Origin of the sequence: Psychrobium sp. 1_MG-2023 (assembly GCF_030689115.1) — a bacterium.
Taxonomy (GTDB): Bacteria; Pseudomonadota; Gammaproteobacteria; order Enterobacterales; family Psychrobiaceae; genus Psychrobium.
Map to the genome: position 1 here is coordinate 57,672 of NZ_JAUYVJ010000009.1, position 57,671 is coordinate 115,342.

Below are 57,671 nucleotides of genomic sequence, written 5' to 3' on the forward strand. Positions count from 1 at the left end.
ATCAAACGCTATCGTTTATGCACGTGACGGTATGACTGTGGGTGTTGGTGCAGGCCAAATGAGCCGTGTTTACTCGGCTAAAATTGCAGGTATCAAAGCAGCAGATGAAGGGTTAGTGGTTCCAGGTAGCGTTATGGCTTCTGATGCGTTCTTCCCATTCCGTGACGGTATCGACGCAGCCGCGGCCGCTGGCATTAGCTGTGTCATTCAACCAGGTGGTTCGATTCGTGATGAAGAAATCATCGCGGCAGCGGATGAGCACAACATGACAATGATCTTCACTGGCATGCGTCACTTCAAACACTAATTTAACGTTATCGATTAGTTAAAGCTGGTGCTTAGTTAACTCACTGTTGAGTAACTAAGCATCAGTTTTTTGCCAATTGATGCCACTTAATTTTATTAAGGATTTCCCATGAATGTATTAATTATTGGTAGCGGCGGTCGTGAGCATGCATTGGCATGGAAAGTAGCCCAAGCTGAAAAAGTAGCTAAAGTATTTGTAGCTCCTGGCAATGCAGGCACGACTTTAGAAGACAAGCTAGAAAATGTTGCTATTGATGTTAACGACATCGAAGGCTTAATCGCTTTTGCTAAAGCTAATGACGTTAGCATGACGATTGTTGGCCCAGAAGCACCATTAGTGATCGGTGTGGTTGACGCTTTTGAAGCCGCTGGCCTTAACTGTTTTGGCCCTCGCCAAGCAGCAGCGCAATTAGAAGGCTCAAAAGCCTTCACTAAAGATTTCTTAGATCGTCAAAACATTCCAACAGCTTGGTACCAAAACTTCACTGAAATTGAGCCAGCATTAGCTTACGTTCGTGAAAAAGGTGCACCAATCGTGGTTAAAGCTGACGGCTTAGCGGCTGGTAAAGGCGTTATCGTTGCGATGACCCTTGAAGAGGCGGAAGATGCGATTAAGGACATGCTAGCTGGCAACGCATTTGGCGAAGCGGGCAGCCGTGTCGTTATCGAAGAGTTCTTAGACGGTGAAGAAGCTTCATTTATCGTGATGGTTGATGGCGACAACGTCTTACCAATGGCAACGAGCCAAGATCATAAACGTGTAGGTAACGGCGATACAGGCCCTAATACAGGTGGTATGGGTGCATATTCACCAGCGCCAGTAGTGACTCAAGAAATTCATGATCGCATCATGAACGAAGTCATTTACCCAACGGTAAACGGCATGAAAGCAGAAGGTAACACCTACACTGGTTTCCTATACGCTGGTCTTATGATCATGAGCGATGGCACACCGAAGGTTATCGAATTCAACTGTCGTTTCGGTGATCCTGAAACACAACCTATCATGATGCGTTTACAATCTGATTTAGTTGAATTAGTTGAAGCCTCTTTTGCTAAGAAACTAGACACGGTTGAAGCGAAGTTTGACTCTCGTGCCGCTGTAGGGGTAGTACTTGCGGCTGGCGGTTACCCAGCAAGTTACCCGAAAGGTGATGTGATCACAGGAATTGCACCAGCCACGAGCGACGCTAAAGTATTCCACGCCGGCACTAAGATGCAAGGTGATGATATCGTGACTGCTGGTGGTCGTGTGCTATGTGCTACAGCTTTAGGCGAAACAGTGACAGCGGCTCAAGAGCGCGCTTATGAACTAACTAAACAAATTAGCTGGGATAAAGCGTTCTACCGTACAGATATCGCTTACCGTGCGATTGAGCGCGAACAAAGCTAACTTAAACTCTTTACATAGCTCTGCGATGCAGAGTGCAGTATCTGGTTATGCAAAAGCCACTAAACTTAAGCAACGTAAAGTACTTGGTTTAGTGGCTTTTTTGTTTTAACCCCTATTAGATTACTCAAGATACGTATACATAATAACGCCCTCTAGACCGTCATACCGGCATGCCTTTAGTCGGTATATTTATTTCGCACTCAATCTAATGATCTCACCATCATCAGTCGCAATAATTAATCGCCCTCGAGGATCACTAATCACATTGCGAATACGCTGCTCTTGTGCAAGTAAGTAACGGCGCTCTTTAGATATTCGGCCATTTTTAATTTTAATATGGTTTAGGTGCGTTAGCTTAAGTGCCCCAGCAAATAAATCCCCTTGCCATTGCTTGAACTCTTCACCTTGATAAAGTAGTAAGCTCGAAGGGGCAATGGATGGGGAATACACTTTAAGCGGAGTTTCAATACCCGTTCTGACCTTGCTTTCTCCAACGCGTAATGGCCCCCAATATTCTTTACCGTGAGACGTCACTGGCCAGCCGTAGTTTTTCCCAGGGTTAATCAAATTAATTTCATCCCCCCCTCGCGGACCATGCTCAATAGCCCATAGCCGATTCGTGTTAACATCAAAGGCAAGCCCCTGAGGGTTACGGTGTCCATAACTATAAATCTCTGGCAGTACATCCTCACGCCCGATAAAAGGATTATCTTGCGGCACGCTACCGTCGAGGGTTAATCGTAATATACTGCCAGCATGAGTCATTAAGTCCTGCCCATTAGGACGAACACCTCGGTCACCAACAGAGAAAAAAACATGCCCTTTATTATCAAAAGTAATCCGCGAGCCATAATGTCTGGATGTGTCACTGCGCGATTGAGTAACTAATATATCTTGCCACTGTGACAAAGCCGAACCTGTAAGCTTCGCTCTTGCCAACGTTGTTGCACCTTGGTTATTCACTGGCTTTGAATAAGTAAAGTAAAGCCAGCCACTCTGCTGATAATCAGGTGAAAGCTTCACATCAAGCAAACCGCCCTGCCCCCTTGCCATCACTTCTGGCAATCCAGTTACAGGTTGTTGCACACCGGTATTTACATTAACGATGACTGCGTTTCCTTGACGCAACGTTACTAAGAGCTGTCTTTCATTAAGCAGCACCATCCCCCAGGGAATAGCATTAACATCAGTTATCACGTCAGTTTTGATCTGATCTTTTGGCTCTGCAGAGAGCGATAAACTCGTTAGTACCTGACTAGCTATTAACCACAAGATTATATGACTCAACTTCATTGTTTATCCTTAAAATAGTTGCGAATAAGTAGGCCTAAGTATGAATTGATTGCTTCTTTAGTTGGCCTCTCTCTCTACTTTACTCTTAATCTGTTTAAGATCAAAAAATCAGCAGCAAGATATTGCTAGTGTTGTTTAATTAAGCATGTCAATTAATCACTTTTTTGCAAGTAAAAGGACGACTCATTGGGCGATACATTAAAAAAATTACTCACCTTTTTAATTGGTAGCATTCGAGATTTAGCCCCGATTATAGCGGTGGTATTGTTTTTCCAATTAGTGGTGTTGCAACAGCCGTTACCCAATGTGGGTCAGCTATTGTTAGGCGTAGTTTTCGTGCTACTTGGCTTAACTTTTTTTATTCATGGACTTGAGCAAGGTCTCTTCCCCATTGGCGAGTCGATGGCTCATGCCTTTGCCAAAAAAGGCAGCGTACCTTGGTTGTTGACCTTTGCATTTGCTTTAGGTTTTGGCACAACTGTCGCTGAACCTGCATTAATAGCAGTTGCAGCGGAGGCCGCTAAGGTCGCTGCCGATGGTCAACTCATTGGCTCAAGTGAAGAGGCGATGGCAAGTTATGCCAATGGTTTACGTATGAGTGTTGCGCTTAGTGTTGGTATTGCGATCTTGCTAGGCGTATTAAGGATCCTCAAAGGTTGGCCATTACAGTGGTTTATCATTGGGGGCTATATCTTAGTAGTTATTATGACGGGCTTTGCACCTGAAGCGATCATTGGCATTGCCTATGACTCTGGCGGTGTCACCACATCAACTATCACGGTCCCTTTAGTGACAGCTCTAGGCGTTGGCTTAGCATCATCGATTAAAGGACGCAATCCAATGATTGATGGCTTTGGTTTAATCGCATTTGCATCACTCACACCAATGATTTTTGTAATGGCGTACGGGATGATCACTTTATGAGTTTAGTAGAAATATTTAGCCAAATTGGCAACACTGTACTAGCTACATTACGTGATGTGTTACCAATTGCAGCAATCCTATTTGGTTTTCAATTTGCTGTTATTCGTAAACCTTTGCCAAACTTCACTAAAGTGATTGTCGGTTTTATCTGGGTACTTATTGGTTTGTCATTATTTTTAATCGGACTTGAATGGGCATTATTTCCATTAGGTCGCTTGATGGCACAACAGTTAACCGACCCGAGCTTTTTAACCGGAGTGACTGACGCCGCTGCGGCCGCTGCCGTTGCTTTAGATTGGCATGACTATTACTGGGTTTACTTATTCGCTTTTTTAATTGGTTTTGCCACGACAATCGCTGAGCCGTCTTTAATTGCCGTGGCAATAAAAGCCAATGAAGTTTCTGGTGGTGCTATTGGTATCTGGGGGTTACGACTATCAGTTGCGCTAGGTGTTGCTATCGGTATTTCTCTAGGCTGTTACCGGATTGTGGTCGGCGACCCAATTCATTGGTACATCATGGCAGGCTATGTTGTTGTCGTGTTGCAAACCTTAGTCGCCCCAAAACTCATTATTCCACTGGCGTATGACTCCGGTGGTGTTACAACCTCAACAGTCACTGTACCACTAGTTGCGGCGCTCGGCCTTGGTCTAGCAGAAACAGTGCCCGGGCGTAATCCATTAATTGATGGGTTTGGATTAATCGCATTTGCCAGCTTATTTCCAATTATGTCTGTAATGGCTTATGCACAATTAACACAGTGGCGCAGCCGTAAAGCTGCACCAGATGCTGAATTAAATGAAGAATAGGACAGATTATGCACTTTAAGTTAATCATCGCATTTAGCGAAGACAGCCGCACCGATAAGATCATGGATGCCGCACGAAAGGCTGGCGCCACCGGTGCAACAATCATCAATAATGCTCGAGGGGAAGGCCTCAACCAATCAAAGACATTCTTTGGTTTAACTTTAGATACGCAACGTGATGTGTTGCTATTCATTGTTGAGGAGCACTTAAGTCGGCATATTCTTGAACATATCAACGAGGTGGGAAAGTTCGACAAAAAGCCAGGCTCGGGCATGGCATTTCAAATCGATGTCGAAGACGCTGTTGGCGTTAGCCATCAAATAAATCAATTAAAATCTGCGGTGGAGGATGAATTGTGAACAAGACAACTCACATAAAAGCTCAAGATGTAATGTCTGATCAGTATATCTCTCTCGATGGTATGAAAACCGTCAGGGATGCGATCGAAGCGATGAAAAAGCATAATACTGACATTATTATCGTTAATAAGCGCAATGAACACGATGCTCATGGCATTCTTTTGCTCTCCGATATTGCAAAGAAGGTTTTAGCCAAAGATCGCTCACCGGACCGAGTCAATATTTATGAAATCATGACCAAGCCTGTAGTATCAGTGCCGCCATTAATGGATGTACGCTACTGTGCACGTTTATTTGAACGCTTTGGACTAGCTTACGCGCCTGTTATTGGCAATGAAGAGGTACTTGGTATCGTCGGTTATCGAGAGCTGGTTCTGCATGAATTAGAAACACTCTAAGTCAAAATAAGGTGACGATGGTCAATTTATTGTCACCTTTTTTTGCTTATATTATCCACACCGTAAGCAATACACCTTCATAAACTACCACCACAACTCCACTTCAAAAATAACAGTAACAAGCTGATTTTAAATTATTTAAACCATTCCTCCGCTCTCAAGCACGATACTTTAGAATGAGTCACCTACACCTTTAGTATAACATTTGATTTATTCATATAACTAAAAAGTAACAGCCATAGTGTAACAAAAACGTTAGAGTACCCATCGTTTTTGTATATAAAATGTTACAAAAAACCATCTAATAATAATATTAAGTATTAATAGTCGAGACAATCATATGTTGAAAAAAATTGTAACAGGAGTTTCTTTAGCTCTTGCAACAGGAAGCGTCGCTGCTCAGGCCGAGCTTAATGTCGTCAATAATGACAGCGCTATTCAGAACCTAAAACCTGAAATTAAAACAGGTCACACGGGTCACATTCAAGCAAATGGCGAATATAAAGGCGGTAGCGAAGAAGTTGCTCGTAAGCTTCACGTAGGTAACTTATTAAATGTTGCACGTGGCGCAGAAAGTGGTTCAGGCGAAGACTCTTCAGCGCCTGGCGTTGCTACAGGTCGTGAATGGACAGGCCCTGTAACAACCGATCGCATCTTAGCAATCCTCATTGATTTCCCAGACTACCCTGTTAATGCTGTTACGCCTAACCTTACGCGTAACTACTACCCTGACTATTCTGTTGAACATTATGAAAACATGCTGTTCTCTGAACATGGCTACACGGGTCCTAACGGTCAAAACCTTATTAGTATGCAGCAATACTTTGCTGACCAATCAGGCGGTTCATATAACGTTGTAGGTCAAGTTGCTGGCTGGTACCGTGCACAATTTAATGCAGCACATTACGGTGCACCAACAGCGAATGGCCGTAAAGATAGCCGTGTTGGTGACTTAGTGTTAGAAGCGATTACTCAAGCAGCCCAAGATCCAAATATCGACCTTAGCTACTTCGACCAAGAAGATCGTTATGACTACGATAACGATGGTGACTTCCGTGAACCAGATGGCATTATCGATCACATCATGGTTTACCACTCATCAATTGACCAAGCTGCTGGTGGTGGTGCGTTAGGTGCAGATGCAATCTGGTCTCACCGCTCTTCTGTTGGCTTTAAAGAGATTGGCGACACAGGCTACCGTATTCACGATTACACCGTTCAACCTGTCGATGGCGCAGCGGGTGTTTCAGCTCACGAATACGGCCATGACTTAGGCTTACCTGATGAGTACGATACAAAATATTCAGTGGATGGTTTAAGCACATTACAGCCAGCACCGGGTTCTCTAGTGGGTCATTGGTCAGCAATGTCTAGTGGTTCATACGCGGGTGAGATCTCAGGCACAGCACCAACAGGTTTAAGCCCTTTTGCTAAGCAGTACTTACAAGCTTCATTAGGTGGTAACTGGTTCGTTGGTACTAACCTACACGCTGATGATTTATCTCCAGCTGGCGCAGTATACAAATTAGATGCTGCATCAGTACGTGGTAATAACAATGACTTCATTCGTATTGATTTAGATGATAAGCCTGTTCAACGCCTAGCGCCAAATGATGGCCAAGGCTTCATTAGCTCAGCAATTCCAGATTCAAACCTATCGATTCAGACCATCGACTTTGCACTGGATTTAACAACTGAAACAGCTGCTAATCTAACATTTACCGCTGACTACGACACTGATAGCAACAACTCTCTAGCTCAAGTACGTGTTATCCATTCGTCTGGTGCTTACGTAATGAGAGGCAACATCACTGATACTAACGCTCGTTTCTCACAATTTATTGGTCATGGTTTCCATGGTAAATCTGACGGCCGTGTTAATGCAGAGTTTGATTTAAGTGCTTTTGCTGGTGAGCAAATAACTGTTTCTCTTCAATATTGGGCATTTGAAAGTGGTTACATCGGTACAATGTTTGATGACATCGAAGTAACTTCAAACAATGGCACATTAGCAAGCTTTGATGCAGATAATGCTAATAACGATGGCTTAGTAATTAACGGCTTCGAACCTTCTAACGGCGTATTTGATTACCCACATTACTACCTAGTAGAGTGGCGTCAGCATAAAGGTGTTGATGCAGGTCTAGCACGTGGTGACTTTGGCGCAAGCTACACACCTGGTATGTTAGTATGGTATGTAGATACTTCTTACCGTCCAGAAAATGGTGGCAACAAAAACACTGTAACTCAAGGTGATAACTCTGTTGCAAACCACCCTGGTGAAGGTTGGTTAGGTTTAGTTGATGCTGACCGTAACCCTATCTTATTTAGCAATGGCGAAATGGCTAACTCTAACTTACAAATTAGTGATGCAGCATTTAGCTTAGACTTACAAAAGCCATTTAGCTGGGTAAGCCGCTTAGGTACACTATCTGTAAATGATTGGTTCATTAACAACAACCCACGCTTTATCGATTGGGACGACTACTCAAACTACCTACGCCCAGCAACAGGCCGTAAGTTGCCTTCGCAAGGTATTATCATTGAAGTACTAGAGCAAGGCGCAGATAAAACTGTTGGTTCTATTCGAATTTCTAAGCACTGGTAATCATTCGCCTTTAGCTTACATAATCATCTCTAGCCATGAATAATGGCGTTCAAAAAACCTAATGTAATGTTAGGTTTTTTTTCGTCTTGAGTTTACTCACTTCAGTCGTTGGGGGGTCTTTTTCTACAAGAATTCTCATTAGACAAAAAACGATGTTTTGGTTAAAACACGGCGGAACAACGGATATTTCTCAAGCATAAAAAAAGCAGTAACCTCAGTTACTGCTTTCTTATTCTAAAGCGTTTGGTTATCACTTATGGAACGGGCGAGATAGCTCATTCACCGCTTTAATAAACGCACCAGCATTTTCAGGATCAACATCCAAATGGATACCATGACCTAAGTTAAATACGTGGCCGGTATTGTCTTGGCCGTATCCTTCAAGAATGGTTTGCACTTCTTGGCGGATACGCTCTGGTGAAGCGTAAAGCATTGAAGGGTCCATGTTACCTTGCAATGCCACTTTATCCCCAACACGCGCTTTAGCTTCTTTAATGTCAATGGTCCAATCTAGACCGATACCATCACAACCCGTTGCAGCAATCTCTTCAATCCACTGGCCACCATTTTTGGTGAATAATGTCACAGGAACGCGGCGACCATCGTTTTCACGCACTAAACCGTCAACGATTTTAGCCATGTAACGCAGTGAGAACTCACGGTAATCACGTGGTGATAAGATGCCACCCCACGTATCAAATATCATCACAGATTGTGCACCTGCAGCGATTTGAGCGTTTAAGTATAAGATAACTGAATCAGCTAGCTTATCTAGTAATAAGTGCATTGTTTGTGGTTCAGCAAACATCATACGCTTAATCTTAGTGAAGGCTTTAGAAGTGCCGCCTTCAACCATGTAAGTCGCTAATGTCCACGGGCTACCAGAGAAGCCAATTAATGGTACATCGCCATTTAAGCCTTTACGAATAGTACGAACCGCATTCATTACGTAACCTAGTTCGTCTTCAGGATCTGGAATACCAATCTTTTCAACATCACGAGCACAGGTAATTGGACGGTCAAATACCGGACCTTCACCTGTTTCAAAACGTAAGCCTAAACCCATTGCATCTGGTACAGTTAAGATATCAGAGAATAAAATAGCTGCGTCTAAGTCATAACGACGTAAGGGCTGTAATGTCACTTCACAAGCAAAGTCAGCATCACGACAAAGCGACATAAAGTCACCTGCATGTGCACGAAGTTCGCGATATTCTGGTAAATAACGACCGGCTTGACGCATCATCCATACGGGTGTTTGGTCAACGGGTTGCTTTAAAAGCGCACGAAGATAGCGGTCATTCTTTAACTCTGCCATGAAATTGTCCTAGATATGTAAGATAAAATTGGCGACATTGTACCATTGACCTAAGCCAAAAAACTATCTTAGATCAAATAGCAGCCTAAAGTATCAGATCATACGCTGAAAAAACTTGCTATCTCGACTATTCTAGCGCTTGATGTCTGGTTCTAATGATAAAACATGATCAATCATTTCTCTGGCGATCGTGTGACTGCCAGGGATATCTGGAAGGTTACTGGCATCAAACCAATCACCTGCAATTAACTCATGTGGGTCAAGCTTTATCTCCCCTCCCGCATAATCAGCTAGATAAGCAATCATCATATTATGTGGAAACGGCCATGGTTGAGAGCCAAAATAACGAATGTTTGTGACCTCTAAACCAACCTCCTCTTTCACCTCACGCGCGACTGTTTGCTCTAACGACTCCCCTACTTCAACAAATCCCGCTAAGACTGAATAGATATCGCCTCGATGACGCTTATTTTGCGCTAACAATACTTTTCCATCTTTGATTACAGCCATAATAACCGCAGGAGATATGCGAGGATAAGCTCGGTGGCCACAGCTACGACACTGCTGTGCGACCTCCCATGTAATAGCAGTCATCCGTTGGCCACATTGCCCACAAAATTGATGAGTACGAAGAAAGTGTGCAACTTGAACGGCTCGCCCCGCCAATAACGAGAGTTCGTGTGGCTGGTTAAGTAACACTGAACGTAAATCAACCCACAGCACTTGTTCATCAGCAATATGCTGATGTTGCAGATCAACCAAAATACACGGTGTATGCTGGTAATAACCTAGCAAATAACTCGGTGATTGTTGGTCAAACTGAATAGATAACTGTGCCAGTGTGCATTTCGGTAATTTAGTCTCATCAATGAGCATTAATTTATCATCACGACAAATAAACCAATATGCGAGGCGTTGTAGCTGAAGCTTTTTTATTTTTTTCATTGAGCAGCCTTTATTCCAACACTAACAAAAAACAAACAATATCAATTAATTAAGGAGCATCAAACCCATTATCAGCACTCCTTTAATACACTCAATCTAGATCTGAATCAATGTCACTGCGAATAATGATTGATTTAACGTGCTGCATATCTTAACTTAAGACTAAGCAAACATATAAGGAGATTCTTCTCATGCTAAAAAAAATAGAACAAGCACAGCAGCAATGGGGAGGTTCGAACCAGCTAATTGATACCTGGTTGAATAAACGTCAGGAGCTTATCGTCAATTATTGTCAAATTGCTGGTATCCCACCTTTTGAAGAAAATGCTCAGCAGTTACCTCAAGTCCAAGATATTACAGAGTTTTGTAATCGCTTAGTTGACTATGTCTCAACGGGACACTTTGAGGTTTATCGTGAAGTGGTTTCACAATGTGAAGTTCATGGTAAACAAAGTTTACATCATGCTGAACAGTTACTCCCTCAAATTACTGATTCTACTCAACTAACACTAGAGTTCACTGATAAATACGCAGAATCAAACCAAGAGGGTTGGGCGCATTTAGATGATCATTTATCTAAACTGATCCAAAGTCTTGAACAGCGTTTTGAGTTAGAAGATCAATTATTGTCTAACTTACATGAGAAACATAGCCAACCTGTGGAATAAATAGGCGCTAAAACCATGCAATTAAATGCCTTACAAAATCAGCAAGGCATTTAATGAGCGCTTAAAAGCTATAACCTAAGTTAAAGCTAATACCGACGCCCGTTTCTTCTTCGTCGACAATGTGACTAAATAAACGCTTATGTTCTTTTTCTCGGTAATAAAAAGCAACAAGCCCAAGCTCCCAGCCATCATTTTCAAACCCATCAAAATGATAGTTATACGTTACCCCAGCAAATTGAGTATCACTACTAAAAATACCATCTATCACACCAGCATTTAGCCCCCATGAGTGATGCTGATGGTCTGATATCACTGATTTCATACCTATCGAATATCCAGGAATGCCTAACGCGATAAAATACTTAGTCTGTTGCTGATCAATAATAAGCTGCCCACCGACGCCACCATATTGAGTGCCTAAGCCAAGGCCGAAATCAACTTCAGTACTCCAGCAAGACAATGACGTAAAACCACATAAACAAAACATTAAATTCTTAAACACTAATTCATCCTGATACATTTAATAACGCATCCAATGTAATAGTAATAACAATCATTTACAACAGCGACTCATCTTAAAATATAGTGTTTAAATAAACTCACAAGCTTTGCTCTGCCACACGTATACAATTGCGACCGTCCCGTTTCGCTTGGTATAGAGCGTTGTCGGCCTGATCCATCCAATGCTCTGGACCTTTTAATTCGTCAGAAAATGCAGCAATCCCCATACTAACGGTGAAATTGATTGCTTGCCCTAGCTCAACCACACAGGTTGCTTCTACATCACTTTTTATGCGCTGGGCAATACTTATCGCTTGCTGCAAATCAGTATCAGGTAATAAAATCGCAAACTCTTCACCACCATATCGACCGACTACATCAACCTGACGCATGCTTTTAGATAACAGCTGTGCTAAATGCTGAATGACCTTATCTCCAGCAATGTGGCCATAAGTGTCATTCACTTTTTTGAAGTGATCGATGTCAAGCATGATATGACATGCGCGGTTCGTTGAGCTGCGTGAGAGTCTAATAAACTCACGCTCAAATAATTCTTGCCAATATCGGCGGTTATTAAGTTGGGTTAACCCATCTTTTCGAGCCAAATGCTTTAACGCATCCCCTTTGACCTTTAACTGTAAAGACTTCTTACGGTGCGTATAAGCTAGTCGCATCGCAAGTAGTGTCATTATCGCCAAACCAATAGCGGCACCTTTAAAGTACAACAACCGAGTTTCAGCAAGTAACACCGCCTCTTTCTCTCGTTCTGCTATTTTAGCCAGCTCAGTTAAGTAGTTATAATTGTTATGAACTCTCGAATTACGCATTAAAGCAGATGCTTGCTCTAACTTCGCAATTCCTTGACTAATACGCCCTTGTTGAATATCAAAATAAGCTTCTATTCTCATTGAGTAGTGATTATTTTCAATCCTATTCGCTTGCTCATAACTAAGGTACTTTTCAAACGACGCTCGCGCTTTCTTAAAGTCACCTAACACAATATAAGTCATCGCTTTTTGCCGACCCATTTGTGCCAGCCATTCAGAAGAACCGCTCTTGGCATAATTTGTCGCTGCCAGATATGCTTCTCTAGCCTTTTCATAACTAGCAAACGACAAATTAAGCTCTGCCATCGATTTATAAATATCACCCAATTTATTGTAAGCAAAAAACAGTTCTGTTTTATCTTGCAACTTTTCCGCTTGCTCAAGGTATTCTAGCGCCAGCTCTAAGGCGAGTTCATTTTCTTGCATAAAGTCACTGAGGTAGCGAATAATATTGAACATTTCAGCATACTTTAAATAGGGGAATTTATGCGCTAAGACTAACTCAAGCTCTTGTTCAAAGTACGAAATTAATACCGTATTATTTTTTTCTGATTCACGAACGTTATGCAATACATAATATTTTTCAATCACCAACTCAGGACGCTTTTCTAATGCTAATAAATACTTAAATATTTGTGCCTGCTCTCCTTTAATTAAATCGAAATGTAATTGCACTAAAAAATCATCACCTAGATTACGGCGAGTTAAATACGCCTCAAGAGATTGCACCCGTGCTTCACGGTCACGCTGATGCATAGCCACAATAAGATACAAATCAGCGATCGTGCCTAAGGTTTTATCTTGATTAATAGCGCTAAGCTCTTTTAATGACAGTGCGTATTTTTTAAGGTTAGCAAAGTCAAAATAAGCCCTAGAGAATAAGATGAGCTGATAAGTTAGCTGTTGCTTTTTTTCAAGCGAGCGAGTGTTGGTAAGTTTTTTTTCAATGGCCAAAAAGCGTTGATTATAATCTGGAATATCGGTGCTACTAATTTTTTTAAATAACGCTTTAAACGCAATTCGCTCATCAGCAGTTAAAACGCCGTATTTCGAATCTAGAGCCCCCGATGAAAAGCACCATAACGTCAATAGCACCAAAACAGCTAATTTCTTCATAACCCTCGCCATATCACCGCCTCAACCGAGAACAGCTCTTTGCCTTTATACGTATTCGTACTCCTTCATTCTAGTATAGTCATTGTTACTAGCGAGACAGAATCAGACTCACTTTATACCAACTCTTTGTAGTTAAATGGCTCACTTAGTTATAAAGAAAACGCCGCCATCATTCGTATGAGACCGTAAAAGTAATCAGTTGTTAATGACAATTGGGATAACGACAATAAACACAAAAAAGCCTCGAATAGAGACTATTCAAGGCTTTTTTCATCACATTTTTAGGCTCGATAAACTTAAAATTTACAGCCTTAATGAATATTAGTGCGCGTGTCCGGCATGAGCGTCTGCTTTAGCTTCTACTGCATCGGCTGCTGCAACTTCGATTAATTCCACTTCAAACACAAGCGTTGAGTGAGCAGGAATACCGTTTGTGCCACGCTCACCGTACGCTAACTCTGAAGGAATTGTAAACTCAAATTTAGCACCAGGACTCATTAGTTGCACACCTTCAGTCCAGCCTGCGATGACGCCGCCTAATGGGAAGGTTGCAGGTTGGCCACGGTCATATGAGCTATCAAATTTTGTACCGTCAGTTAATGTACCTTTATAGTGAACTGTTACGCTATCAGCAGCGGTAGGTTTAGCACCCTCACCTGCTTGAATTACTTTATATTGTAATCCTGACTCAGTCACTGTGACGCCTTCTTTTTTAGCGTTTTCAGCTAAGTAAGCAATGCCAGCATCTTTCGCTTTAGCCGCATCTTCTTCTGCTTTAGCCGCACGAACTTCATTAATTTTCTTATCAAAAGCCATTAACGCTTCACGCGTCTGCTCTTCTGTCAATTGAGCGTTATTTGCAATTGCATCGGTGAAACCTTTAACGATTAGTTCTTTATCAGTTTCAACGCCAATTTCTTTTTGCTGCTCAATACTTTTATTAATGTAAGTTGCAACAGAAACACCAATCGCGTAAGCCGCTTTTTGATCTTCATTTTTAAACTCAACAACTTTAGGTTCAGCTGGCTTTTCAACTTTCTCAGCGTTACACGCTGTCACTGCAAAAAGGGCTGCTGCGACTGTAGAAATCTTTAACATTTTATTCATGAAACTACCTTTATAATTTTATCCATGCGCTGAATTAAACAGCTGCTATCGTGGTCAATATGTTTTATCGATGCTGTTTATGCCATACTCACCCTATTGGGTTCAAGCTTTTTACAAAGATAAATGTTGATTGCACTGCTTTTGCGCCATATTATCAATGATATCGACAACTCATCCCCCTATTGATTACAAAGACTGGCAAAAGTTCATGCGTAAACAAATATTATTGGCACTCTCAGCGATCTTAATGATTGCCTGCACTCAGCAAGATACTCCAACAAAAATGTGGGAGCATGCGACTGATGGTGCATTAGCTGCTGATATTGCACAAGACGGCTCTTTAGCATTAGTCTCATCGAGCTTTCACGATATCATCTTGTGGGACTTAGACGATAACAGTCAAAAACATCGTTGGGCACAGGGAGATGAGAACCTCGTTCTTTTTACCTCACTTTCGCCAAACAACAAATATGCCGTCACCGCGGAAAAAGACTCCTTTGCAGTCTGGGATGTCGAGTCAGGCAAGTCATTAACCTATACAAAACTACGTGAATCTAATATCCGTGATATCGTTATTTCAAATGATGGCGATGTACTTTACGGTAAAGTCAATGGTGTCGTCGTACACGTTAACATCTTTAGCGGACGACGTATTGAGTTCTTAGGTCATAGCGAAAAAATCAATTCTGTTGCCCTATCGCCAAATGGTCGCTACGCGTTAACTGGCGGCAGTGATTATGTTGCACTCTTCTGGGATACAAAAACTGCACAAGTCATTCATCGCTTTATTCATCCGTCACGCATCACTAAAGTAGCTTTAGATCCACAAGGACGCTTTGCATTTAGTGCCGGAAGTCAGCGTCAATCAAGTATTTGGGATTTAAAATCAGGTAAAGAGATTAGCCGTCTGCAGTACCAATCACGCTCGCGAGTATTCAGTGCCGTGCGTTTTTCAAATGACGGTAGTGAATTATTTACCGGCAGCCCAGGGCGGTTATTAAATCGCTGGGATGTCAGCACTGGCCAGCAGCTCGAACAATGGACAATTACCCCGCGTAAAGACTCTCGCCCAGTTAGCTCGGTAATTTTTGCCATTAGTGAATCAAAATCAGGTACAATCATCACCGAAAGTAGCTCAGGCTATGCAGAGTTTTGGACCCCTACGCCAAGCCAACCCCAGTAAGAGAAGACCATGAACGAAACAACACAAAGGCTTGACGATTTAGAAATGAAAGTCGCCTTTCAAGAAGATACTATCAATACACTCAGTGATGAGATTGCACTATTAAATGAGTTAATCGACCGCCAGCGCACTCAACTTGAATATCTGGCGACCCGTTTAGGGGAAATGTCACAGCCACCACTTGGCGCGCAAACACCAGAGCCACCACCGCCACACTATTAAGCCCAACCCGTTTAAGGTTTAAATACCCCAATCACTTGTTGTGGTTGGGTTGTTGCTTGAGCCACTGACTCTTCCACTTGCGATTGCTTATGGCCACACTCAACACATTCAATCTTTTCTACGTCATTCTCTTTATATAACATTAAGCTATCTAACTCATGACACTTTGGGCACTTGGCTCCAGCAATAAAGCGTTTTTTGCGTTGCAGCGACATTATCTTTCTCCGACTAAATTTATAGCCCCATGGTAACATAAGTGCTTAGTGATGCGAGGGCGTGATGGCCTGACGAGGTTGAGTTTTGTCCAATTGACAAGTTTAAAAGGGCAACACACTCTAGGTTAACAGCCCCATTTGCGGTATCATCTTCGCTAATTTCCCCTATAGATTTTTCGTGATGATAGTTTTAAAAGATTTACAATTACTGCGCGGCGGCAAAGAGTTACTAAAAGAAGCCAATGCCACCATTTATCCGGGTAGCAAAGCTGGTTTAGTGGGTGCTAATGGCTGTGGTAAATCGAGCTTATTTGCGTTAATTCGTGGTGAACTTCATCAAGATTTGGGCGACTTTACCATGCCATCTCAATGGCAAATTGCCTGGGTGAAACAAGAAACCCCATCCATGGAAACCAGCGCCCTTGATTATTGTATCGATGGCGATAGCCAGTATCGCGAATTTGAGCGCCGTTTAAAAATCGCAGAGCAGCAGGATGATGGTCACGAGATTGCAGAAATGCATGCCGCCATTGATAACATCAACGGCTATAGCATTGCTGCGCGTGCAGGCGAGTTACTTCACGGCTTAGGTTTTAGTGACGCCCAACTATCTTTACCCGTCTCTAGTTTTTCCGGTGGATGGCGCATGCGTTTAAATTTAGCGCAAGCATTACTTTGTCGCTCAGACTTACTATTACTCGATGAACCAACCAACCACCTTGATTTAGATACAGTGCTATGGCTTGAGAAATGGCTGCAAAGTTATCCGGGCACCTTAATTTTGATATCTCATGACCGCGACTTTCTTGATAACGTGGTTGATCAGATTATTCATGTCGAACAACAAACAACCTTTAGTTACAGCGGTAACTACAGTGCGTTCGAAAAACTGCGTAGTGAAAAGCTCGCTCTGCAACAAAGTATGTTTGAGAAACAGCAAAAAGAACGTGCGCACATGCAAAGCTTTGTGGACCGCTTCCGCTATAAAGCCAGTAAAGCCAAGCAAGCACAAAGTCGCTTAAAAGCTTTGGAAAAGTTAGAACAAATTGGTCCAGCCCACGTTGATAGCCAATTTAGCTTTAAGTTTTTTCAACCAGACCAGTTACCAACCCCATTAATCCAAATGGAAAAGTTATCTGCTGGCTATGGCGACATAGAAATCCTTAAATCTATTAAGCTTAATTTAGTACCCGGTTCGCGGATCGGTTTACTTGGACGTAATGGCGCTGGTAAATCAACGCTCATAAAACTGCTAGCCGGAGAATTAGAGCAACAATCAGGGAAACTCGTGCGTGCAGGCGACTTGACCATTGGTTATTTTGCTCAGCACCAGTTAGACTCCTTACGCAAACAAGATACAGCCCTAGAGCATATGGTGCGATTAGCGCCTGACAAAACCGAACAGGAATTACGAAACTACCTTGGTAGCTTTGGTTTTACTGGTGACATGGCCACTGCGGTTATCGCGCCATTTTCTGGTGGCGAAAAGGCTCGCCTAGCTTTAGCCATCCTAACTTGGCAGCGCCCTAACCTATTGTTACTCGATGAGCCAACCAATCATCTTGATTTAGAAATGCGCTTGGCCTTAACCATGTCTTTACAAAACTTCACCGGGGCGATGGTAATTGTATCGCATGACCGTCACTTATTGCGGGCAACGACAGATGATTTCTACCTTGTCGATAACAAACAGGTAGAGCCTTTCAATGGGGATCTGGATGACTATCATCAATGGCTAAGTGAACAGCAAAAAGAACAACGCAATGCCGATAAACTTGCTATTGCCAGTGAAAAACCAACTCAACCCACGACCAATAAGAAGATAAACCGCCAAGATCAAAAGCGTAAGCAGGCTGAGTTTAGAGCCAGCATTCAGCCACTGAAAAAGCAATTTGATAAAGTTGATAAGCAGATGGAAAAGCAACAACAACAGCTAGCTAGCATCGAAGAACAATTGGCTGATGTATCATTGTATCAAGCTGAGAATAAAAGCAAGCTTGCCCCGTTGCTACAACAGCAAGGTGAATTAAAATCGTCCCTTGAAGAGCTTGAAATGGATTGGCTAGAATTACAAGAACAAATCGAAGAGAAGCAAGCAGCTTTCGATAAGGAAATGAGCAATGAAGCTTAGTAGCGATGAGTTGTGGCAATATAGCCTTACCCACTACCCTAATGTCGAAAAGCTATTAATTGAACTGCAAGATACTTACCAGCTCAATGTTAACCTATTGCTGCTATGTGGCTATGCGCAATCTCTTGGTTGTGCTATTGATGAATTTCAGCTTCAAGAGTTAGTTAGCGAATCACACAGCTGGAATAAACGCCTCACGTCACCGTTTCGGGCGCTGAGGCGTTCATTAAAAGTTGAGCTTTCAGCCGAGCAATATCAAGATATGTTGACCATGGAATTAGCGCTTGAGCAAGAAGAACAATGGCGTTTAATTAATAGCCTACCGGAATTACCTAATAACAACCCGGAAGCGCAAGCGAATATTCTAGGCTGTTTAATCGCTAGTGGTGTCGCTCTTGAGAACTTATCATCAGACCACTTGAATCAGCTATTTGCCATCGGGCAGCCACCAGCCCGACATTAAGTCTTAAGCGTCGCTATGGATGCCAATAGGCTTAGCTGACAAAATTTGCTATATTATAACTTCGTTTTAAGATTTATTGATGTTGTACTGATCCGTTATGCACAAGCCAAGTAAGTTTAAGCCAGCATGGTGGGCGCGCAATCCGCACGTTCAAACTATTTTTGCCGATCTATTAACCAGCCGTAATAAGCCTCTAGGAACCAATCAACGTCTCGAATTAGATGATGGTGACTTTGTCGACTTGGTCTGGACCGATGAAATCAACCAAGATTATCAAGGTCCCTTAGTTGTCCTTTTTCATGGTTTAGAAGGCTCATTAAAGTCTCATTACGCCTACCGCTTGCTCAAATCACTCAAGCAACATCAGTGGCCCGGTGTGATGATGCATTTTCGCGGATGCTCCGGTGAACCCAATCGTTTACCACGAGCTTATCATTCTGGTGAAACCGACGACCCTCGTTTTTTTATTGAATACTTAACTAAGCGCTTCCCAAAAGCCCGACTTTACGCTGTAGGCTATAGCTTAGGGGGCAACATGCTATTAAAGTATTTAGGTAAATATCAGGATGACTCACTGATTACTGCAGCTGTTTCTATCTCCCCACCATTGGATTTATCCGCCTGTGAAAAGCGCTTAAAGACTGGCTTTTCGCGAGTTTATCAAACTCACTTACTCAAGCGCATGAAACGTAATTTAAAGAAGAAGTTGCAACAAATGCCCGAGCTAAGCCAGCATATTTTATGTGGTCACAACTTAAATTTAATCACTAACTTTAAATCCTTTGATCAACTCGTGACTGCCCCATTGCATGGCTTTGATAATGCTGACGATTACTATCAAAAGTCCAGTGCGATGCAATACTTAAAGACTATATCCGTACCGAGTTTAATCCTGCATGCTGCTGATGATCCATTTATGACACATGCGGTGATCCCAGAACACTCACAACTATCCAATAACATTGAGTATGAGCTATGTGCCAAAGGTGGTCACGTAGGCTTTATTGAAGGTAAATACCCATGGCGTCCTAAGTTTTATATTGAGCAGCGTATTGCTGAGTTTTTCAAGCAATTAGATGCTGCTTTTTAAACATCATGACTACCAAGGACCCCTTCATGAGGTTAATACTTTTAATTGTTGCATTACTTTACTTTCAAACAGCATCTGCCGACGTAGCTCCAAGAACGACAGCCACTCCCCTTCCCGGCGCGGGGCCTTTTGAAATAAGAACACAATCGCCAATTCAAAGCTTGCGCTATTCAGTTAAAATCAGAGACCCTAGACGCGAGAATGTTCCTCATAATAGCTATTGGGCCTATATCAATTCAGCGAGTATCTGGACTCATTCCGATGAGTATTCAATGGATTACTATACCTCTGACTATCAACTGGGGTGGCAGCGTGAATGGCAATACGGCTTAAAAACGGAGCTGGCCTTTACCCAACGTAATACCAACTTGGTCAAGTTAGACCAGCTAACCTTAAGTTTTCATAAAGCATTCGGCCTATCGCAAAACGGCCGTGACCGTGTGCCTAAGCATCAATATACTTACTGGTTTCGCGACTATGACATCAACGAAACAGGCTTCAAAAACAATATATTCTCACGAGCGGTAGAGTTTTATATTTCTAAAAATCTCTATCAAGATAAAACACAATCGCTATCAATTGGCCACATTAGCCATTATGAAGAACAGTCAGGACATCGTGGGTGGGACTTTGCCGGCCAGATTGATTATTACTACTCGTTTAATGAGTATCACCAGCTCTATGCCTCGTTGGCTCATAGCCGCTTTCATTCAGAAAACTTTTTTAAGCTCCCCCTTAAAGATGAACTTAGCACGCTGGGGCTCAGTTATGAATATCAACCCACCAGCGACCGCTCTTGGGTGGTTCAATATCTACTTAACGAAGGCGCAACGAAAAAGCTTGGTCAGCTAGGCCAGCTTAGCCATGAACTTCTCCTTGGTCATCGCTGGATTATAGATAATCATCAGCTTGAAGTGGCCATGATAGAAAACCTAATTAACCCTGATAATAGTGCTGATATCGCCTTTTCTATTGTCTATCGTTATAAGCCAAATTTATGATAATTCCGTTTCAACAACTTGACCCTGACACCCTAGATAATCTATTAAGCGAACATGTATTACGTGAAGGCACTGATTATGGAGAATCCGAAGTGCCTCTGGCGAGTAAAATCGCGCAGCTCAAGCAGCAGCTAATCAACCAAGAGATCGTTTTGGTTTATTCTGAACTTCATGAGTCAGTTAATTTAATCCCTGCCGCCCAGTTTAATCAAGCTCAAGAAAATCAGGAGTAATAACCATGCCCACTTCATCCATGATTCAGGGATATTGGCGTTTAGCGCAATGGAAACTTTCACCAACTCAATGTCTAGACTTTGTAAAACAGCACCTTGATTTAGGTATTTCAACGGTCGACCATGCTCCTGTTTATGGTCAATCAAGCTGTGAGCGCCTATTTGGCCAAGCATTAGCTCTTGAACCAAGCGTGCGTCAGCAATTACAAATTATCACTAAATGCGGTATTCAGGGCGGTAATACCGACCAAGGAACGGTCGCCCATTATTTTAGTCAGCTACCACAAATCATTCAGTCAGCCGAAGACTCATTAACTCGGTTAGGCATTGAACAAATCGATATCTTTTTGCTCCATCGTCCTGACTTATTAATGGATGCTGATGAAACGGCTCATGTACTTGAATCATTACAAAAAAGTGGAAAGATTAAACATATTGGCGTATCAAACTTTAGTAACAGCCAATTTTCATTATTACAATCTCGTTTATCTGCACCGCTGATCACTAACCAAATTGAAATAAACCCAATTAATTTACAAGCCACAGAAGACGGCAGTTTAGATTTCTTACAGCAACATAATGTTCGCCCGATGGCGTGGTCGTGCCTTGCTGGCGGGGATATTTTTAATAGTCAGCAACCCAGTGTCATTCGCTTGCGAGAGACACTAAGTCAAGTACAACAAGAGATTGGCGCTGATAATATCGAACAAGTGGTTTACGCTTGGGTGTTAAAACTACCAGCGAAACCGATCCCTATTCTAGGCAGCGGTGATATAGCGCGGGTGAAGTCAGCCGTCGCCGCACAACAACTCAGTTTAACCACCGAGCAGTGGTATCGTATCTGGGGTGCATCCAAAGGTCACGGTGTCGCATAAGAATCTCAATAAAGTGGGGTTAAGGTTGACCTTCCCCCTAATAATTTGTTTATATAGCTGCTTGTTTAACATTTAGGTAACATTATGTCTGAACTTCACCCAATTATTGCCATTACAGGTTCTTCAGGTGCAGGTACGTCCACCTCCACCACGGCGTTTAAGCATATCTTTAGAAAGCTTGGGGTGAATGTCGCTTATACCGAAGGCGATAGCTTTCATCGTTATACGCGTCCAGAAATGGATTTAGCCATTCGACGCTGTAAGGAAGAGAACAAAAGTCTGTCGTATTTTGGCCCCGAAGCCAATGACTTTGAGTTATTAGAGAACCTGTTTGCTACCTATGCCGAAACAGGTACCGGACAAATCAGGCGCTATCTCCACACCTTTGATGAAGCGGTGCCTTACAATCAAATGCCGGGGACTTTTACCCCTTTTCAAGACTTACCTGAAGACAGTGATATCTTATTCTATGAAGGCCTACACGGCGGTGCGGTCACCGAAGAGAATGATGTGGCGCAGCACGTTGATTTACTCATCGGCATGGTGCCCATTGTTAATCTAGAATGGATCCAAAAAATTATTCGTGATACCCATGATCGTGGTCACAGCCGTGAAAAAGTGATGGACTCGATTGTGCGTAGTATGGACGATTACATCAATCATATTACACCGCAATTCTCGCGGACCCATATTAACTTTCAGCGTGTGCCAACCGTTGATACATCAAACCCATTTAGCGCTAAAGATATTCCAAGCCTTGATGAAAGCTTTGTGGTGATCCGCTTTCGCGGCGTCGAATCAACGGACTTTCCATACTACTTACAAATGATTGAAGGTTCGTTTATGTCACGCATCAACACCTTGGTCGTACCAGGTGGTAAAATGAAATTAGCGATGGAGCTTATTCTTACTCCAGTGATTCGCCGTATTGTTGAGCGTAAGCGCTTGGCAGCAGCGGCAGAGGCGAGTAATGGGAAGTAATCGCTAGTAGGTTAAGCAGATGCACTCTTACTTAACTTCAGTTGAACTAACATCAGATAAGGCAGTGTCGTCCTGAATGGGTTTTGTGCAGCACGACACTGTTTAAAAGATCCCGGCTAAAACACTGCCGGAATGACGCGAGGTCAGCTATTTAGTATTAGTACTCTCAAAAATTTTGTCAGCAGAAGCGGCGACAAAGCCAGTGTACTCTTGACCATTAGGTAAGTTATAACGCTGAGCAAACTCATAGAAACATGACGGGATGTCTAAATCACCATCACTAAAGCTCGCAACAGCCGTATCAGCCATGGTTGAAGATTGCTTTAATAACACCTCTTCAGAGCCTTTGATTTCACCGCCAGACGTATTTAAGCGATAGCCCGCTTGTTTTAGTGTGTCATTAACGGCTTCAAGATCTTGATAACCTTTTAGCTTATTAACATGTACTGTGAAGTGATTGGCACGATAGCCCCATGCTGCAGTCCATGCTGCATATTCACTTTCAGCTAACAACGTTTGGTATTGCTGCTGTGATACTTGCCACGGTGCGCCATTGTAAACAAAGTTAGCCGCTGTCGTTACCGATGCGTCCACTTGCTCGACAAGCTCTGTGATAATCGTTTGTAGCGCTGGAGAGAACTCTTCTACGCGTAACTCACTAATAAATACTTTAGGTTGGTCAGGGTCACTGTGCTCAAAATGTTTCGCGGTTAATTTTTTGGCCGCAAAGTCATATTGACCTTTCTCTTCATAGCCAACCGCTTTGAAATGCGCAGCTAACACTTCTAAGTTAACTTTCGCTAAATTAAACGTACGTAAAGCAATGTGGTCATTCACGATCGCTTCACCTTGACTCAATAACTGATGAATTTTTTGCGCTGATGGCGTTACTTGTAGATATTGTTGCCACAGATTGTCAAATAATTCATTAACATTGTTATGCATTTTAAATCCTTCACCATAATCAATATGGCTGTATTTATACAAAAAAATAAACCCCAATGCTCAGCACATTGGGGTTCACTATTAGAACGTTAACCCTGGGGTTAAGTTCTCAGGCAATACCACTTCATCAGCTTCCATTGAAGCGACCGGGTATGCACAATAATCTGCTGCATAATAAGCACTTGCACGGTGGTTACCGCTGCCACCAATACCGCCAAACGGCGCTGCGCCACTCGCGCCAGTAATTTGTTTATTCCAGTTAACGATACCCGCACGAATACGATCGAAGAAGTATTCATAGTCATCACGGTTATCTGCTAATAAACCGGCTGATAAGCCAAAGCTGGTGTTATTGGCTAATTCAATCGCTTCATCAAAATCAGTGTAACGAATGATTTGCAATAATGGGCCAAAGTGCTCTTCATCAGGTAATTCACGAGCAAAGCTTGTGACATCTAATAGACCCGGTGTAACAAAACCTGTGCCCGCAGTATGCTCTAACTTAATAAGAACATCAGCACCTTGCTCAATTAGCATGTCTTGCGCTTTAACCATTGAGAGAGCGGCTTTTTCAGAAATCATCGAGCCCATAAACGGCTGTTCTTCATCGTTGTAATGACCGACTTTAATCGCTTTAGTCACTTCGATTAAACGTGCAATTAGCGCATCACCGGCCTCGCCTTTAGCAACAAACAATTTACGCGCACAAACGCAACGTTGACCAGTAGTCACATAAGCTGATTGAATAATGTCATGAACAGCACCATCAACATTAGCCACATCTTTAACGATTAATGGGTTATTACCACCCATTTCTAACGCTAGAATTTTACCTGGCTGACCCGCAAATTGTTTATGCAACAAGTGACCGGTGTTAGAGCTACCAGTAAAGAACAGACCATCAATTTCTTGATGGTTTGCAATGGCTTTACCGGTCTCAACTTCACCTTGCAGTAAGTTAAGCACGCCTGCAGGTAGGCCTGCTTGCTCCCATAACTGTACCGTGATCTCACCAACGCGAGGGGTTAACTCACTTGGTTTAAACACAATGGTGTTACCTGCTAATAATGCCGGAACAATATGTCCGTTAGGTAAGTGACCAGGAAAGTTATAAGGACCAAAAACCGCAACTACGCCATGTGGCTTATGACGAATAAAGGCTTTCGCACCCGGCGCTGGGTTTTCAACCGTGCCAGTACGCTCATTATGGGCTTTTATAGAAATGGCAATTTTACCTGCCATGCCCGCCGCCTCAGTACGAGTTTCCCATAATGGTTTACCCGTTTCTAAAGCAATAGCCTCAGCAATAACTTCTTTGTTATCAACAACCAAGGCAGCAAACTTTTCAACAATCGCTTGGCGCTTTTCAAAACCTAATTGCGCCCAAGAAAAACTGGCAGCACGAGCTGCAGTTAACGCCTCATCGACTTGTGCTGGCGTTGCGGTTTCACCCTGCCAAATTACATCATTGGTTGCTGGGTTAACCGACTCTAGCGAGTTACCTTGACCTGCAACCCACTGTCCATTTATAAATTGTATTTTGTTAGACATTGCATATTCTCCTGACAAACTGTGAAACAATTTTTAACTTCAATTAAGTGTAGTTACTCAATTGGCTCATTGTGTGAATTTAGCTATAGTGCTAAAACTCGAATAAACTCACCTTCTTTCACCTGTAATGCATGAGCATGCTCAGGAGTGATCACGGCAAACTTTTCATTATGATCGACTTCAATATGTACTTCAGTAGCACGGAAGTTCTTTAAATCAGTGTTACATGCGACATAAGCGCCGCCTTGCTCGACATCAGCAATTTTTACTACAACCTTACGGCTATCTTTCACTGCTTTAATCTGGTTTAACTCACACTCAACTGTTGGCCCACCATCGAAGATATCAACATAGCCACGATGCACAAAACCTTCACGTTCTAATAATTTTAACGCTGCTGTGGTTTTTTCATGAACCAGTCCTATCACCGCCTGTGCTTCTTTACTCAGTAAGTTGACGTAGATTGGGTATCGTGGCATCAGCTCCGCGATAAAGACTTTATTGCCAATGCCCGATAAGTAATCTGCCGTTGGAAAGTCCATGCTAAAGAAATGCTCTTCCAGCCATTGCCAAAATGGTGACTGACCATTTTCATCAGATACACCACGCATTTCTGCAATAACTGTATGACCAAAACGCTCGCTAAACTCAGCAAGAAATAAGAAGCGAAAACGCGATAAGACACGACCATTATTGCCACCGCGCGCTTGCTCTTTTAAGAATAAGGTACAAAGCTCAGCAGCACCCGTGTAATCATTACACAGGGTTAGGGTTTCAATGGTGTTATGTAGCTTTAACTCTTGTGAGCTGTGTACAACTTTACCAAGGTGGTAGTGATAAAAAGCGTTCTCTAAGCCAACAGCTGATTCTAAGCCACTTGTGCCGACCACTTCACCTGTATCCGTATCTTCCATCACCAATAAATAGCCTTCATTACCCGGCTGATTGGTCTCTGTCGCAAACGATTGCTCGGAATGGGCAATGCGTGAGCGTAACAGGGTTTCATTGGTTGGTAGCGAAGTAAAACCAACGCCAGAATCATGAGCGATTTGCATCAGCGCAGGATAGTCAGCCTCGGTAATAGGACGAATGATCAACATAAGTGATCCTCCAAATTGAGCAAAAGAGATAGATACCAATAGCATTACAGAAATAGGTCATTAATTTAATGCTATTGGTACAAAAACGAATCAGCTAGCAAGGTTACTAACATGATTCGTCTTTTTAAAGATAGAAGATTTTAAGCGTTTACGATGCTAGCTACGGCTTTTTCAAAGCGTGCTAAACCTTCAGCAATATCTTCACTTGGAATAACCAAAGATGGTGCGAAACGAACAATGTTAGTACCAGCAACTAATGCCATTAAACCGTTGTCAGCAGAAGCTACCATAAAGTCACGTGCTCGACCTTGATACTGTTCATTAAGTACAGCACCTAACAATAGACCTTTACCACGGATTTCAGAAAATACATTGTATTTAGCGTTAATCGCTGCAAAGCCTTCACGAAATTGTGCTTCTTTCTCTTTAACACCATTTAATACTTCTTCAGTGTTCACTGTATCAAACGCTGCTTCACCAACAGCACACGCTAGTGGGTTACCGCCGTAAGTAGAACCGTGAGTACCTGGTTTTAAGCTTTTTGCAATTTCTGTCGTTGTGATCATCGCACCAATTGGGAAACCACCACCTAATGCTTTAGCTGTGGTTAGGATATCTGGCGTTACGCCTAAATCCATGTACGCATATAAAGCACCTAAACGGCCAACACCTGTTTGTACTTCATCAAAAATAAGTAGCGCGTTATGCTCATCACACAGCTCACGAACGCCTTTAGCAAATTCATCTGTTGGACTTACTAAACCACCTTCACCTTGTAAAGGCTCCATCATCACAGCACATGTCTTATCAGACATAATCGCTTTTAATGCTTCAAGGTCGTTGTATTCAACATGCTCAACAGCACCTGGTTTTGGGCCAAAACCATTAGAGTAAGCTTCTTGACCACCCACAGTTACAGTGAAAAATGTACGACCGTGGAAACCTTGCTTAAATGCAATGATTTGATCTTTGTCACTGCCATGGTTATCGAGCGCCCAACGACGTGCTAGCTTAAGAGCAGCTTCATTAGACTCAGCACCTGAATTTGCATAATAAACTTTATCAGCAAAGGTATTATCCGTTAGTTTTTTCGCTAAACGTAATGCTGGCTCATTAGTCATTACATTACTTAAGTGCCAAATCTTTTGCGCTTGTTCTGTTAATGCATTAACTAATGCTGGGTGACAATGGCCTAAACAGTTCACTGCGATACCACCAGCAAAATCGATTAATTCATTGTCATTTTGATCCCACACACGAGAACCCTGACCTCGAACTGGAATAATGCTTGATGGGGCATAGTTAGGAACCATCACTTCATCAAATAATTCACGAGTTACTTGCATTTGCTCTGACATAGAATTAATCCTCAATATTCTGGCCTTTTGTTAGGCACTATTATTCATTTATAGAGGTGCTACAGCGTCATAAAAATCGCTTTTTTTTAGCGATATCTAAAGCCCGACTGTGCACTTGTTATCGCTCGATTATCACAGATTTTATCTATACTGTCTCCCTTGTAAGATAAGAAAGAATATGGGTTAGCGAGAATATATGGCAAAAAATAATTACATTTGAATATATGATATGCATAAAAATACATGCCCTTTTCCTATCTGCGAATAATTACTCGAAATTATGCTTAACCAGTCAGTGCGAAAAAAGGAAAAAAAAATTCGCTCAACGGCGAATTTTTTTAACTTTTATCAAAAACAGTGACCTTAGTCGTCCATTATTGGCACTTTTAAGTATTTTTGTTTATTCAAATACTTAATTTTTTCGGTGTCTAATTGGTAATAATTAAGTAAACCTGCGGCCTGAGTTTTATCGATTAAGCTTTCTTTATACATTTGTTTAAATACCGAGTAAGCTCGCCCTTGAGCAATAATCCTAGCCATCGGACTAAAGTCATCAAAAGCCATCGTTCGTGAAAGCTCTTCGAGGTTATTAGCAAGCATAAAGAAATTCAGCTTGTAGCGCTTTGCAATCTCCGCACTTAATAAAGGGGCCTTCAACCCTAATAACTTATCTAATACCGGAACCGCTGACTTGATATCTGATAGTTGGTGACTCACTTCCGCAGCCCCTTGCTCCATCGCCAGTGCACTCACTTCATTGCGAGATTCCTTAAAGCACTCATCAACCAAATGCAGCATAAAGATTGCGCCGAGTTCATGCAGCATTGCCATCATATAAGCTTCACTTTCATTAACCGCAGGATCTTGTGCGGCTAAAGCTTTTGACGCTTCAGCTGTAATTTGTACATGAAGCCATAACTTACGTGATGTTTGATTGAACTTCATCCCTGTGTCTTTAAGTAACTCGTTAACAATTAGGTAAGGTAAAAAGATTCTTAACTTTTCAACACCTAATGAGCTAAGACACAATTCCGCATCTTTTAACTCAAGGGCTTTATCTGAATGCTTTTTTCCCATCCCTAAACGGTTAAGCGTGGTAATTAAGTTTTTAAGTAATGAAGTGTGCTTAAGTAACAGGGGCTTAATCCGTGCTACTGAAGCCGCTTTGGTATTTAGTATATTGACCGCATCCATCAAACTCACAGCAGGAGTAAAGCGATCCAATGTTGTTGGGTCAAGGTTGGCTAAGCGCGTTTCTACTTTGTGCTCAACATTTTTAAATAACTGCTCTTGCAGTGCGTTAAATAAGTCTTTTGCTTGCTGCTTTTCAGCTTGCCGAGCCAGCGCGGGCGCTAACTCGATATCAAGTAAAATACGGTCATCAGGTAATTCACTATCATTTTCTTCTTCTGGTTGCAGTAATAAGGCTTTACTGACCAAATAACGATAGTAATCAACTTCGACCGCTTTAATCACACTGGCTTTGAGTCCACTTTTTTTTCTATCCACAGCTTGAGCTTTCACAGGAGCCTTAACCACTGGCACCTTTGGTGACTCCTCTTTCCCTAACCATTTTTTTAAGCGACTCACAGCAACTTCCTATTTTTTTAAGTTTTGCTCAAACAATTTATAAATACGGCTATATTCATCTAACCAGCTCGATGGCTGTCTAAAACCATGCGGCTCAACAGGGTAGATTGCCATTTCGAACATTGGCTTTTCTAATTCAATTAACCGCTGGACTAAACGCACACTGTCTTGGAAGAACACATTATCATCAAGCACACCTGCCATAATTAATAGTGGCTTGGTTAAGTGCTGCGCATGCTCAATTGGTGAGCTACGACGGTAAGCAATATCATCATCATTTGGCGTATTCAAGATATTAGATGTATAGCCAAAGTTATAATGCGACCAATCAGTCACAGGACGAAGTGCCGCACCAGCTTGGAATAAGTCTGGCTGAGTAAATAGCGCCATAAATGTCATAAAACCACCGTATGAACCACCATACGTACCAACACGATCTTTATCTACCTGCAGGTGTTGTGCCATATAGTTCACGCCATCTTGTAAATCTTGTACTTCAGGCGTGCCCATCTGGCGATAAATAGCCGTTCGCCAATCACGACCATAACCTTTAGAAGCGCGGAAATCCATATCCATGACCACATAGCCTTGTTGAGCCAACAAGTTATGGAACATGAATTCGCGGAAATACCCCGACCAACCAAAATGAGAATTTTGTAAATAACCTGCACCATGGTTAAAGATAACAGCAGGGTATTGCTCAGCTTTAGACTGATCAAACCCTTGTGGTAAATAAACCTTAGCATACACTGGCGCTTCGCCATGACTTGATGGCACTTCAACAATGCGTGGAGCCTGCCAATCGTAGTTAGCAAACTCTTCACTAACCGTGTTGGTTAAGCGTTTAGCCGCGCCACTTCCATCACTGTTTTTAACAAAAAGTTCAGTATGTTGTAATAACGTTGAATGACTTAATAAGAGTTTAGTTTCATCAGGGCTTAACTGATAATCAGTCATCCCTTCAAGCTTAGTTAACTGCTCACTAACCGACGATTGAGTGTTAACACGATAGATTTCATATTTACCCGGGTGAGCTTTATTTGCTTTGTAATAAATGTGTTGCCCATCTTTCGATAACGTTAAGCTGCTCACTTCAAATTGACCACGAGTAATCGCTTTGGCTTTACCGTTTAATGGCTGAATGTATAGCTGTGAATAGCCCGTTTCCTCTGATAAGAAGTACAAGCTGTTATCATCATTTAACCAGCCAAACTCATTAAATGTGTAATTCACCCAAGCATCATCATGCAAACGGTGTAGTGTATTTAATTTGCCTTGGGTAAAGTTGTAACGCGTTAACCAACGATCTTTGTTATCAACAGACTCGAACATGATCGCTAGCTCAGAACCGCTATCATTCCAAGCAATGGCACTTTGGCTCCAAGTCCAATCGCGCATTAAAGTAATTTTACGAGGAGCTTTCTTCGACTGATATTTTTTGCCTAATTTAGCAGCATTTTCTGCTTTCTCTACGGCAAGTACATCTTCGTCATAGCCAGGAAGTACCGACAGGTCGATGTCACTTTGCGTTGTATTAGCAATGTCAATTAACACGAATTCATGTGCTGGCGGCTTGTCTTCAGCAACTCGAGCACGTGCAGGTACGGCATCTACATAACCTTCTTGACCTAAGTAATTCGGCATAATGTCATGCTTAGCACGCCATTGATAATTCTTATCTCGGCTGACAACTAACACCTTATCACCAGCAGGACTTAATTGTGCTTCAACGAAGCTCTGCTCAGGGTCTAAATAATACGGTTTCGATGCAATTGTTTCGTTTTGAGCCTGCAATTGTTCAGCGCGTTGATGGCGCGCTTCTTTATTGTGCTGCTGTAATGCAACATATTTAATTAAGCGATGCTGTTGTGCGCCAATATAGCTAGTTGGTGCTTTAGGAGCTTTAGGAGCTTTTGCGAATTTAAATTCAACCAGTAATTGTGTCACACCAGAATTAAGGTCTAACGCATAAAATGCATGACCTTGACGGAAAGAAAGGCGTCCGTCGTTTAAAAATAAAGGCTGTGCGCGTTGAGAATTATCTCGTGTTAATTGTTTGATTTCGCCAGTAGGTAATGCCTTAACAAACAGGTTACCTTTATAAATAAACGCTTTTTGGCTGCCATCTTGGCTAACTACACCACGGCTTTGCGCCAATTGATGGTGCTCACTTAATGGTAGTTTTATCGCGTTGCCATTTAAAGGTAAAAAATAGGCGTCTGATAATGCAGCGCTAACTGGTTTGATTTGATAAAAAATTGACGCGCTATCATCTTGCCACATTGGGCGCGATGGAGCCGTGCCCATCCAAGCAGGATCAGCCATGATTTGTTTCATGGTTAACGCCTCGCCGGCCAGTACAGGCTGACTCGCGTTTAGGATTTCAACAGATGGTGTAACAGAAGTGGGCACTTGGGTTGTTGGTGTAGTTACACTACAACCACCTAGCCCAAGAATAGCTGATGCAATAAGCCAGTTTTTCATCAAATTTCCTACGGATCGTTTTTATAATAGATTAGTAGAGAATTGTATGTAGGTTAGTTCAAAAATACCAGCAATAGCGCCCGCGAGATACAAAAAGTTACGCTTTACTCACCTTTCTCCTATCGGCATGAACTCTATCACTCATATTGTTCAATAAAGTTGGCTAATATCCCTAAACCCTGCTCCGTTAAAATCGATTCAGGATGAAATTGTACACTTTCAATCGGTAATGTTTGATGGCGCATTGCCATTATTTCAATACCAGCTTTCCCTTCGATGGTGGCAGTTACTTCAAAGCATTCAGGTAGTGTTTCTGGCTCCACCACTAACGAATGGTAGCGTGTTACTCGCAGCGGGTTAGGTAATTGCTTAAACACCCCGTTATTACGATGCTCAATTAACGATGTCTTACCGTGCATTACTTCGTGCGCTAATACCACATTCCCACCAAACGCTTGTGCAATCGCTTGATGGCCTAAACACACCCCAAATATTGGTAGTTGACCAGCAAAGTGCTTGATCGCAGCGAGTGAAATACCCGCAGCACCTGGGTCACATGGTCCCGGTGAAATCACCAAATATTTTGGTGCTAGCTCGCTAATTTGAGCTAACGTAATTTGATCATTTCTGACAACCTTCACCTCTTGCCCTAGTTGCTGGTAATACTGCACTAAGTTATAGGTAAACGAATCATAGTTATCAATAATCAGTAACACTTAAACTATTCCTATTGCGACTCGAGTGTTCGGCGCTTTTCTATAAACCACACAATTATACCAGCTAATACACTAGTTAATGCAAATGCCCCTGTTAACGGTAACACGGTAGCGTTATACCAACCTGACACAATAAAAGCGCCCGCAACGGCAACCAGCGTAGATACCGCTCCCACGATTGCAGCACCTGTCCCAGCTAAATGACCCAGAGGCTCCATTGCTAGCGAATTTAAGTTACCAAATAGTACCCCGATATAGGCAAAAGCCACGACAAAATAAACCGTTGTCATCATCAGTGATGGTAACCCCTGAAACCACAAGCCAATGGCATAAAAACATACAGAAGAAATAACCAGCCCACATAACGCATTTTTCACCATATATTGCATTCCCTTAGCGACCACCATCTTGCCATTAACATAAGAGGCGACGCCAAAGACAAAAGCTAAACCTGAAAAGTACAACGCAAAATATTCGCCTAGCTGGTAAGCGTCTTGAAATAGAGCTTGGGCACTCGATAAGTAAGCAACAAATGCCGCAGAGACGATACCTGAAGCCATAGTGTAAGCCATCGCAACAGGGGTAGTACAAACCTCTTTGCAGGTTTTCAGTAACACTGAAAGCTGAAATGGCTTCACATACTGCGGTTGTAATGTTTCAGGTTGGCGTAAGCCAAACCAAATCAACGCAACAGTGCCCATCACTAACATCGAGATAAAAATAGCCTGCCAAGGTGCAAACCATAAAATCCCCTGCCCAACTAATGGCGCAAGCATCGGTACTAGAATAAAAAACATCATAATAAATGACATGACTCGTGCCATATATGCCCCAGCATATTGATCACGGATAATCGCCATACTTAACACTCGAGGAGCCGCTAAACCAACGCCTTGAATGAAGCGACCGATTAACATCCATTCATAGGAGGTGGCAACAGCGCAAATTGCCGTCGCAATTAAGAATATTGTAATACCCAAATACACTAACGGCTTACGGCCAAGGCTATCTGATAACGGTCCGATAAATAATTGGCCTACGCCCATTCCCATTAACAGTACCGGGACGATCAATTTAACGTCTTGAGTCGGCGCTAAATTTAATCCAGCTTCAATCAACCCCATCGCCGGTAAGATCACATCAATTGAAAATGCAACTAATGACATCATGAGAGCCATTAGTGCAATAAACTCTATTTTTGGGGACGGTAGTGCAACAGATGTGCTCACAGGCAACCTATAACAACGATTAAAAATAAGGGCGCAATCATATCAACATAGCGACTTTTGTATAGCTGTTTTGTTGTTAATTACGGTTATGCATATTTTGTATATGACAAGCGTTCTATATTAGTTGTTCACAAACTAAAATGATGAAAGATAATAGTTCAAATGAAGAGTTCGATGAACTATATTCATACTTTTAACACTCACACTAAATTTAGGCAATTCATGATTGAACGGATTCACTTAGCCATCATTCAACAGGTTGATCAACTTGGCACATTAACTCAAGCTGCTAATGCTCTGTTTTTAACTCAGTCTGCACTAAGTCATGCAATAAAAAAATTAGAGGGACAGCTCAACGTTAAGATATGGAGTAAAGATGGTCGCCGCTTACGCTTAACCGCTGAAGGTAAATCAATACTCGCACTCGCCAATCGCGTGTTACCTCAGCTTGAGCATACAGAGCAGCTCATGGCTCAGTTTGCCAAAGGTGAGCGGGGAAATTTACGTATCGGTATGGAATGCCACCCCTGTTATCAATGGCTGCTCAAAGTCGTTTCGCCTTACCTTAATCAATGGCCCAATGTTGATGTCGACGTCAAACAAAAATTTCAATTTGGTGGCCTAGGTGCGTTGTTCAACCATGAAATTGATGCACTCGTTACACCAGACCCATTATTTAAACGAGGGTTAACCTACGCGTCCGTATTCGATTATGAATTAGTCCTTGTGGTTAGTGAAGATCATCCTCTTGCCTCAGTCGAAGATGTAACACCACAACAACTGAGTCATGAAACTCTTATCACCTACCCTGTAGAACTCGAGCGATTAGACATTTTCAGTCAGTTTATGCTGCCGGCCAATTGTCACCCTAAAAAGCATAAGACTATTGAAACTACCGATATCATTGTACAAATGGTTGCCAATAATCGAGGAATCAGTGCATTACCAGCGTGGTTAGTGGAGCAATATCAGCAGCAGTTTGACATTAAGTCACTGCGCTTGGGCAAGCAAGGGGTTCATAAACATATCTATATTGGCTTTCGCGATAGCGATGCCGACACCGAATACATCAGCAGTTTCATTGATATTGCGAAATCGGTCACTCAGCGACCTTTATCCCACACTAAGGAATGGCACAAAACTCATCCCTTAGGATGAGACGGGTTGATTGCGGTGTGACTGTTGCGCCAGATCAAATTCCCCATCCAATAGTAGTGTTACTTTATACGCAAAATAATTACTACTATTGAAGGAACATACTATGAGCACGACTTTTTTCATGCCATCTCTTAATCTAATGGGTGAAGGTTGTATCCAAGAAGCCGTAAACTACATTCAATCTCAGGGCTTTAAACAGGGCTTGATCGTTAGTGATGCAGTATTAAACCAAATTGGCGTAGTAAAGAATTTTACCGATTTACTAGACACAGCAAACATTGCTAGTGTCGTATTTGACAAAGCGCAGCCAAACCCTACGGTTAGCAATGTTAATGATGGATTAGCATTATTACAGCAAAATAGCTGTGATTTTGTTGTCTCCTTAGGCGGTGGTTCACCACATGATTGTGCGAAAGGTATCGCACTGGTTGCCAGCAACGGTGGTGAAATTGCGGATTACGAAGGCGTTGACCAATCTGCCAAACCACAATTACCGCTTATTGCAGTTAACACTACTGCTGGTACGGCTTCTGAAATGACCCGCTTCGCCATTATTACTGATGAAAAACGCCACGTAAAAATGGCTATCGTTGATAAGCACACAACACCCGTACTTTCAGTAAACGACCCTTCGTTAATGATTGGCATGCCAAAGTCTTTAACAGCAGCAACAGGTATGGATGCATTAACTCATGCCGTTGAAGCGTATGTTTCAACAGCAGCAACCCCAATTACCGATGCCGTTGCGATTAAAGCGATTGAACTCATTCAAGCTTACTTACCAACAGCAGTCAGTGATGGTGAAAACATTGAAGCTCGTGAAAAAATGGCTTACGCTCAATTCATGGCGGGTATGGCCTTTAATAACGCGTCATTAGGTTATGTCCACGCGATGGCTCATCAACTAGGCGGTTTCTATGACTTACCACATGGCGTGTGTAATGCCGTATTATTACCACATGTTCAGCGCTATAACGCACAGGTTGCACCAGAGCGTTTAAGCCATATTGCTGCGGCAATGGGTGTTGATACCTTAGGCCTTTCAGCTCAAGAAGGCGCTAATGCGGCCATCGTTGCTATCGAAAAATTATCACAAACGGTCGGTATCCCTGCTGGTTTAACCGAATTAAACGTTAACGTTGAAGATATTCCCGTATTAGCTGATAACGCATTAAAAGATGTCTGTGGTTTAACTAACCCGAAACAAGCCAGCCACGAAGAAATCTGTCAAATCTTCCAAGCTGCAATGTAATCAGTCGAACGCTAATAGGCTTAGTTACTGCCTAAGCTCTCATGATAAAAAAAGAAGTTTGCCCACCAGCAAACTTCTTTTTATTTTTAATGCCGACAGGCTTTAGCTAAAGCACCTCGTTTTAAATAGAGTGAGGAACTAATCAATACTCTCATGGCAATGAGGACACCGTTGATGGACCTTAGGCGCGTGAATCGCTTTATTTCCGTCTTGTGAATGTTGATGCTGGCGATGAGCAAACAGCAAAAGCTCCGCTTCATGTTCATTAATACCTAATTCACGGCGCAATAATTCCAAATCCCCTTTCTCTTGTTCAGTTAGCACACCGTCGCTATAAGATTGAATCAGCTTAGAACGGTAGATCGTGCGATTTTGCTTTAATTGCGCAGAAAACCCTGAGGCTAAGATACCCGCTGGTAGTGCGACCATCCCCATCCCAATAACAGTGATTAAACCACCAAACAATCGGCCCATTGGAGTTATTGGCGTCACATCACCATAGCCAACGGTAGTTAACGTTGAAGTGGCCCACCACATCGCAGCAGGAATGCTACCAAACGCTTCGGGCTGAATATCATGCTCTAATAGATAGATCCCACTGGCAGTTAAAATCAATACAATCGTTAAGATTGAAAAAGCGGCAAAAAAAGCACTCGACTCTTCCTTTAACACTTTTAATAACATATTCATGGCGCTGGAATAACGAGTCAGCTTAAACACTCGTAAGATTCTAAATACACGTAAGAAACGTAAGTCGATAGAAATAAAAAAGGTTAAATAAAACGGTAAAATAGCTGCAAGATCCACCAACGCAGGGAAAGACAAGATATATTTCAAGCGCCCCTTAAAATCATCGCTATAGCCTTTATTCTTTATCTCTGGACATGACCACACCCTGATAAAATACTCAAGGGTAAAAATCACAATCGAAAAAATCTCAAACCAATAAAACTCGTTACCATACTTTTCAGCTAAAGAAGCAACAGACTCAAGCATAATCGCTAAAACATTAGCAATAATTAGCACAATCATAGTGATATCAAAAATACGACTCACTGTAGTCGCCTGTTCACTGCCCTCCATTAATTGCGATGCTTTATAGCGATATCGCGCACCCAAGACTCTCATTTAAACTACCCTCAACCACATCAATTACATAACCCATTGATATTAAAACAATCACCCAATCAAAATTCGCATAAGCTAGTTTTGTTTCATATACTTACCTTTACCCACCAAACAGGTGAGCATTCAATGTACCAAGCGGAGCAAGCAATGCAAGTAGAACGGCGCTTTCATCCTCGATATCCTTATCGTGTGCAAGTCGAAGTTAACATCGATGAACACCCCTTTAGCACTACCAGTGTGAATTTATCAGAAGGAGGCATTCAGCTGGAAGCAGATAACTCGATGGTTAAAGCTTTTGAACAATTGCCACACCCTCCACAATGCATCATTAGAATTCCACAACCAGCACCGTTATCATTAGCGTGCCGCTTAGTGGTTAAACGTCGCTTAGCGCAAACCCATTACTTGTTAGGGTTTAAGTTTCTCTTTAATAACGATAATGAAAGTGAGCAATTGAGCCACTTTATATCTACTCTTACCAATTAAAAGGATCTGCGTTAACATACCCGTTATCTCAGATCTCTTATAAAAACTGCCATGCTGCTTTCCTCTGAACAACTACTCACCTTGCTCCCTTACTTTATCGCTAGCTTCCTCTTGGGTGCAGGATTAATGTATTTATGGCGAATGCGCTCACAGCAAGAGCGCTTACGCCAACAGCAGCAATTATTTACTATCGAGAAGAAACAACTTGAGCAGCAACTCAATCAATGTGATGACCAACTCGACAAACTTCACTTACAACTGCAACAAACACAAGACACAGCCAATACACTACAGCAAGAAAAGCTAGAGCTTTACGCCGAAGTCCGCGAGTTAAGCGCCACAAAAGCACAATTAATCGAAGCGCATCAACAACAGCTTGATTTGATCAATACAAATCATGACGCAGTAAAAAATCAGTTCAGTCACCTTGCACAGCAGACCCTTGAACAAAAAAGCGATCTATTTGCCAAGCAAAATCAAGCTAATATCGATTCGATTATTGCACCATTAAAAGCCCAGTTGGGCGATTTTAAACAACAGGTGCAACACAGTCATGACAGCGAAACCAAGCAACGCCATCAGCTACAACACGAGATTCATAGTTTAAAACAGCTCAATCAACAAATGACTCAAGATGCAATTAACCTCACACGCGCCCTCAAGGGGGATAACAAACAACAAGGTAATTGGGGGGAGTTAATCCTAGAACGCGTATTGCAGGAATCAGGTTTACGCCAAGGACATGAGTATCACACTCAAAGTCAGCATAAAAACGAGCAAGGAAAGACTTTCCGTCCCGATGTCATCGTGCACCTACCCGATGCAAAAGACATTGTGATCGACTCCAAAGTATCATTAACCAGCTATGAGCGTTACTTTAATAGTGAATCAGAGCAGCAACAGCAGCTCGCCTTACGTGAACATATCGCTTCGATAAGACAACATATCAAAGATCTCAGTAATAAAGATTATCATCAGCTGCAAGGCATCCGTAGTTTAGATTATGTACTATTATTTATCCCTATTGAGCCTGCCTTTTTGTTAGCTATTGAACATCAGCCAGACTTAATCAGTGAAGCGATGAATCATAATATTATGCTGGTTAGTCCAACCAACTTGTTAGTGGCCTTACGCACTATTCACAACTTGTGGCGTTACGATCAACAAAATAAAAACGCTCAACTCATTGCCGATAAAGCCAGTAAACTTTATGACAAACTCCGTCTATTTAGTGACGACCTTCTCAATGTCGGTCATTGTATCAATCGTGCCAACCAGAGTTATGAGCAAGCCTTTAAAAAACTCAGCCAAGGTAAAGGTAATTTAGTCAGCCAAGTGGAGGCCTTTCGAGAGCTTGGCGTTACAGTAAAAAAACCGTTGTCTCAGCAATTAACCGACTCGACCGATTCACCACTTGCCGTACCACTCAATCAACAAGAGTAAATAATAAAAATGATCCACTCTCTTTTTAACCCCCTTGCTTGGCAAGGGCAATTTCAACAATTTGTAGAGCAACAAATGGAGTCTGATCCTGCGCACGACATTGCTCATATTCAACGTGTTGTGACAACAGGTCTCGCCTTAACGACGCAAGAACAAGCTGACCTAGCCATTACACTTCCCGCGTGCTGGCTCCATGATTGTGTCAATGTTGATAAGAAATCACCGCTGCGTGACCAAGGCTCTCGCTTAAGTGCTGACCGAGCAATTAGCTTTTTACAAAGCATTAACTACCCGAGCGAGTATTACGACGCTATTCATCATGCCATTTGTGCCCATAGCTACTCTGCGAATATAGCAACAGAAACGATTGAGGCAGAAGTCGTACAAGACGCTGATCGTCTTGACGCATTAGGGGCAATTGGCTTATCGCGTTGTTTAATGTTGGGCGCAACTTGGGGCAGTCAACTGTACAACCCGCAAGATCCTTTTGCCCAGCAACGAACTCTGGATGATCAAAATTATTGTATCGACCATTTTTATGTCAAATTAAAAGGACTGGTCAGCACAATGAAAACCGACGCTGGAAAAAATGAAGCCCAAAAACGTTGGCAATTTATGCAGCATTACCTCGACCAACTACAAGCAGAAACAGGTGCTTAGCTATAACGTATCTTTAACCAATAAAATTAAATAATTATTGGCTAAATTGACGATTATTAATTGTCATAATCACCAGCCCCAAAAACAAAAAACCTAACACACTGAAATAAAACAAAATAAAAGTTGGTACGCAAGTTGCCTTTAATTAGCTAAATGATGAGTTATAACAACAATGGAATTTAAAATGAAAAAGTTATCGTTAGTTACCGCCCTTTCTGCTCTATTTATCAGTGGTTGTAGTATTTCTGTCGGCGCACAGCCAAACTTAAAACACACTCAAGAAAGCTTAGTGCTAAACAACGCCAAGGCGCTGAGCGGCTTTAACATTCATGCAGGTAGTGGCAGTCTGACGGTTGTCGGTGAAGAAGGTTTAACCGCGATACATGTCGACGCAGCTATCACCACCAGTGAAGATAACGAATACAAGCTGACTTTAGCGAATCACAACGGCAGTGCTCGATTAGTAGCAAAGACTGATAATAGTCAATGGAGCCAAAGCCACAACTCAATTGACTTAACTGTACGTATGCCAAAAGGCATGATGTTAGACATCAATGATGGCAGCGGAAAAATCACCGTCTCTGACTTAAACAATAACCTAAAAATCAATGATGGCAGTGGCCATATCGACCTAACAAACATTAATGGTGCAGTTAATATTAACGACGGTAGCGGTGGTATTAAACTAGACCATAGCAACGGCTCTGTGGATATTAACGATGGTTCAGGATCAATTGACCTTCACGAGATTGGTGGCGCTGTAACTATCAACGATGGCAGTGGTCAAATTGAAATCAATCATGTCACGGGTAATGTTGGTATAAATGACGGTTCTGGCTCTGTATTAGTTAATGACATTAGTGGTAATGTTCGTGTTGACGATGGCAGTGGTGATATTGACGTATCAAAAGTTAAAGGCAATGTAACTATTTCTGACGGTTCTGGCGATATTGATGTATCAGATGCAAACAGCCTAATCATTCGCAATGACGGTAGTGGCGGTATCTCAAGCCGGAATATTAAAGGGACTGTGAAGATTCCAAGTAAGTAATACGTTTATAATGACTCGAAAGAAAATGCCATTCAAATATGAATGGCATTTTTTATGGTTCTAATACAGTTGCCTACTTAACTGGGTTGCCACGTTTATCTAAAACAATCGGCTCACCTAGCCCTAATTCCTTCATTCGTGGCAACTGAGTTTTCGCATCACCCACCACTAAATAAATCATTTCATCAGGGTTCATGTACGTATTAATGATTTGTTGCGCTTGCTCCAAAGTTAAATCTCGCAACGTTTGCTGTTGGGCTGCTACATAATCGTTCGCTAAACCAAAGGTAGTGACGTTTTCTAACACCCCCATCAGACTACCTGTCGTTTCAAACGCACGAGCATCTTGCTTAGCCAAAATTGATTGAGTACTTGCTAAAGCCTCTTGATCAAACTCTTGCCCATACTTTGTTAAAATTTCACGAAACGTTTGTAACGATTCAAGCGTTACATTCGAACGTACACTTGAGCTAGCAGTAAACGCACCACCAACATTACTACGACTAAAACCAGAATAAGCGCCGTAGGTATAGCCCTTCTCCAACCTTAAGATTTGGAATAACTGACCAGAGAAGCTACCACCTAAATTATGGTTAACAGCAACCGCAGGGTAGTAATCTACAGAATCGGCAGTCATGGCACGGCTGCCAATACGGATGAATGATTGCTTAGCGCCCGGTACATCAACAAAATAAAGCTGTGCCTGAGACAGCGTTGGACGCTCTTTGGCTGATACTATATTCACAGCTTGGGTAGATAATTGCGTTGCCAGTGGCGTTAAGCTTGCTGCCACCTGTTGCTGAGTCACCTTGCCCGCGACATGAACACTTGTCACCTGAGCACTCACATTGTGCTGATAAAATGCTTTAACATCCTCCAAGGTAATTGCTTCAACTTCAGCAGCTGTTCCCACTTCTGGCGTACCAAAGTTACTATTCCCATAAAGTAACTTACCATAAACATTCGCGGCAATTGCCCCTGGGTTAGCATCAGCTTGTTGAATACTTGCTAAGGTTTTTTGCTTAACGCGTGCCCATTCGGATTCATCCCAACGTGGTTCCAAGATAATTTCTTGTGCCAAAGCAATAGCTTCACCGTAGTTCTTACTTAACACATTGCCTTGCAAAGAAATGTACTCATCATGAACATAAAAATTTAACTCAGCCCCCAACTCACCCAATCGGTCTTCTAACTGTTGTGGGGTTTTATTACGTGTACCTTCCATCATGATATCAGTCAACAAGTTAGCCGTACCATGCTTACCAGTACTATCGAGTGAATGCCCCCCCTTGATGCGAATAGAAAACGACACTAGAGGGAGTTCATTATGCGCGATACCGAGCACGTTCACACCGTTATCCAACTCACTTTGCCATACCTTAGGTAAAGTAACGACAGGTGTTTCACCATAACTAGGTACAATAGAACGATCAAATGATGGCTTAGGCTGAGCGACAGGAGTTAGTGGTGCTGACGACGTTTGTTGCGCTAGCGTTTTCTCTGCCCCCTGCACGATCTTTTCTTCAACAACATTGGCTTTAACAGCCCCTTCTAGTGCTAAATCTAACTGACCTTTGGGAACAAAGCTTGTTGCTACATAGTTTTTATTTAAAATATATTCTTTAAACACACGAGAAATATCAGCGGCTGTTACTTGCTGATATTTAGCAATTTGTTTAGTGATATAGCTTGGATCGCCATGAAACTCGTTTGCAGTCGCTAACGATGATGCTTTAGAAAAGACACTCGTTAAGCCATTATAAAAGTCTGTTTCTTTAGCCGTTAATATTCGAGCGATTTGTGCTTCACTCGCACCCGCTTTAACAAACTTAGCAAACGCTTTATCAAGACTCACTTTAGCTCGATCTAAATCAACGCCATCAAAGGTTCGCACGCTAAAACTAAATGTACCCGCTAGCTCACCGTGGCTAACATAGGCATTAGCCCCTGGAGCAATTTTATCCTCTTCAACCACTGACTGATATAACACACTATCTTTACCATCACTGAGCACCTTGGCTAACATTTCAAGAGCGTATTTATCTGGGTGATTATGATCAACCGTTGGCAACGTCATCGTTAACTGTGGCAACTTAGCAAAGTTATCTTCATGATAAAGCGATTTGTTCTCGGTCAAAGTCACAGGCATTGGCGGTAATGGCGTCACATTACCGCGTGGTTTAAACTCTGAAAAATACTTTTCAATCCACGCTTTTGCTTGCGCCTTATCGAAATCACCGGCTAGCACTAATGTCGCATTATTAACGCCATACCATTGCTGATAAAAATCACGAACATCTTGTAAAGTAGCGTTTTGCAAGTCTTCTAAACTCCCGATAACAGACCAGCTATACGGGTGCCCTTCAGGGTATAACGCTTCAAGAGTCACCCCATAAGCATGCCCGTAAGGTCGATTATCCACACTTTGACGCTTTTCGTTTTTTACCACTTGTTTTTCATTCTCAAGCCCCGCTTGAGTCACGGTGTTAATGAAGTAGCCCATACGGTCAGACTCCATCCATAATACTTTTTCTAAGCCATCATTAGGAACAACTTCATAATAAATAGTACCGTCTTGCCATGTACCGCCATTTAAGCTGCCGCCCATTGCTCCAATATTTTTAATAAACTGTCCAGCACCTACATGTTCAGAATTTTGGAATAGCATATGTTCGAAAAAGTGAGCAAAGCCGGTACGCCCGAGCTTTTCACGATTCGATCCAACATGGTATTGAATCGCGACAGCAACCACAGGGTCGGATTTATCTTGATGTAGTACCACTTCAAGACCGTTATCCAGAGTAAACTTTTCTATATCAAGGGTCACCGCTCCCTGAGCGGCGGGAGCAGGTTCAGGTAACGAGTTAGTGAGATTACAACCAGCAATTGCCAGCGCTAATGCACTCAAGGCAAATGCTTTTTTATAATTTTTCATTTGTCATCCATTCATTATGATTAAATCGACCACTACTTTAAGTGGAGACTTAATGAATAACAAGTGTTTAACAATGCAAGCGTAATAACGTTAATGATATGGCAGGATTATTTATAAATTGCCTCTTTTGCACTCCCGAGTTGAGCACTAGGGATGAACTGATCAGATATTGTCATGATTGAATATAGGTTGTTTCGTAACTTATCTAGAGCTATTTCATTTGGGTCTAATGCAGTTTGTAATAGGTGAAGCGCCATGTCAGCCAAAAGTACTCGTTGCTTTTCTTGCCACAGTTCATCACCTTGTTTTGCTGAAACATCGAGATAAGCCTGCTCCACAAGCTGATGCATTTGCCAGCTTTGTGCAATTAACTGGCGCTTAAGTTCAGAGTCCATTTCGACCTCAGATAAAATAAATTGAAAATAATTGAAATAAGGATTGACAAACACTAATGAGAATGATTATTATTACCACACGTTTTACGGAACGTATCTCCTGACAATGTATGACTTAATAATTTGCTATTTTATTAATACTCATTGTTTGAACAAAGGCTTACATAGATTTGTTCTTGTTTAGCTCGTAAAAGAATTGATGTTACAAACAGGCAATTATTATTAGCAACAATAATAATTAAACGCTTGCAGCAACAATGCTTTAACGGACTGAATACACGACTATTGCTCACATTGCTATTTTACGGCCGCCTTGTGCGGCCGCTTTTTTTATAGTGTCAATTCGGTTAACTATACTCACCTCAAACAAGGCCCTGAAGAAACACCGTCAGGAAGATAGATTAATGCACCGCTTATTCACACAGCCCCACTAACTCATTAATGGTTGCCTCAATTCCCACCGCGATTTCCGCTATATTTTGTCCTAGCATATACGCAGGTGTCGTTAATACTCGATGATGTTGGTCATAAACAAAACTATCAACAGCACAATTAATATGCTTGCCACCCATTTGCATAATAGCATCGGCTGTTTCTTTATCATTACCGATAGTAAATTCAATATCCGCACCATAGATTTGCGGTAATAGTGCAGGTGCAATACAAAGATAAGCAGCAGGTTTTTTTAAATCTGCAAATTGCTTTGCGGCGACTAAGACATTTGCTTCAACGGCACAACCGCTTCCATTAACAGCAAAATCTGATAAGTTTTTGGCAGCACCAAAGCCGCCAGGAACCACTAAAGCCGAGAAGTTTTTAGCGTCCAACTGTGCAAGATCCTGAATGTCACCACGAGCAATTCGGGCAGCTTCGACCAAGACATTACGCTGCTCTCCTTCGCTCACTTCACCTGTTAAGTGATTCACTACATGTAATTGATTAATATTGGGAGCAAAACACTGATAACTCACCCCAGCTTTTGCTAAAGCAAGTAAAGTTAAAACACTTTCATGTAACTCAGCACCATCGAACACCCCTGAGCCAGATAAGATAACCGCAATATTTTTCATTATTCCTTTACCCATTTTTGTTAAGTAATGCTAGTTTGCGATATATTGTTCATGATTAAAAGAAAATAATCATAATTAAAACTGGTAAAAATAATCCAATCTGGTAAATTAACGCTCCGGTCTGAAAGATGCCTTTAGTAAAGGTGAATAAAGACTAAAAAATAAGCATATTTTTACAATGTCTCATTGTAAAGTACCTCGGCAAAGCTCATGCCAGCTTATTTGATTATCCACAAAACTGAGTCATATGGATGAATTTCAATCACTTCCATAATAAACAATTAAAAACAATCACTTACGAAGTCAAGTCGTAGCTTAAGTGATCTTGATTTAAATCAATTACTCATTTGCTACACAGAGTTATCCACAGAAATTTTATCATTTTAACCACCAAGTTAACCATTTTCCTTACTAAAATCCCGAAAGTTACTACAGAGTTAACTGACAAGGTTAAATCCCTCGTGCTAGCATGCGTATAAATTGGCTTGCTTTAGCCTCAACTAACACAATGACACAATCAATATGGCTACAATAAAAGAAAATCCTTTCGTTCTAGTAGATGGTTCATCTTACTTATTTCGCGCATTTTACGCGCCGCCACACTTAACCAACTCAAAAGGTGAAGCAACAGGTGCTGTTTATGGTGTGATCAATATGCTTCGCAGCCTGATTAATCAATATCAACCAAGCAATATGGTTGTTGTGTTTGATGCTAAAGGCCCAACATTCCGTAATGATATGTACAGTGAATATAAGGCAAATCGACCGCCGATGCCGGATGACTTACGCGGACAAATCGAACCTCTGCATAAGTTAATCAAAGCAATGGGCATTCCGCTTATTTCGGTTCCAGGCGTTGAAGCTGATGATGTCATAGGCACTCTAGCAACACAGGCAAGTAAGCAAGGCATCCACACCCTCATTAGTACGGGTGACAAGGATATGGCGCAATTAGTTGATGACAATGTCACCTTAATTAATACCATGACCAATACAGTGCTCGATCGCGAAGGCGTTATTGAAAAATTTGGGGTGCCGCCAGAGCTTATAATCGATTTTCTTGGCTTAATGGGCGATAGCTCAGATAACATCCCTGGCGTACCTAAAGTTGGTGAAAAGACTGCATTAGGTATGCTCCAAGGCATAGGCAGTATCAATGAGATTTACCAAAACATTGATAAACTAGCCACACTTAGTTTCCGTGGAGCAAAAAGCATTGGCAAGCGGATGCTTGAACATGAAGAAATGGCAAGATTATCTTATCAACTCGCAACCATTAAGCTCGATGTCGAGTTGGAGGAAAGCTATAGCGATTTCACTATGGCTCCAGCAAACCAAGATCAATTAATTGAGTTGTTTGGCCAATTAGAGTTTAAGCGATGGCTATCTGAAGCACTTGATGGTGGTAATCCACTTGAAGTTAAAGCAAGTTCAGAATCGGGCAATAGCGAAACGACAGCCCCATCATCAGGTATTAACACCAAAGATTACCCGGTTATTTATACACTAGGTCAGCTGATTCAGTGGGTTAGAAAGTTAGAAAATGCTTCTCTATTTGCCTTTGACCTAGAAACCACCAGCCTTAACTATATGGAGGCTGAAATCGTCGGTATGTCATTTGCGATTAAAGAGCAAAATAGTGACGGTGATGATGAGTACCAAGCAGCTTACTTACCATTAGCCCATGATTATGAAGAAGCGCCAAAACAAATCGCGCTATCATTAGCTCTTGAGAAGTTAACACCGTTATTAGAAGATGCTTCGCAGCTTAAAGTGGGTCAAAACTTGAAGTATGACCGTAATGTACTGGCTAATTACGATATTACCCTCAATGGTATTAGCCATGACACCATGTTGGAGTCTTATGTTTTAAATTCAACAGCGGTTAAACACAATATGGATGCACTAGCGCTTAAATATTTAGGCCATAAGACTATCCATTTTGAAGACATTGCTGGCAAAGGTGCCAAACAGCTTACATTTAACCAAATAAAGATTGCTCAAGCGGCGCCTTACGCGGCTGAAGACGCTGATGTGACACTACGCCTACATGATAACTTAATGGCGAAACTTGAGGACGAAGGCAGCTTATTACCGTTATTTAACGACATTGAAATGCCATTACTGCCTGTACTATCAGACATCGAACGCACTGGTGTATTGATCGATGATACTCAACTTTTTGAGCAAAGCGCTCAACTTGCTAAGCGTATTGAAGAGTTACAACAACAGGCTTGGTCAGTTGCTGGTGAAGAGTTTAATCTTGGTTCAACCAAACAATTACAAGACATCTTATTTAGTGATGAAAAGATGGCTCTGCCTGTGCTGAAGAAAACCCCCAAAGGCGCCCCTTCAACCAACGAAGAAGTGTTACACGAACTGGCTAATGATTATGAACTGCCACAGATCATCTTAGAATACCGTAGCCTGACTAAGCTAAAAACAACTTACACAGATAAGCTACCTTTAATGATAAACAAAGACACGGGCCGCGTTCATACCAGTTACCACCAAGCTGTGACCGCAACGGGGCGTTTATCATCAACCGATCCAAATCTACAGAATATTCCTATTAGAACCGACGAAGGTAAACGTATTCGTCAAGCATTTGTCGCTCCTGCGGGCTACAAAATAGTAGCTATCGATTATAGTCAAATTGAGCTGCGCATTATGGCTCATCTATCACAAGATAGCGGCCTATTAACTGCTTTTGCCAATAACTTGGACATTCACAAAGCAACCGCATCTGAAGTGTTTAATACGCCATTTGAGGAAGTCACCGTTGATCAGCGTCGCAGCGCTAAAGCAGTCAACTTCGGCTTAATCTACGGCATGTCAGCGTTTGGACTAGCTAAACAACTAGATATTCCTCGAGGTCTGGCTCAGCAATATATTGATAGCTATTTCGACAAATATCCGGGTGTTTTACAATACATGGAAGATACCCGTGCTGTTGCAGCCGATAAGGGTTACGTTGAAACGCTAGATGGTCGTCGCCTTTATTTAGCTGATATCAATGCACGTAACGGTGCTCGACGCAAAGCGGCTGAACGTGCAGCGATTAATGCGCCAATGCAAGGTACTGCTGCTGACATCATTAAAAAGGCAATGCTCAAAGTGAGCCAATGGCTTAACGAACAGCCCGATGATTTAGCTAAAATGATCATGCAAGTTCACGATGAATTGGTCTTTGAAGTTAAAGAAGATTGTGTTGAACAATTCTGTTTAGATGTTCAAGAAATTATGGCTCAAGCAGCCGATCTTGATGTTCCACTCATTGCTGAAGCTGGCGCTGGTGACAACTGGCAGCAAGCACATTAGTAAGGTAAAAATAAAAAAGATCTTTTTTCGATCTTTGATTGAACTATTGATGATTAGTAATGACTAACTATATGTAAGTTAGTTATCTCTCTATCATTACTTTCCTTGTACCGAGCTTTATTAAGCTCGGTTTTTTTTGTCTAAAATTCTCACTTTTCAGCACAAAAGTACGCCACAGGCCACTTTCAAGGATATTTTTCACAATTTTATTGTCTATACTAAGTGATGATAGCAATCTAAATTTTCAATCATGATAAAAAAATATCATCAGATTAACATGGGTTGATATATAACAACGCTTGGCTGCGGCTAAGAAGAGAGGGTGAGATGAGTAATTTGAACTACGACGGTGAGGATCTTGAACCATTCCTAAATTTAGACAATGATGCATCAACTGAGAAAAAAAAAGCCACTCGCAATGCAAAACGGCGTGAAGTACGCCAACGAATTGATGAACTAGAAGCAGAACGCGAATTAAGAAGGGAGCTCAGTGACGAATGGGATGACATCTAAGCACAAAAGCACTTTCCCATAATAGATAATTAGCAGCAAAGTAAGTCGCTTTTTCTTCTACCTAAAACGACTTACTTGCTCTGAGCATTACACTATCAACAATACCCTTAGCATCTCGTCACATCAAAGCTGAGCACTTCATTGATGTGAGCTTTATTCAATGCAAGCATCACAAGTCGATCAACCCCTAAGGCCACACCAGCACAATCCGGTAATCCAGCACTAAGTGCGTTAATTAAGTGATGATCAATAGGCTGTTCTATTAAACCTTGCTGTTGACGCTGTAAGTTATCGGCCTCAAATCGGGCTAATTGCTCTGTCGGATCTTGGAGTTCATGAAAACCATTAGCTAACTCAATACCTCGATAATAAAATTCGAAACGACGGGCAACACGTAAGTCTTTTGGCTCAAGTCGCGCTAGTGCAGCTTGTGATGCAGGGAAATGGTAAATCGCCATTGGACGCGTTAAGCCAATCTTCGGCTCAATCACGAAACAAAACAATACTTGCAGTAAAGTATCTTTATCTTGTTCTGTTGCAACAAAGTCACCTAAATCATGAGCTAAAGCCAGCGCGCGTAATTGTTCTATATCAGCAGTTAGCGGGTCGACGTTAAGGTACTGCAAAAAAACCTGCTGATAGGACATAACTTCACAAGGCACTGTTTCTAAAATAGATTGTAATAGCTGATCAACCTCATCAATAAGTGCCAAATGATCATAGTCCGGCTGATACCATTCAAGCATCGTAAACTCAGGATTGTGATAACGGCCTGACTCTTCGTTTCTAAACGACTTATTGATTTGATATATCGCACCACTGCCAGCGCAAAGTAAGCGTTTCATATGGAATTCTGGCGATGTTTGAAGATAAAGCTTTTGCCCATTCGCAAACCCGGGGCCAACAAAGGTTGTATCAAAGGTGTGTAGGTGCACATCAGTCACTGTCGCTTGTGACATCGCTGGCGTATCGACCTCGAGCACGTCCCTTTGTACGAAGAATTGCCTAATCTTTGCTAATACCTTTGCTCTTTGTCGTAATGCTTCGATAGACGCACTGGGTTGCCAGCTCATTAATTTACTCCTAGAAAACAAAAATCCGCTATCAAAGATAACGGATTTTAACAGTGTTTAATTTCACCTACAGGTTAAAGTATATTGGTCAATTACTTGCTTACGCGAGAAACGTATTCACCTGTGCGCGTATCAACTTTAATGACTTCACCAATTTGAATAAATAGTGGAACACGAACAACAGCACCTGTTGAAAGCGTCGCAGGTTTACCGCCCGTACCAGCAGTATCACCTTTTAGACCAGGATCGGTTTCAGTGACTTCTAATTCAACAAAGTTTGGTGGCGTTACCGTAATTGGGTTGCCGTTCCATAAAGTGATAATACAAACATCTTGCTCTACTAGCCACTTAACAGCATCAGCAACAGCCGCTTCTTCTGCGGCAATTTGCTCAAAGGTATCGTTGTTCATGAAATGCCAAAACTCACCATCAGCATATAAATAAGCTAAATCACATTCCATAACATCAGCAACTTCAAAAGTTTCACCTGACTTAATCGTCTTTTCTAGCACTTTACCAGAAATCAATTTACGAATTTTTACGCGGTTAAATGCTTGACCTTTACCCGGTTTAACCGTTTCATTTTCAATGATGTTACTTGGCTCACCATCAAACATTAATTTTAAACCATTCTTAAATTCATTCGTGCTAACTGTAGCCATGACTTCCTCGTTTTATTATCAGAGCCACAGGCTCTATCTATATTTTAAAATTAAATCATTGTAAAAGTGTGTTCTAGCCTTACAGCCATAGCGATAAATTGCTATAGTCTCACTCATTACAAATTCTATTAGTCGATTCTACCTGATTAATCGCCAATCTAAAAATAAATGCCGCAGATAGTCACTCAAAATATAATCCCACATCAAATATCTTGGCAAAAAGAACTTGCTCAGGCATTCAATGATCCTATAAAACTGCTCGATTACTTAAACATCGATAAAGAAAAGTATAGTGACTCTTTTGCTGCGCGTAAGTTATTTCCGTTGCGAGTGCCTGTACCATTTGTCCACCGCATGGAACGTGGCAATGCTGATGATCCCTTATTAAAACAAGTGATGACCGCGCGCGAAGAATTTTTCGAGCAGCAAGGTTTTAGTGACGACCCGTTAAAAGAGCAACAGCCACCACTTCCTGGTTTATTGCACAAGTACGATAATCGTGTGCTATTAATGCTACGCACCGCTTGTGCAATTAATTGTCGCTATTGTTTTCGTCGACATTTTCCATATCAAGACAATAGCTTAAGTAAAGCACGTATCGTTGAAATTGTTGACTATATCGAGCAACGACCACAGATTAATGAAGTGATCCTTTCAGGTGGAGATCCTCTGATGGCCAATGATCAACATATCACTGAGCTTTTTAATCATTTAGAACCGATAAAGCATGTAACGCGCATTCGCATTCATACACGCTTACCCATCGTTATTCCATCTCGTATCACAAATGAATTGTTATCACTGTTTAAGCAAACACGATTTAATGTGGTAATGGTAATGCATATCAACCATGCCAACGAAATTGATCTCGATATTAAAGATATAGCAAATAGGCTTAAGAGCCATCATGTTACGCTGCTTAATCAAGCCGTTTTACTACACAAGATTAATGATAATTTAACTGCTCAAGTTAATTTAAGTGAGTCATTATTTGATGCTGGGATTATGCCTTACTACCTTCATTTATTAGATAAGGTAACGGGAGCGAGTCACTTTGATACGGACGAACAAGCAGCAATAAAGCTGATGCACCAACTCTATCAGCAACTACCAGGTTTTCTAGTACCGAAGTTAGTTCGTGAAATAGGTGGAGAAGCGCACAAAACCCCTATCGATCTTGGGCTCATGCCTGATCTATAATAGTCTTAAAATTTAATTAACCAAATATTTAGAGAGTCGCATGTCACATAGCCCACTTTTTGCCGCTTTAACGGAAAATATTCGCCTAATCTATCGTCAGTCAATCGACGCAGATAAAGCAATTGATGAGTTACGCCAACAGGATATGGCCAAATTTAGTGCCATTTTTGATGAGCAGCAAGGTTTTAAAACAAAAGCTAACCGTTTTACCCCTTATGCAGAAGAGTTAGGTAATGACTTAGTTGCTTTGCAACAAGCAGAAAGTGATGATGTCCCGACACTAGTGCAGCCGCTAGTTGCAAAAATTGAAATACAATTGCAGCTGCTCCAAGTGTTTAAAAGCAATTTAAAAAGCAAACCAAAGAAATAAGGGACTTATTCTCTCAATAAGGGACTTATTCTCACAATAAGGGACTTATTCTCACAATAATTCGTTATTTATTGGTTAGCTTGCGGCATTATGCCGCAAGTTTTTGCCCTTTACGCATCGAAAATGCTTTCATAATTTGTTGCTGACGTTCAACTAAATTACTGCTGATAAAGCATAAACGGCTACCGGTTTTTTGCTGCTCTAAAATACCAGGAATTTGTTGCGCCATGATCTCGTCATCATCGCTCAAGGCATATAATTGCACTTCGTCGCCAGGAATAGAGCATAGAGCTTCATAAGCACCAGTACCAACAGGTGTTAAGTTGATATCGTTTTCTACGATCTCGCCACCAGCTAGCGCACAGTAAATTTCTTCACCAGAAAACTCACTTTTAATTACCATATACTGCACTTCTTCTTGGTAATCTAAACCTAAGCTATTTAGAACAAGACGGTTTGTTTCTGCACTTGCGTGCGCATTCGTTGCCATTTCACTTTTAAACATAACGTTATTCCTTATTACTAGTGCCAGAAAGCTGTTATAAACACTGGCAATACTTAATGAATTTATAATCATTAAATATAAAGCAATATCAATGCCAAAAGTTAGACTTATAGTATCTTCATGATAATTATATATATTAATAATCAGAAGCAATGGTCAAATATCCGCAACGATCCTATAGCGGCAAAAAGATCCTTTTAGGAGGACAAACTAATGCCTCCTCTTTTTATCATGACTATTTACCGGCCAGTGATTCACGTAACCAACGCTTTAACATACGCTTTTCATAGGCTAACGCTTCAGTAGAGCCTGCAAGTTTCGCATTCATATTAAAGCCAATGTCTCTAACGCGTTTACGCTGTTTCGCAACAACCTGATCTTTAGGACCCTTTATTACATACTCAATATCAATCATTGGCGGATAAATATCTTGGATGATTCGAATATTCCCTCCCTGCCCAATCACCGGACGTACATCACCTGCTAAGTCGAGGTTATAGACAGTGACTGACGCTTGTTGACCGCGCTTAAGGTATTTAGATAGTTCTTGCTTGAGATACTCATCTAAGTTATTCATAACTCGTTTTTCAAAGCGCTTTTGAATTCCACTAGCCGCATCAATATCACGAAACTTATCAACATTTTTCCACTGCACTTTCACAGCACTCACATCAACCTTGTTTGCAGTAGTCGCTTGCGCGTATGTACCAAATATTAACCAACTACAACTTACCGCAATCACCATTAATTTTTTAATCGACATTATGTTCTCCTCTTTCTGACAATCGCGTCTCTAGTTCGAGCTTCTTCTTCAACTTCAAAAAAAGCTAAGATTATTTTTTCATTATCTAATAATTAAGAGTGCATAGAAATAGATTAGTTTCAATGGATTACATTTGATAACAAAATTAATTAGCTAGCTTTGTAAAGTTTAACTAAAGGTGGGGAGTGCTAAAAAGTCACCACAAATAATTGTGACCAGCGCTTACCTGTAATGATGAATTGCTGTTGTTGTTGGTTAAAAGCAATACCATTTAAAACATCTTCGTTACCGCTAGGCTGTTCAATAGCGACTATGTAACTGCAGTCAATGATACGTTCTACTTGACCAGATAATGGACTGACTTGATAAATAAAATGATCGCTGAGCCGATTAATATACAAGGAGCCATTAGCGAAGATTAGATCGTTTAGCCAGCGTAATGGTTTACCTTTGATCATAACTCGAACGTCACTAACGACTTCAAAATGATGATTCAAGAACTGTAAACGCTCACTGCCATCCGTCATGACAAAGCCATCATCAATGCTCGCTAGACCCCAGCCTTCACCTTGGTAAGGTAGCTCTGTAATCGGCTGTAAATCTGTCAGGCGGTAGACCATTGCTATTTGTGATTGCCATGTTAATTGAATAAGTTGCTCACGATTACAGGCAATACCTTCACCCCAATGGTCTTCAAGTGGGTGGGATAGCTCAGGTATTGCATGTTCAAAAGATAGACGCCGCACCGTAGACTCACCAATTAATCCGGTGCTTTCATATAAGCACCCTTGTTCAAAGACAAGACCTTGAGTAAATGCTCGCGGATCATGAGGGTAAACAGCTATTATCTGAGGTGTAACAATTGGAATATTGAAGTACCACAATTGTTGGTAAGTTTGCCTAGCCGCTTGTTTGATACGAGCGAGTGAGCTCACGACTGTTGTTCCTGTTTGATAACAGCCTTAATCCTATCCTTCGCTGTTGCCTTGATACGGTTAATCATGTCAATCAAATGATAAAAACGACCCAACCCCGTCGCTCGATTAAAACTGACCAAGCCATAACGTTCGCGCCGTTGAGTCACCCAAGTTTGCTTATATCGATCATCATCTGTACCAAAATCGAGTTCAGTGACACCATCTTGCTCAATCACATGCTCAACCATCAACATAATGGCAATAGCACCTACAGAGTCATGTTGGTAGGCTTGTATATAAGCGGTGCGCATCATCACACACTGCGTGCCTGTGACAATTGCAAATTCAAAGGCCACGGGGTTTCCATCAAGATAAATACATAAAAATCGTAAACGTCCCTGCGCTGCCGCCCTCCGTATTAGTTGTGGGTAGAATTGCTCAAATAAATCCGGCTCCTTCCAACTCTGTTGGTAAATCTCCAGATAAATCCCTACAGCTAATTCGGCTTCATCAGCTTGAGAAAATAGTTTAATCGTCATACGCTGCTGGCGTTGTAGTTTTCGACACTTTCGCTGATAGTTTTTTATCGCTTTTTTATTTGATTTGCTCCGACTACTGACGTATTGCTCAAAGTCGGCAAAAGCAAAACGTTCATACCAGTTCCCCTTGTAAAGGTAAGGCTGACAGTAAAAGTTACTTTGATTTAACGTTTGATGAATCACCTTATAAGCCATCGTTTGCGGGGCCATTAGATTAAGATCAATTAAATGCCATCGCGGTTTTGACTTTACTAAGTAGCCAATTAGTTTGACTAACGCCGTTTGGCTATCACTATCTTCATCATCAACCAAAACAGAGAAAAAACTGGATTGAAAATTAGTTAAACCTGCAAGAGAGTGGCGACTGAGCACCCAATGGGCAAACTTAGAACCATTTTGTCCAGCAGGGGTTCGTAAGAACGCTAGTGCAAGGCATTGCTGCTGATCATTTTCCACCACATAGATAGACACTTGAGCATCCGCTTCTAATCCCGCATTCATCATTGTGCTAAACCATAACTCACTTAAATAAAGATTGTTAGCTGCTTGCCGCCGCATTAGTAAGTGAGCCGACTCAGGCAAATCATGTAAAGATTTATAGTCATTAACGTTCACTGGTAACGCTCCTATTAATTGTGGCTAAGCAGTTGAGATAACTCAGTGCTAGCACTATCAACATAGGAAAATGCTGAATGGTGGAATTGTTTGCTTTTCAAGTATTCATCACTAACCAATAGAGTCAACTGTCCCGATTTTTCACGTCTAATAACCTCCCGTTGTACTATCCCGATGAGATAAGATTGGCGCTCATTTTCAGCGAGACTTTCAGCACAATAAATATCCGCGAGTAAACAAAAATTCTCACTGTTCGCAGGATGATCTTCAGCGGCCTCTCTATGCTTAGAAGGGGGAACTACCCAGCCGCAACTCTTTACTACGCCCAACTCTTTAACACTATAGCCCGTCGCACCCGCTTCAAGCCTTGCTAAGCAATGGCTTAGAAAGTGACTCTGCTGCTCCATGCTCAACTGACAACTAAACTCCACAAAGTCGACTAATTGGTTTTCCCTGATAACGAAACTCACCTCGACAGCTAACAAGCTGCAAATGTTAATCTGATAATTATCATAAGCCTCTACAATACTTACTGGCTGTGTCTGCAGTCCCAACCGTTGACGTAAGCATTGAGCTTTATCACGCGCTTGTTGAGGAGTCATGTCGCAATGCCGTAATAAACGCTTGCAGCTTGTTAATAATAGCTCACTCAAACAAGCTCGATAGTATGCAATTGGCTCAATAAAAAGGCGCAACACACTCACGTTTGCATAGGCGTTAGCATAACGAGCTTTCCAAGTCCCCCCGGGGGTTAAATCGATCGCTTTGAGTTGACGTTCAGCAAGTAATTGAGCCCCCATCAACATCAGTAACTTTCCTGGCGAATGCCGAGAGTAAGTCGGATCATAACTAAAAACAGCAACACTGAATTCGCCTTGGTTGATCACACCAACCACAGCAGCAATAATAGTATTATTGAGTGTCATTTTTAATATTTTCACATCCTGATGGTGGCTTATTAGCGCATGTGTAAAGGCCAATTTATGACTGTCCTGCCTAAAGGGTAAGCAATGATTAACCGCCCCTTGGCGTAAGTCATAGCAGGTCGCTATACGTTGTAGATCATCGTCAAAGCCACTTGCTCCCTCGGAGACTAACTCGATACTGACATCTCCTAGTTTTCGTAAGCGAGACAGCTTACTTTTATTACTTTTTTTACGTAACGAAGCCCATGGGGCCTGCTTGGCGTCAAAACGTATTAAAGGTTGTTGCTCATTACGCATGATATGACGCGCTGTTAATTGATCGGTTGTTGCAATGATATGGCTAAGTATTGGCGGTAAAAATTTTAGTGTAAGTTCGGGGAAATATGTCTGCCCTTTAAGCAGCACTAGTCCTCGCTTTAGAAATGAGTCAAAACGATCATTACATGATAGCCAACACTGATATTCAGCTTGATGAGCGCCTGCATGGACAATCATCGAAGTTGATTGGTCTTGTGCTAACAGCCAGAGGTTTTGCACGCCTTGTTCATTTTCTTCTAGAACAACCAATGGAAGATAAGCGTGGTTATAATGTTCAAACCAACACAAGATAAACTCCACTGATTGAAAAGGCGTTGCCCATCGACATGCTTGGTAGAGCTCAAACCATTGCTGCTGAAACACTTTACAGTTAAGTTTACTGAGTGCCTGCTCTCCAGCTAATAACTGTACCTTTTGCATCACCCCTGCCCT

At 41.8% G+C, this 57,671-nt stretch carries 54 protein-coding genes (2 of these 54 cut by a window edge); 27 read left to right on the forward strand and 27 right to left on the reverse strand.

All coding sequences use genetic code 11. The features are described 5' to 3' along the window. Both purH and purD read left to right on the forward strand, forming a co-directional pair. Positions 1–307: the 3' end of a bifunctional phosphoribosylaminoimidazolecarboxamide formyltransferase/IMP cyclohydrolase gene (purH, locus tag Q8W26_RS06515; RefSeq protein ID WP_101214375.1), read on the forward strand. 1,280 nt of this gene lie to the left of the window's left edge; the window shows 307 of its 1,587 coding nt (coding positions 1,281–1,587); its start codon lies off the left edge, out of view; it ends in the stop codon at positions 305–307. Between the two features lie 108 nt (positions 308–415). After that, a complete protein-coding gene (gene purD, locus Q8W26_RS06520) occupies positions 416–1,699 on the forward strand; it encodes a phosphoribosylamine--glycine ligase (RefSeq protein ID WP_101214376.1) in 1,284 nt (427 codons plus the stop codon). Positions 1,700–1,888: 189 nt separating this feature from the next. Here the strand turns inward: purD and Q8W26_RS06525 are convergent, their stop codons facing one another. Next, a complete protein-coding gene (locus tag Q8W26_RS06525) occupies positions 1,889–2,992 on the reverse strand; it encodes a PQQ-dependent sugar dehydrogenase (RefSeq protein ID WP_101214377.1) in 1,104 nt (367 codons plus the stop codon). A gap of 186 nt (positions 2,993–3,178) precedes the next feature. Between Q8W26_RS06525 and Q8W26_RS06530 the strand changes: the two genes are divergently transcribed. The 5 genes from Q8W26_RS06530 (at position 3,179) to Q8W26_RS06550 (ending at position 8,090) form a co-directional block, all read left to right on the forward strand. Continuing rightward, a complete protein-coding gene (locus tag Q8W26_RS06530; RefSeq protein ID WP_101214378.1) occupies positions 3,179–3,916 on the forward strand; it encodes a DUF1538 domain-containing protein in 738 nt (245 codons plus the stop codon). Beyond that, a complete protein-coding gene (locus tag Q8W26_RS06535; protein ID WP_101214379.1) occupies positions 3,913–4,725 on the forward strand; it encodes a DUF1538 domain-containing protein in 813 nt (270 codons plus the stop codon). The genes Q8W26_RS06530 and Q8W26_RS06535 overlap by 4 nt, the downstream gene beginning before the upstream one ends. An 8-nt stretch (positions 4,726–4,733) precedes the next feature. Then, positions 4,734–5,084, forward strand: coding sequence for a P-II family nitrogen regulator (locus Q8W26_RS06540; protein WP_101214380.1), 351 nt, complete (start codon positions 4,734–4,736; stop codon positions 5,082–5,084). A 32-nt stretch (positions 5,085–5,116) separates the two neighbouring features. Next, positions 5,117–5,482, forward strand: a complete 366-nt coding sequence (locus Q8W26_RS06545; protein WP_101214451.1) for a CBS domain-containing protein — start codon at positions 5,117–5,119, stop codon at positions 5,480–5,482. 340 nt (positions 5,483–5,822) lie between these two features. Next, complete coding sequence (locus tag Q8W26_RS06550) at positions 5,823–8,090, forward strand: immune inhibitor A domain-containing protein (protein ID WP_101214381.1); 2,268 nt, start codon at positions 5,823–5,825, stop codon at positions 8,088–8,090. Between the two features lie 250 nt (positions 8,091–8,340). Here Q8W26_RS06550 and hemE read toward each other — a convergent pair whose 3' ends face one another. Then, positions 8,341–9,408 carry a uroporphyrinogen decarboxylase gene (gene hemE / locus Q8W26_RS06555; RefSeq protein ID WP_101214382.1) on the reverse strand — a complete coding sequence of 356 codons (1,068 nt, stop codon included), beginning with the start codon at positions 9,406–9,408 and terminating at the stop codon, positions 8,341–8,343. Between the two features lie 132 nt (positions 9,409–9,540). Beyond that, entirely contained in the window at positions 9,541–10,353 is an 813-nt protein-coding gene (gene nudC, locus Q8W26_RS06560) for an NAD(+) diphosphatase (protein WP_101214383.1), read from the reverse strand. Positions 10,354–10,544: 191 nt separating this feature from the next. Here nudC and rsd point away from each other — a divergent pair, with 191 nt between their 5' ends. Further along, entirely contained in the window at positions 10,545–11,021 is a 477-nt protein-coding gene (gene rsd, locus Q8W26_RS06565; protein WP_101214384.1) for a sigma D regulator, read from the forward strand. Positions 11,022–11,082: 61 nt separating this feature from the next. Here rsd and Q8W26_RS06570 read toward each other — a convergent pair whose 3' ends face one another. The 3 genes from Q8W26_RS06570 to fkpA form a co-directional block, all read right to left on the reverse strand. Continuing rightward, positions 11,083–11,523, reverse strand: a complete 441-nt coding sequence (locus tag Q8W26_RS06570) for a hypothetical protein (protein ID WP_153071494.1) — start codon at positions 11,521–11,523, stop codon at positions 11,083–11,085. A gap of 97 nt (positions 11,524–11,620) precedes the next feature. Next, positions 11,621–13,465: a GGDEF domain-containing protein gene (locus Q8W26_RS06575; protein ID WP_305472833.1), complete on the reverse strand. Its 1,845-nt coding sequence runs from the start codon at positions 13,463–13,465 to the stop codon at positions 11,621–11,623. A gap of 321 nt (positions 13,466–13,786) precedes the next feature. Beyond that, complete coding sequence (fkpA, locus tag Q8W26_RS06580; protein WP_101214387.1) at positions 13,787–14,572, reverse strand: FKBP-type peptidyl-prolyl cis-trans isomerase; 786 nt, start codon at positions 14,570–14,572, stop codon at positions 13,787–13,789. A 208-nt stretch (positions 14,573–14,780) separates the two neighbouring features. Here fkpA and Q8W26_RS06585 point away from each other — a divergent pair, with 208 nt between their 5' ends. Next, the gene (locus Q8W26_RS06585; protein ID WP_101214388.1) at positions 14,781–15,755 is read left to right on the forward strand and encodes a WD40 repeat domain-containing protein; all 975 of its coding nucleotides are present in this window, start codon (positions 14,781–14,783) and stop codon (positions 15,753–15,755) included. Between the two features lie 9 nt (positions 15,756–15,764). Further along, positions 15,765–15,977, forward strand: a complete 213-nt coding sequence (locus Q8W26_RS06590; RefSeq protein WP_101214389.1) for a SlyX family protein — start codon at positions 15,765–15,767, stop codon at positions 15,975–15,977. Positions 15,978–15,988: 11 nt separating this feature from the next. Here Q8W26_RS06590 and Q8W26_RS06595 read toward each other — a convergent pair whose 3' ends face one another. Beyond that, a complete protein-coding gene (locus Q8W26_RS06595) occupies positions 15,989–16,192 on the reverse strand; it encodes a YheV family putative zinc ribbon protein (RefSeq protein ID WP_305472835.1) in 204 nt (67 codons plus the stop codon). A 181-nt stretch (positions 16,193–16,373) separates the two neighbouring features. Between Q8W26_RS06595 and Q8W26_RS06600 the strand changes: the two genes are divergently transcribed. The 7 genes from Q8W26_RS06600 (at position 16,374) to Q8W26_RS06630 (ending at position 22,966) form a co-directional block, all read left to right on the forward strand. Continuing rightward, the gene (locus tag Q8W26_RS06600) at positions 16,374–18,323 is read left to right on the forward strand and encodes an ABC transporter ATP-binding protein (RefSeq protein WP_101214390.1); all 1,950 of its coding nucleotides are present in this window, start codon (positions 16,374–16,376) and stop codon (positions 18,321–18,323) included. After that, a complete protein-coding gene (locus Q8W26_RS06605) occupies positions 18,313–18,786 on the forward strand; it encodes a TIGR02444 family protein (protein ID WP_101214391.1) in 474 nt (157 codons plus the stop codon). Before Q8W26_RS06600 ends, Q8W26_RS06605 begins: the two co-directional genes overlap by 11 nt. A 97-nt stretch (positions 18,787–18,883) precedes the next feature. Next, positions 18,884–19,876, forward strand: coding sequence for a hydrolase (locus Q8W26_RS06610; protein ID WP_101214392.1), 993 nt, complete (start codon positions 18,884–18,886; stop codon positions 19,874–19,876). A 26-nt stretch (positions 19,877–19,902) separates the two neighbouring features. Next, positions 19,903–20,877 carry a DUF3187 family protein gene (locus Q8W26_RS06615; RefSeq protein ID WP_305472838.1) on the forward strand — a complete coding sequence of 325 codons (975 nt, stop codon included), beginning with the start codon at positions 19,903–19,905 and terminating at the stop codon, positions 20,875–20,877. Then, entirely contained in the window at positions 20,874–21,110 is a 237-nt protein-coding gene (locus Q8W26_RS06620) for a YheU family protein (protein WP_101214394.1), read from the forward strand. Before Q8W26_RS06615 ends, Q8W26_RS06620 begins: the two co-directional genes overlap by 4 nt. A gap of 5 nt (positions 21,111–21,115) precedes the next feature. Then, the gene (locus Q8W26_RS06625) at positions 21,116–21,985 is read left to right on the forward strand and encodes an aldo/keto reductase family oxidoreductase (RefSeq protein WP_101214395.1); all 870 of its coding nucleotides are present in this window, start codon (positions 21,116–21,118) and stop codon (positions 21,983–21,985) included. A gap of 84 nt (positions 21,986–22,069) precedes the next feature. After that, positions 22,070–22,966, forward strand: a complete 897-nt coding sequence (locus Q8W26_RS06630) for a phosphoribulokinase (RefSeq protein ID WP_101214396.1) — start codon at positions 22,070–22,072, stop codon at positions 22,964–22,966. Between the two features lie 147 nt (positions 22,967–23,113). Here the strand turns inward: Q8W26_RS06630 and Q8W26_RS06635 are convergent, their stop codons facing one another. From Q8W26_RS06635 to Q8W26_RS06670, 8 genes are all read right to left on the reverse strand, one after another. Further along, positions 23,114–23,911, reverse strand: coding sequence for a DUF1338 domain-containing protein (locus tag Q8W26_RS06635; RefSeq protein ID WP_101214397.1), 798 nt, complete (start codon positions 23,909–23,911; stop codon positions 23,114–23,116). An 81-nt stretch (positions 23,912–23,992) separates the two neighbouring features. After that, the gene (gene astD / locus Q8W26_RS06640; RefSeq protein WP_101214398.1) at positions 23,993–25,462 is read right to left on the reverse strand and encodes a succinylglutamate-semialdehyde dehydrogenase; all 1,470 of its coding nucleotides are present in this window, start codon (positions 25,460–25,462) and stop codon (positions 23,993–23,995) included. 83 nt (positions 25,463–25,545) lie between these two features. Further along, positions 25,546–26,562, reverse strand: a complete 1,017-nt coding sequence (gene astA, locus Q8W26_RS06645) for an arginine N-succinyltransferase (RefSeq protein WP_101214399.1) — start codon at positions 26,560–26,562, stop codon at positions 25,546–25,548. A gap of 140 nt (positions 26,563–26,702) precedes the next feature. Beyond that, positions 26,703–27,908 (reverse strand): aspartate aminotransferase family protein, encoded by a 1,206-nt coding sequence (locus tag Q8W26_RS06650; protein ID WP_101214453.1) that lies wholly within the window; start codon positions 27,906–27,908, stop codon positions 26,703–26,705. A 375-nt stretch (positions 27,909–28,283) separates the two neighbouring features. Continuing rightward, a complete protein-coding gene (locus Q8W26_RS06655) occupies positions 28,284–29,510 on the reverse strand; it encodes an HDOD domain-containing protein (RefSeq protein WP_101214400.1) in 1,227 nt (408 codons plus the stop codon). 9 nt (positions 29,511–29,519) lie between these two features. Next, positions 29,520–31,994 carry a prolyl oligopeptidase family serine peptidase gene (locus Q8W26_RS06660; RefSeq protein ID WP_101214401.1) on the reverse strand — a complete coding sequence of 825 codons (2,475 nt, stop codon included), beginning with the start codon at positions 31,992–31,994 and terminating at the stop codon, positions 29,520–29,522. A 137-nt stretch (positions 31,995–32,131) separates the two neighbouring features. Then, positions 32,132–32,710 (reverse strand): aminodeoxychorismate/anthranilate synthase component II, encoded by a 579-nt coding sequence (locus Q8W26_RS06665; RefSeq protein ID WP_101214402.1) that lies wholly within the window; start codon positions 32,708–32,710, stop codon positions 32,132–32,134. Positions 32,711–32,721: 11 nt separating this feature from the next. Next, positions 32,722–33,939: a multidrug effflux MFS transporter gene (locus Q8W26_RS06670; RefSeq protein ID WP_153071495.1), complete on the reverse strand. Its 1,218-nt coding sequence runs from the start codon at positions 33,937–33,939 to the stop codon at positions 32,722–32,724. Between the two features lie 222 nt (positions 33,940–34,161). Here Q8W26_RS06670 and Q8W26_RS06675 point away from each other — a divergent pair, with 222 nt between their 5' ends. Continuing rightward, positions 34,162–35,097, forward strand: a complete 936-nt coding sequence (locus tag Q8W26_RS06675; RefSeq protein WP_101214404.1) for a LysR family transcriptional regulator — start codon at positions 34,162–34,164, stop codon at positions 35,095–35,097. A gap of 103 nt (positions 35,098–35,200) precedes the next feature. Then, positions 35,201–36,349: an L-threonine dehydrogenase gene (gene yiaY / locus Q8W26_RS06680; RefSeq protein ID WP_101214405.1), complete on the forward strand. Its 1,149-nt coding sequence runs from the start codon at positions 35,201–35,203 to the stop codon at positions 36,347–36,349. Positions 36,350–36,487: 138 nt separating this feature from the next. Here the strand turns inward: yiaY and Q8W26_RS06685 are convergent, their stop codons facing one another. Continuing rightward, the gene (locus Q8W26_RS06685; protein WP_101214406.1) at positions 36,488–37,477 is read right to left on the reverse strand and encodes an ion transporter; all 990 of its coding nucleotides are present in this window, start codon (positions 37,475–37,477) and stop codon (positions 36,488–36,490) included. A gap of 81 nt (positions 37,478–37,558) precedes the next feature. On the opposite strand from Q8W26_RS06685, the gene Q8W26_RS06690 reads away from it, so the two are divergent. The 4 genes from Q8W26_RS06690 (at position 37,559) to Q8W26_RS06705 (ending at position 41,117) form a co-directional block, all read left to right on the forward strand. Further along, a complete protein-coding gene (locus tag Q8W26_RS06690; RefSeq protein WP_153071496.1) occupies positions 37,559–37,963 on the forward strand; it encodes a PilZ domain-containing protein in 405 nt (134 codons plus the stop codon). Between the two features lie 126 nt (positions 37,964–38,089). Next, positions 38,090–39,406 (forward strand): DNA recombination protein RmuC, encoded by a 1,317-nt coding sequence (rmuC, locus tag Q8W26_RS06695; protein ID WP_305472846.1) that lies wholly within the window; start codon positions 38,090–38,092, stop codon positions 39,404–39,406. A gap of 9 nt (positions 39,407–39,415) precedes the next feature. Further along, entirely contained in the window at positions 39,416–40,066 is a 651-nt protein-coding gene (locus Q8W26_RS06700) for an HD domain-containing protein (protein ID WP_101214409.1), read from the forward strand. Positions 40,067–40,250: 184 nt separating this feature from the next. After that, positions 40,251–41,117 carry a hypothetical protein gene (locus Q8W26_RS06705; protein ID WP_101214410.1) on the forward strand — a complete coding sequence of 289 codons (867 nt, stop codon included), beginning with the start codon at positions 40,251–40,253 and terminating at the stop codon, positions 41,115–41,117. A 73-nt stretch (positions 41,118–41,190) separates the two neighbouring features. Here Q8W26_RS06705 and Q8W26_RS06710 read toward each other — a convergent pair whose 3' ends face one another. From Q8W26_RS06710 to elbB, 3 genes are all read right to left on the reverse strand, one after another. Continuing rightward, positions 41,191–44,052, reverse strand: a complete 2,862-nt coding sequence (locus Q8W26_RS06710; protein WP_101214411.1) for a pitrilysin family protein — start codon at positions 44,050–44,052, stop codon at positions 41,191–41,193. Between the two features lie 107 nt (positions 44,053–44,159). Beyond that, on the reverse strand, positions 44,160–44,447 hold the full coding sequence (locus Q8W26_RS06715; RefSeq protein ID WP_101214412.1) for a hypothetical protein: 288 nt from the start codon (positions 44,445–44,447) through the stop codon (positions 44,160–44,162). A 413-nt stretch (positions 44,448–44,860) separates the two neighbouring features. Beyond that, the gene (gene elbB, locus Q8W26_RS06720; protein WP_101214413.1) at positions 44,861–45,517 is read right to left on the reverse strand and encodes an isoprenoid biosynthesis glyoxalase ElbB; all 657 of its coding nucleotides are present in this window, start codon (positions 45,515–45,517) and stop codon (positions 44,861–44,863) included. 522 nt (positions 45,518–46,039) lie between these two features. Between elbB and polA the strand changes: the two genes are divergently transcribed. After that, on the forward strand, positions 46,040–48,838 hold the full coding sequence (gene polA / locus Q8W26_RS06725) for a DNA polymerase I (protein WP_101214414.1): 2,799 nt from the start codon (positions 46,040–46,042) through the stop codon (positions 48,836–48,838). A gap of 327 nt (positions 48,839–49,165) precedes the next feature. Then, positions 49,166–49,351, forward strand: coding sequence for a PA3496 family putative envelope integrity protein (locus Q8W26_RS06730; RefSeq protein ID WP_101214415.1), 186 nt, complete (start codon positions 49,166–49,168; stop codon positions 49,349–49,351). A 107-nt stretch (positions 49,352–49,458) separates the two neighbouring features. Here Q8W26_RS06730 and epmA read toward each other — a convergent pair whose 3' ends face one another. Both epmA and efp read right to left on the reverse strand, forming a co-directional pair. Further along, a complete protein-coding gene (gene epmA / locus Q8W26_RS06735; protein WP_101214416.1) occupies positions 49,459–50,424 on the reverse strand; it encodes an elongation factor P--(R)-beta-lysine ligase in 966 nt (321 codons plus the stop codon). A 92-nt stretch (positions 50,425–50,516) separates the two neighbouring features. Then, positions 50,517–51,086, reverse strand: coding sequence for an elongation factor P (efp, locus tag Q8W26_RS06740; RefSeq protein WP_101214417.1), 570 nt, complete (start codon positions 51,084–51,086; stop codon positions 50,517–50,519). 168 nt (positions 51,087–51,254) lie between these two features. Here efp and epmB point away from each other — a divergent pair, with 168 nt between their 5' ends. After that, positions 51,255–52,286 (forward strand): EF-P beta-lysylation protein EpmB, encoded by a 1,032-nt coding sequence (gene epmB / locus Q8W26_RS06745; protein WP_101214418.1) that lies wholly within the window; start codon positions 51,255–51,257, stop codon positions 52,284–52,286. A 40-nt stretch (positions 52,287–52,326) separates the two neighbouring features. Further along, positions 52,327–52,656, forward strand: coding sequence for a primosomal replication protein PriC (gene priC / locus Q8W26_RS06750; protein ID WP_101214419.1), 330 nt, complete (start codon positions 52,327–52,329; stop codon positions 52,654–52,656). Between the two features lie 88 nt (positions 52,657–52,744). Here priC and Q8W26_RS06755 read toward each other — a convergent pair whose 3' ends face one another. The 6 genes from Q8W26_RS06755 to Q8W26_RS06780 form a co-directional block, all read right to left on the reverse strand. After that, the gene (locus tag Q8W26_RS06755; protein WP_101214420.1) at positions 52,745–53,161 is read right to left on the reverse strand and encodes a hypothetical protein; all 417 of its coding nucleotides are present in this window, start codon (positions 53,159–53,161) and stop codon (positions 52,745–52,747) included. A 235-nt stretch (positions 53,162–53,396) separates the two neighbouring features. Next, complete coding sequence (locus Q8W26_RS06760; RefSeq protein ID WP_101214421.1) at positions 53,397–53,924, reverse strand: DUF3016 domain-containing protein; 528 nt, start codon at positions 53,922–53,924, stop codon at positions 53,397–53,399. A gap of 188 nt (positions 53,925–54,112) precedes the next feature. Next, positions 54,113–54,859, reverse strand: coding sequence for a glutaminyl-peptide cyclotransferase (locus Q8W26_RS06765; protein WP_101214422.1), 747 nt, complete (start codon positions 54,857–54,859; stop codon positions 54,113–54,115). Next, positions 54,856–55,995, reverse strand: a complete 1,140-nt coding sequence (locus Q8W26_RS06770) for a GNAT family N-acetyltransferase (RefSeq protein ID WP_101214423.1) — start codon at positions 55,993–55,995, stop codon at positions 54,856–54,858. The genes Q8W26_RS06765 and Q8W26_RS06770 overlap by 4 nt, the downstream gene beginning before the upstream one ends. Positions 55,996–56,009: 14 nt before the next feature. Further along, positions 56,010–57,659 carry a GNAT family N-acetyltransferase gene (locus tag Q8W26_RS06775; RefSeq protein WP_101214424.1) on the reverse strand — a complete coding sequence of 550 codons (1,650 nt, stop codon included), beginning with the start codon at positions 57,657–57,659 and terminating at the stop codon, positions 56,010–56,012. Next, positions 57,659–57,671 carry the 3' end of a polysaccharide deacetylase family protein gene (locus tag Q8W26_RS06780; RefSeq protein ID WP_101214425.1) on the reverse strand. The gene runs 1,019 nt beyond the window's last position, so only the last 13 of its 1,032 coding nucleotides appear in the window; its start codon lies off the right edge, out of view; it ends in the stop codon at positions 57,659–57,661. The genes Q8W26_RS06775 and Q8W26_RS06780 overlap by 1 nt, the downstream gene beginning before the upstream one ends.

Excerpts from the sequence above, each read along its gene's own strand:
- purD (WP_101214376.1), top strand. The coding sequence starts at position 416 with ATGAATGTATTAATTATTGGTAGCGGCGGTCGTGAGCATGCATTGGCA.
- Q8W26_RS06525 (WP_101214377.1), bottom strand. The coding sequence starts at position 2,992 with ATGAAGTTGAGTCATATAATCTTGTGGTTAATAGCTAGTCAGGTACTA.
- Q8W26_RS06535 (WP_101214379.1), top strand. The coding sequence starts at position 3,913 with ATGAGTTTAGTAGAAATATTTAGCCAAATTGGCAACACTGTACTAGCT.
- Q8W26_RS06540 (WP_101214380.1), top strand. The coding sequence starts at position 4,734 with ATGCACTTTAAGTTAATCATCGCATTTAGCGAAGACAGCCGCACCGAT.
- Q8W26_RS06545 (WP_101214451.1), top strand. The coding sequence starts at position 5,117 with ATGTCTGATCAGTATATCTCTCTCGATGGTATGAAAACCGTCAGGGAT.
- Q8W26_RS06550 (WP_101214381.1), top strand. The coding sequence starts at position 5,823 with ATGTTGAAAAAAATTGTAACAGGAGTTTCTTTAGCTCTTGCAACAGGA.
- hemE (WP_101214382.1), bottom strand. The coding sequence starts at position 9,408 with ATGGCAGAGTTAAAGAATGACCGCTATCTTCGTGCGCTTTTAAAGCAA.
- nudC (WP_101214383.1), bottom strand. The coding sequence starts at position 10,353 with ATGAAAAAAATAAAAAAGCTTCAGCTACAACGCCTCGCATATTGGTTT.
- rsd (WP_101214384.1), top strand. The coding sequence starts at position 10,545 with ATGCTAAAAAAAATAGAACAAGCACAGCAGCAATGGGGAGGTTCGAAC.
- Q8W26_RS06575 (WP_305472833.1), bottom strand. The coding sequence starts at position 13,465 with ATGAAGAAATTAGCTGTTTTGGTGCTATTGACGTTATGGTGCTTTTCA.
- fkpA (WP_101214387.1), bottom strand. The coding sequence starts at position 14,572 with ATGAATAAAATGTTAAAGATTTCTACAGTCGCAGCAGCCCTTTTTGCA.
- Q8W26_RS06585 (WP_101214388.1), top strand. The coding sequence starts at position 14,781 with ATGCGTAAACAAATATTATTGGCACTCTCAGCGATCTTAATGATTGCC.
- Q8W26_RS06590 (WP_101214389.1), top strand. The coding sequence starts at position 15,765 with ATGAACGAAACAACACAAAGGCTTGACGATTTAGAAATGAAAGTCGCC.
- Q8W26_RS06595 (WP_305472835.1), bottom strand. The coding sequence starts at position 16,192 with ATGTCGCTGCAACGCAAAAAACGCTTTATTGCTGGAGCCAAGTGCCCA.
- Q8W26_RS06600 (WP_101214390.1), top strand. The coding sequence starts at position 16,374 with ATGATAGTTTTAAAAGATTTACAATTACTGCGCGGCGGCAAAGAGTTA.
- Q8W26_RS06605 (WP_101214391.1), top strand. The coding sequence starts at position 18,313 with ATGAAGCTTAGTAGCGATGAGTTGTGGCAATATAGCCTTACCCACTAC.
- Q8W26_RS06610 (WP_101214392.1), top strand. The coding sequence starts at position 18,884 with ATGCACAAGCCAAGTAAGTTTAAGCCAGCATGGTGGGCGCGCAATCCG.
- Q8W26_RS06615 (WP_305472838.1), top strand. The coding sequence starts at position 19,903 with ATGAGGTTAATACTTTTAATTGTTGCATTACTTTACTTTCAAACAGCA.
- Q8W26_RS06620 (WP_101214394.1), top strand. The coding sequence starts at position 20,874 with ATGATAATTCCGTTTCAACAACTTGACCCTGACACCCTAGATAATCTA.
- Q8W26_RS06625 (WP_101214395.1), top strand. The coding sequence starts at position 21,116 with ATGCCCACTTCATCCATGATTCAGGGATATTGGCGTTTAGCGCAATGG.
- Q8W26_RS06630 (WP_101214396.1), top strand. The coding sequence starts at position 22,070 with ATGTCTGAACTTCACCCAATTATTGCCATTACAGGTTCTTCAGGTGCA.
- Q8W26_RS06635 (WP_101214397.1), bottom strand. The coding sequence starts at position 23,911 with ATGCATAACAATGTTAATGAATTATTTGACAATCTGTGGCAACAATAT.
- astD (WP_101214398.1), bottom strand. The coding sequence starts at position 25,462 with ATGTCTAACAAAATACAATTTATAAATGGACAGTGGGTTGCAGGTCAA.
- astA (WP_101214399.1), bottom strand. The coding sequence starts at position 26,562 with ATGTTGATCATTCGTCCTATTACCGAGGCTGACTATCCTGCGCTGATG.
- Q8W26_RS06650 (WP_101214453.1), bottom strand. The coding sequence starts at position 27,908 with ATGCAAGTAACTCGTGAATTATTTGATGAAGTGATGGTTCCTAACTAT.
- Q8W26_RS06660 (WP_101214401.1), bottom strand. The coding sequence starts at position 31,994 with ATGAAAAACTGGCTTATTGCATCAGCTATTCTTGGGCTAGGTGGTTGT.
- Q8W26_RS06675 (WP_101214404.1), top strand. The coding sequence starts at position 34,162 with ATGATTGAACGGATTCACTTAGCCATCATTCAACAGGTTGATCAACTT.
- yiaY (WP_101214405.1), top strand. The coding sequence starts at position 35,201 with ATGAGCACGACTTTTTTCATGCCATCTCTTAATCTAATGGGTGAAGGT.
- Q8W26_RS06685 (WP_101214406.1), bottom strand. The coding sequence starts at position 37,477 with ATGAGAGTCTTGGGTGCGCGATATCGCTATAAAGCATCGCAATTAATG.
- rmuC (WP_305472846.1), top strand. The coding sequence starts at position 38,090 with ATGTATTTATGGCGAATGCGCTCACAGCAAGAGCGCTTACGCCAACAG.
- Q8W26_RS06700 (WP_101214409.1), top strand. The coding sequence starts at position 39,416 with ATGATCCACTCTCTTTTTAACCCCCTTGCTTGGCAAGGGCAATTTCAA.
- Q8W26_RS06705 (WP_101214410.1), top strand. The coding sequence starts at position 40,251 with ATGAAAAAGTTATCGTTAGTTACCGCCCTTTCTGCTCTATTTATCAGT.
- Q8W26_RS06710 (WP_101214411.1), bottom strand. The coding sequence starts at position 44,052 with ATGAAAAATTATAAAAAAGCATTTGCCTTGAGTGCATTAGCGCTGGCA.
- Q8W26_RS06715 (WP_101214412.1), bottom strand. The coding sequence starts at position 44,447 with ATGGACTCTGAACTTAAGCGCCAGTTAATTGCACAAAGCTGGCAAATG.
- elbB (WP_101214413.1), bottom strand. The coding sequence starts at position 45,517 with ATGAAAAATATTGCGGTTATCTTATCTGGCTCAGGGGTGTTCGATGGT.
- polA (WP_101214414.1), top strand. The coding sequence starts at position 46,040 with ATGGCTACAATAAAAGAAAATCCTTTCGTTCTAGTAGATGGTTCATCT.
- Q8W26_RS06730 (WP_101214415.1), top strand. The coding sequence starts at position 49,166 with ATGAGTAATTTGAACTACGACGGTGAGGATCTTGAACCATTCCTAAAT.
- epmA (WP_101214416.1), bottom strand. The coding sequence starts at position 50,424 with ATGAGCTGGCAACCCAGTGCGTCTATCGAAGCATTACGACAAAGAGCA.
- efp (WP_101214417.1), bottom strand. The coding sequence starts at position 51,086 with ATGGCTACAGTTAGCACGAATGAATTTAAGAATGGTTTAAAATTAATG.
- epmB (WP_101214418.1), top strand. The coding sequence starts at position 51,255 with ATGCCGCAGATAGTCACTCAAAATATAATCCCACATCAAATATCTTGG.
- priC (WP_101214419.1), top strand. The coding sequence starts at position 52,327 with ATGTCACATAGCCCACTTTTTGCCGCTTTAACGGAAAATATTCGCCTA.
- Q8W26_RS06755 (WP_101214420.1), bottom strand. The coding sequence starts at position 53,161 with ATGTTTAAAAGTGAAATGGCAACGAATGCGCACGCAAGTGCAGAAACA.
- Q8W26_RS06760 (WP_101214421.1), bottom strand. The coding sequence starts at position 53,924 with ATGTCGATTAAAAAATTAATGGTGATTGCGGTAAGTTGTAGTTGGTTA.
- Q8W26_RS06775 (WP_101214424.1), bottom strand. The coding sequence starts at position 57,659 with ATGCAAAAGGTACAGTTATTAGCTGGAGAGCAGGCACTCAGTAAACTT.